Raw genomic sequence first — 56,473 nt, 5'->3', positions numbered from 1 at the left:
AAAACCCGGTCGCGGTCAGCCCCGACGTTTCACCATCACAGCGGACGGTCGCCGACTGCTGCGCGGCTGGATCTCCGAGATCGAGGATCCGGACGTGGTGCGCTCCGGTGTCTCCGTGCGCCTGCGCGCGGCCGCGGCGCTCGACGATCCCGACGCCGCGCGTCCCGCGCTGGAACATCAACGCGCCTACCGGACGGCGATGCTCGAGCAGTATCGCGCCATCGAGCAACGCGACTTCGTCGAGGTCCGGGGCGACGCGCGGAGCACCCTGCAACATCTCGTGCTCCGCCTCGGCATCCTCCTCGAAGAAACGTGGCTGACCTGGCTGGACGAGGCGCTCGACACGATCGACCGGCTCGACCCGACACCGGATTCCTCCGCCGACCGTAGCGGAACGGTCCCGTAGACCGGAACACGAGAACCGGGCCGAGGCGTACCACGCGAGGGAGGTCGGCTTGTCTACACGGATGCAGGTCTACCTGTCACGGTGCGTTTCCGGCCTCAGGGTCGACTGCCGTCAGCGCGGTGATCAAGGTCCGACTCGGCCGCATCACGGCCACGGTCTTGTCCCTGTCCGGCCGGTAGTAGCCGCCGATGTCGACCGGCGCGCCCTGCACCTCGTTCAACTCTCGCACGATCGTGTCCTCGTCCCTGGCCAGTGCCTCGGCCAGCGGGGCGAACTGTTCTGCGAGTTCCGGATCCTCGGTCTGCGCGGCAAGCTCCTGTGCCCAGTACATCGCGAGGTAGAACTGGCTGCCCCGGTTGTCGAGCTCGCCGACCTTGCGCGACGGGCTCTTGTTCGTCTCCAGCAGCTTGCCGGTCGCTGCATCGAGCGCGTTCGCCACGATCTTGGCGCGCTCGTTGCCGGTCTTGATGCCGAGGTCCTCCAGGCTTACGGCCAACGCCAGGAACTCACCGAGCGAATCCCAGCGCAGGTGGTTCTCCTCCACCAACTGCTTGACGTGCTTGGGCGCCGACCCGCCGGCGCCCGTCTCGTAGAGGCCGCCACCCGCCATCAGCGGCACGATCGACAGCATCTTGGCGCTCGTACCGAGCTCGAGGATGGGGAACAGGTCGGTGAGGTAGTCACGCAGGATGTTGCCGGTCGCGGCGATGGTGTCCATTCCGCGGTTCAGCCGCTCCAGCGTGTACCGCATCGAGCGCACCTGCGACATGATGTGGATGTCGAGGCCATCGGTGTCATGATCCTGCAGGTACAGCTCGACCTTCTTGATCAACTCGTTCTCGTGGGGGCGGTACGGGTCGAGCCAGAACAGGACCGGCATACCGGAGTTGCGTGCCCGGGTGACCGCGAGCTTGACCCAGTCGCGGATCGGCGCGTCCTTGACGGTGCACATGCGCCAGATGTCACCCGCCTCGACGTGCTGGGTGAGCAGCACCTCACCGGTCTCGGCATCGACGAAGTTGGCCTCGCCCGCCTCCGGAACTTCGAAGGTCTTGTCGTGCGAGCCGTACTCCTCGGCCTTCTGCGCCATGAGACCGACGTTGGGAACGGTACCCATGGTCGTCGGGTCGAACGCGCCGTTGGTCTTACAGAAGTTGATGATCTCCTGGTAGATGCGCGCGAAAGTGGACTCCGGCATGACCGCCTTGACGTCCTTGGGTCGTCCGTCGGCGCCGTACATCTTGCCGCCCGAGCGAATCATTGCGGGCATCGAGGCATCCACGATGACATCGCTGGGGGAATGGAAGTTGGAGATGCCGCGTGCGGAATCGACCATGGCCAATTCGGGACGGTGCTCATGGCAGTTGTGCAGGTCCTGCTTGATTTCGTCGCGCTGCGTACTGGGCAGCGTCTCGATCTTGTCGTACAGGTCGCCGAGACCGTTGTTGACGTTGACGCCCAATTCGTCGAACAGCTTCTGATGCTTGGCGAAGGCGTCCTTGTAGAAGGTCTTCACCGCGTGGCCGAAGACAATGGGGTGCGAGACCTTCATCATCGTCGCCTTGACGTGAAGGGAGAACATCACGCCCGTCTTGCGCGCATCCTCCATCTGCTCCTCGTAGAACTCGAGCAACGCCTTCTTGCTCATGAACATGCTGTCCATGATGTCGCCCTCACCCAGCTCCACTTCGGGCTTGAGGACGATCGTCTCGCCATCCTTGGTGACCAGCTCCATCCGGACCTTGCGCGCCCGGTCCAGCGTCATCGACTTCTCGCCGTGGTAGAAGTCGCCGTGCCGCATGTGCGCGACGTGGCTGCGTGAGGCCATCGACCACTCGCCCATGCTGTGCGGGTGTTTACGGGCGTACTCCTTCACCGCCCGGGGTGCGCGCCGATCGGAGTTGCCTTCACGCAGGACAGGGTTGACCGCACTGCCGAGAATCTTGCCGTAGCGCTCCCGGATGGCACGCTCTTCGTCCGTCTTCGGGGCGTCCGGGAAATCCGGGACCTGGTAGCCCTTACTCTGCAGTTCCTTGATGGCAGCCAGGAGCTGCGGCACGGACGCACTGATGTTGGGCAGCTTGATGATGTTGGTCTCGGGCAGTTGCGTCAGACGACCCAGCTCGGCCAGGTTGTCCGGGACGCGCTGCTCTTCCGTGAGGTGCTCGGGGAACTCGGCCAGGATCCGCGCCGGCACCGAGATGTCGCTGGTCTCGACCTCGATGCCCGCGGCTCCAGCGAAGGTACGCACGATCGGCAGGAAGGCGTAGGTCGCAAGCAACGGCGCCTCGTCGGTCAACGTATAGATAATGGTCGACTGCTTGTCGGCGCTCATTCTTGTCTCGACTCCCTACGTCGGTCCGGTCCGCCTCACGAAATGCTCCGCGTGCGGGATTGCATCGGGTATCAGGCTACGTGCGAGAACTCGAGAACGACATTTACTCGCCGGTAACTCGAACTCCGCCGACAGGCTTCGACGGCCCCTCGGGCGCCCAACCGTCGACCTCATGTCCGCTCGCGACCGAGAACGCCGCAGTCCTGCGAGCCACCGCTTCGATGGCCCCTCGACCTGTCGTAACGCGGGTGCGACCGGCGCACAGCATCGCCGTCAGGAAAGAAGTCTTCACAAGCAGTGGGAAGACTACTGTCACAAGCGATTCCGTTGTCGAACCGGACTGCGATCCCTCGTCCGTCCGATCGCGGCTCGAATGCCGACGCCGGAAGATGCTGTCGGCGGGGACGATCGTTCCGTCGAGAATCGAGGTTCGTCGATCGTTGCTTGGGGGAGACGACCGCGGACCCGAGAGGGAACCGCACGCCTGCGTCCCGATGAAGTACTTCACATTTCTCGCCGACGACTCGACCCGAGCGTTTACCGACAGGAGCCCGCCACTACTCCGACATCAATCGCAGGCGGGCGCGGGAACATCCTCGAACAGCGGCGACCCGATCGGCACGAGGTACACCACGTCGAGGATCACCGGTTCCGTGCCGAGATTGCGACCGACGTGCAGATGGTCCGGACCTGAGGGCTCGTTGATGAAATCGCCGGTCTCGAACATGACAGGCTCGCAGTCTCCTTCAGGATGCGTCAAGGTGCCGGCCCGCACGATGCCGAGCACGGGACCATCGTGATAGTGCCAACCGGTGCTACCGCCCGGTTCGATGGTGATCTCCCGGGCCACGGCGTGCACGCCGTCGGGTACGAACGGCAGCAGTCCCGGTGGCACCTCGATGTCCACCCATGTCACCCCTGAGATGCCCTCGCTCGGAGTGGCGTAGGCCCACCCGGGTATCGCCACCGCTACTGCACATGCCGTCGCCGCGAGTACACCCTGCACAGAGCGCTTCATGCGCACGGACGCTACCGTCTACACGACACTGCTGCAGGACAGCTCGCATTGCGACCCGCTCGCCTGCACCCGCGTCACTGTCGCCGGGTACGTCGAGCGGCCCGAAGGCGAGGAACTGGCCGCCGCGCGCGAAGCTCACCTGTCCGCTGTCCCCGGGACCCGCGTGTACATCGATTTCACCGACTTCACGCTCTGGGTTCTTCGGGTTCGGCGCGTGCGCTGGGTCGGTGGGTACGGGCGGATGGATCCGGCCACCGCCGAGGACTATGCCGAAGCATTGCCGGATTCTGTGACCCCGTCGGCAGCTCGTGCGATCGCGCATTTCAACGACGATCACGCCGACGCGCTGCTGGCGATGGCCCGGAAGCTCGGCGGGTTCCCGGATGCGACGGCGGCAACCTGTGTCGGAGCCGACCGATACGGCCTCGACCTCGATGTCACCACGCCGCGTGGGCGAGCCATGACGCATGCCCGCTATCTGTCACCGCCCGACTCCGACTACGAATTGCGCTCAGCGACAGTTGTTTTGGCTCGCGCGGCGCACCGCCAGACCGTCGTGGACACGTCCGTCTGCATCGACGTCGGCGGCGAGGGCGTCACGGTAGTCGAGTCCCGCCTCGTTCACCGTGACGCCGTGGGCCGACAGGTGCAGGTCGTGCCGGGCGGCGAGCGCGAGGGCGTCGGTGACAGCGAAGGGTCTCATGCGGTTCACGCTCTCTTCGCCGCGTCGTTCCGGTCTACCGATATCCTCGGACGGTCGTGGCGGCCCACGTGCTGCTACAGGCGGGGAACAGGTCGGCCCCACACGCGTGTCCTGCCCGGGAATCGCCGCCCACTCGTGGCAATGTCCACAGAATGCATCCGTACGACCAGGGGTTCGAGCCTCCGCAAGCGTGCTCCGAGTGGTGCCGGGCACGCTCGTTCGACCTGCAGGTGCTCGACGAGGGCGTAACTGTCGACCTCAAATGGTGGAACAGCCACCTCGAACGGACCGGGCACGATATCCGCCTCCGGGGACGGAATCTCGACGGACGGATCATCGACGACGGCGACGCGATCGTCCAACGCAACGACCTCCGCCTCGACAGTGAACTGATCGAAGCCGACCACGCCGGTCTGGGGCTGTTGTTCCTGTGCGCGGCCTGGCGCAGCGCACATCCGCGACGACGCGGTGCCCGACGTTTTCCGGACGTCCGCGACGCACACGCCCCGAAGGACCGGCACCGGTTCACCAAGATCAAGGGAGTCCTCGACTACTGCGCGAAGACCAAGTCGCTACCCGACACCGCGCGGCAGACCTGGTCCGGATGGCCGGACACCCCCGGCGTCGGCGTATCGCTCCTGGCGACCTATCTGTGGGCGGTCGAGGTGCGGACCGAGGCGGGCCCGGCGCAACTTCTCGATCAGCACGCGGTGTCGACGCTCATCCACGAAGGGTGGCTCGAGGATCCGTCGGTCGCCGACTTCACGCTGCGGCGCTATCACCGGTACCTCGAACTCCTCAACATGTGGGCGTCGTTGATCGCCACGCGTCCGGAGATGGTCGAGATGTGGCTCGTCGACCGGTGGCACGCCCGAATCTGCGAAGCCCGGGACGGGTCGCACGCGACTCCGCGATTGTTCTGATCCTCTTGGGCGTCGCGGTGAGGCCGCCCGAATCGTCCCGTGGAGGCTGATGCACACTCGCAGAATGGGGTCACCGACTACGACGAGCATCACCATGACGACCGGCGCGCAGCCGATTCCACAGCCGCGATGGAGACTTCCGCTGGTGGGTGATCTGCTCAGCATCGACGTGGCCAAGCCGGTTCAGCGTGAGATGCAGATGGCACAGGAACTCGGTGGGATCTTCGAACGCAAGATCCTGCAGCACCGGTTGATCGTGGTCTCGGGCGCCGATCTGGTGCGCGAGGTCAACGACGAGGAGAAGTGGGCGAAGTTCCTCGGCAAGCCGCTGCGCAAGCTTCGCGTCATCGCCGGCGACGGACTGTTCACCGCGTTCAACTCCGAACCGAACTGGAGCAAAGCCCACAACATCCTCGGGCCTGGCTTCAGCCAGGCCGCGATGCGTGGCTATCACGACTCGATGCTCACCGTCGTCGACCGACTGGTCGACAGCTGGGACAGCGCAGCGGCCGACGGCGAGTATGTGGACGTGCCGAAGAGCATGACGTCGCTGACCTTCGACGTCATCGGCCGGTGCGGCTTCAGCTACGACTTCGACTCGTTCGGCCGCACCGAACCCGATCCGTTCATCGCGGCGATGAGCCGGGCGCTCGAGTACATCAACCGTTCGTCGAACGACATCCCCATCCTCCGGACACTGTTCGGCCGCAGTGCCAGGGAGCAGCATGAACACGACATCGCGCTGATGCAGGAGACGGTCGATCGCATCGTCGAGGAGCGGATGCGCTCCGGCGAGCAGCACGGCGATCTGCTGGACCTGATGATGCACACCGTCGATCCCGACACCGGCGAGCAGCTCGACCGTGAATCGATCCGCAATCAGGTGCTGACCTTCCTGGTCGCGGGTAACGAGACCACCGCGGCCACCCTGGGGTTCGCGGTCCATTTCCTGAGCCGACATCCCGAGGTGGTGGCGAAGGCGCGGGCCGAGATCGCCGAGGTCGTCGGTGCCGACGGCCGGATCGGGTACGAGCAGGTCGCCAAGCTGCGGTATGTGCGGCGGGTGGTGGACGAGACGCTGCGGTTGTGGCCGGCCGCCCCGGGTTATTTCCGCAAGGTACGCGGTGAGACCACCCTCGGCGGACGGACGCTGCCGAAGGGTTCGTGGGTGTTCGTGCTGTTGCCGCAACTGCACCGCGACCCGCTGTGGGGCGACGATCCCGAGCGGTTCGACCCGGACCGGTTCGAGCCCGCGGCCGTGCGCAAACGGCCGGCGCACATCTTCAAACCGTGGGGCACCGGCATCCGGGCCTGTATCGGTCGGCAGTTCGCGCTGCACGAGGCGGTGCTCACGCTCGCGTCGCTGATCCGGCGATACGACTTCGCTCCGGAACCGGGCTACGAACTCGACGTTCACGAGGCGATCACATTGAAGCCCCGTGACCTACGGGTGCGGCTCTCCCCCGCCTGATCCGTCGCGTCGCCCCGGCAAGAGGGACGGCGGTCGGGTCGTCGACAGAGGCTGGCCGATCGGTGGCGACGAGCACGGCGATCCTTCCGATCATGCACTGAAGGACCACACGTCATCGCTCTATGCTCGGACGATGTTCCTTCTCTTCGGCTTCGGCACCAAGCGACAGAATCTCGGTCCAGGGCAGAACCGGACGTGTTCGCGCTGCCACAACACCACGCAGTGGCTCCGGATCCGGGAGTCCAAGCAGTTCACGCTGTTCTTCGTGCCGGTCGCGCGGTGGGGCCGCCGACAGTTGGAGCAGTGCGGGATCTGCGGTACCGCCGTGGAGATGTGAGCCCGGTCAGTCGGGATCGGCGAAGGCCACGAACGTCCTCGGCTGCCGTTCGGAGACGTGCCGTCATCCAGGCACCGCCCGCCTCCGGCGTGCAGACCGTGACCGAACCGTTATAGTCGGCGTCGTGACTACAGTTCTCGGTGTCTCGGTCGGTGCCAGCGCGGTGCGCTTTGCGCGACGTGACACCGGGAGCCTCGACAGCCCCGTCTTCGGATCCCACTCGATGCCCGCCCTGCTCGACCGGCCGGCCGAGCTGGCCGCGGAGTCCATCGAGACGATGCTCGCCGAGACCGACGAGATCGAGCAGGTGCGCGCCATCGGCGTCGCCTACCAGAACGAGACGCAGGCCGATTTCGTCCAGGGCGCGATGAGCCGCCTGGACATCGACAACTTCCAGCTCGTCCCGGAAGTGACCGCCGCGCTCGAAATGCTGGAAACCACAGGAGATCTCGACGACCACGAAACACTCGTGTTCTACGACCTCGGCAGCTCGGGCCTCACCGTCACCGTCGTCGATCGGGGCACCCGCATCGCATTGAGCACGGCACGCTCGGACCGGATCAGCGGCGACCTCGTCGACCACCTGATCTACGACCACCACGTCGAACTGCAGCGCTTCGCCCAGCCGGCCGACATGGCGGCGCAGCGGGCCCTCACCGCCCGGTGCCGCGACGCGAAGGAGCAGCTGTCCTCGAAGGACGCGGTGTGCATGCCCGGCGAGGGGGGTCTGCTACTGCTCTCGCAGGCCAGCTTCGATTCGCTCATCGACGGACCTGTGAAGGCCTCGGCCCGCCTCACCCTCGACGTCATCCGCCGCTCGGGACGCACTCCCGACGCTGCGGTGCTCATCGGAGGCGGAGCGAACATTCCACTGGTCACCGCCGTGATGGAGTCGTGGCTCGACATTCCGGTGATCGTGCCCTCGCAGCCCGAACTCGTGGCGGCGGAAGGCGCGGCGCTCCTCGCCCGCCCGGACACTGCGAAGGTCGTCGAGATGGCGGAGTTCGCTGCGCCGACGAAGTTCACCGAGACCGCACAGTTCGCCCCGCATCTGGTCGCGCCGGACGCACCGACCGCAAGCTTCGCTGCCCCCGACATCCGGCAGGAGACCGAGACGCCCGCGCAGCCGCGGAACCGTCGACGCTTCCTGCTCGCCGGTGGTGCCGTCGTCGTCGCAGCGGCGATCGGCCTCGGTGTCGACCTGCTGCAGAATTCCGGTCGCGATCCGCAGCCCACCTCCACGCACCAGGAGACGCAGGAGCCACCGGCGCAACCGGCAGCGGAACCGCCGCCCACGACCACCACGGACGCATCGCCCGCGCCGGAAACCGTCCCGGCAGTGTCGGACGAGCAGTCGACGGCCATCGATCGCAGCGAGACCCGCAGCACCTACCGGCCGCAGACGACGGCGGAGACCTCCGCGCAGGTCCCCATCACCACCGGCGCGCAGGACGATGCGGCAGCCGACACCTCGGTGCCGTCACTCGAACCGGAGCCGGCCCCGATGGTCCCCGGGCTCCCCCAGTTCGAGCTGCCGCCGCCTCCGCAGATCCAGCTCCCGCAGCTGCCCAGCATTCCCGGGTTCTGATCAATCAGCCGCAGACCGCCGCGGTGCGGCGCGCCGTCTCAGGTTCCGGATGAGGCAGCAGTCGCTGCCACCACCGGGCCACCCGCGGACTAGGAATCAGTCGCGCGATATGGAACCGGTTCGTCTCGGGTCCGGTGCGAACCGGCGACGCGGGCGGCAGGATCCGCTTCCGCGGAGGCGGACGGCCGGGGACCGACCGTGGCCGCGGAGACCTTCGAGGCGCTGGGGGCACTCGCCGACGCGGCCGATGCCCACGCCCTGGCCCCGATCGCGTACCGCGACCTCCGGTTCATCCCATCGACTTCGATCCGTCGAGGGACTCGCGGATGATGTCGGCGTGGCCGGCGTGCTGCGTCGTCTCGGCGACGATGTGCAGCAGCGCGCGACGCACCGACCAGGCGTCCTCGATGTTCCAGGGGGCCTTGGGGAGTTCGTGGACGACGTCCAGCGACGGCAGCGTGCGCACCAACTCGTCGGTTCGGGCCGCCACCTCGTCATAAGCGCGCAGCGCACCTTCGAGGGTCTCACCGGGCTGCAGCTGGAAGTCCTTGTCGCGTTCGGCGAAATCCTCTTCGGTCCACTCGGTGAAATCCTTCTCCATGTAGTCGGCTCCGACCACGAGGAAATCCGCCCAACCCCGCTCGACCTCGGTGACGTGCTTGATGAGACCACCGATCGTCAAGTTGCTCACCGTCGTTCGCTGCGACGCCTGTTCGGTGGTGAGATCGCGGGCCGTGAACCGCAGGAAGTGCCGCGCGTGGGCGAGGCTCGACAGCAGATCGCGGCGTTCCTGGTCGAGGGTCGGGGTGGCGTTCCGGGTGGTGGTGGTCTCGGTCATCGGGTACTCCTCGTCGTCGTGATCCGGCAAGATCTACGCTACGAGCCATTGGTGCCAGTTCCTGTCACTTATAGGTCGGCAGGTGCGGAAGAATGAGGTCATGTCCGACACGAGCTCCCGCATCCTGCGGCTTCTGTCGCTGTTGCAGACCCACCGCTACTGGCTCGGCGCCGAACTCGCCGACCGGATGGGCGTCTCGTTGCGCACCCTGCGCCGCGACATCGAACGGCTCCGCGATCTCGGATATCCGGTGCGGTCCGATCGCGGGGTCGGCGGTGGGTATCAGCTCGCGCCGGGCGCGTCGTTGCCACCGCTGGCTCTCGACGACGACGAAGCGGTCGCCCTCGCGGTCGGCCTACTCACCGCGGCCCAGACCTCGATCACCGGGATCGCCGAGATCTCCGTGCGCGCGCTGGCCAAGGTCATCCAGGTGATGCCGCCGCGGCTGCGACGCCAGGTGGAGGCGATCGATGCGGCGACGGTCTCCGCCGACATCCCCTGGGCGACCCGCGCGACCGATTCGCAGCAACTCGTCACCGTCGCGCGTGCCTGCCGCGACGACGAACGCATCGTCTTCGAGTACACCGCCGCCGACGGCACCGCGACGGGCCGGCGCGTCGAACCCCGGCAGCTCGTCTCCCTCGGGCGACGCTGGTATCTCGTCGGCTACGACCTCGACCGCAGTGACTGGCGCAGCTTCCGGCTCGACCGCATGGCCGAGACCACGGCCACCGGGATGCGTTTCCGACAACGCGAGCTGCCCGGCGGCGACGCCGCGGCCTTCGTCGAACGCGGCATCCGCAGCCGCTCCCAGGTGAAGGTCAGCGCCGAACTGGAGGCGTCGGAGCACGAGGTGCGCCGCCGGATCGGTCAGTGGGCCGAGGTGATCGCGATCGACTCCGAACGGTGCCGGATCGAGGTGGACGCCGACAGCATGGACTGGGCGGTATTCGCCGTGGGTATGTCCGGTGGGCGGCTGCTCGGCGCGGCGCCACCGGAGTTCGTCGAGTACCTGGAGAACTGGTCGAATCGGCTGGTCACCGCCGACGAACACTCGAAGTGACCATCCATCCGGCGCTATGACACATCCCACAATCGGCCGGGCATCGGAATGCCGTCGGGAGTGGGGGTGGTTGCGCCACCCATGGATCTGTTCACACCCGTAGCCCTCGGAGACCTCGAACTCGCGAACCGCATCGTCATGGCCCCGCTGACCCGCCTGCGTGGTGGTTCGGCCGGTGTACCCGGAGACCTGATCGTCGAGCACTACCGTCAGCGGGCGAGTGCCGGCCTGATCATCACCGAGGGAACCTATGTGAACTTCGAATCGCAGGCCTTCGTCGGTCAGCCCGGCATCGTCACCGACGAGCAGGTCGCCGGCTGGCGTCGCGTCGCGGATGCCGTGCACGAGCGCGACGGACGCGTCGTGCTGCAGTTGATGCACGGCGGCCGCGTCACGCATCCCGACGTCAACGGTGGCCGGCGTGTCGTCGGGCCGAGCGCGATCGCCATCGACGGCCAGGTGCACACCGAGCAGGGCAAGCAGCCCTACCCTGCGCCGCACGCGCTGACCATCGACGAGATCCCGTCCGTCGTCGATGATTTCGTCGCCTCGGCTCGCCGCGCGATCGATGCCGGATTCGACGGCGTCGAGGTCCACAGCGCCAACGGCTACCTGTTGCACGAATTCCTCTCCCCCGCATCGAATGTGCGGGACGACGAGTACGGCGGTTCGGTGGAGAACCGGATCCGCCTCGTCGTCGAAGTCGTGAAGGCCGTGTCGGCGGCAGTCGGCGCCGGACGTGTCGGGTTGCGGATCTCTCCCGAGCACAACATCCAGGACGCAGTCGAGACCGATCGCGACGATGTGCGTGCTGTCTACGGCGCTCTGGTCGACGCCCTGCAGCCCCTGGGCCTGGCGTATCTGTCGGTCCTTCACAAGGAGCCGACCGGAGATCTGGCGCAGGAGCTCCGGAAGCGTTTCGGCGGCAAGGTGATCGCCAACAGCGGTTTCGGCTCGCCGACTACGCGTGACGAGGCCGTGCAGCTGATCGACGATTCGCACGCCGACGCCGTGGCCGTCGGCCGCGCGCTGATCGCCAATCCCGACCTGGTCGAGCGCTGGCGGGACGGGCAGCCGGAGAACGCACCGCGTCCGGAGCTGTTCTATGCGTCCGGAGCCGAGGGGTACACCGACTACCCGTTCCTGCAGACCGTCTGAGCGTAAGCCCTACGAGGCGCTCGGATCCTTGCGCGCCGAACCGTTTCTCGCCGCTGCTGTAGCGCGGGCGAGCCTCGGTTCGGCGCGCGAGGTCGTTTCGGTCTCCCGAGACAGGTCGGGCATCATCCGTTCGAGCACCGGCCGCCAGCGCGCCACATCATCCGGGAAACACGTGCTCAGCAGCTCGACCATCGCCGACGGAGCGATCGAAGCGCCGGGCGACGCCCCGAGCAACCCGGCGCTGCTGCCGTCCGCGCTCGCCACGACCTCGGTGCCGAAGGTCAGGACCCCGACCCTGCGACGATCGGGTTTGACGAGCTGAGCTCGTTGCCCCGCGTCGATCGACTCCCAGTCGGACTCCCGCGCCTCGGGACAGAATCGCTGCAGCTGCCGGAACTTCCGCGCGCGGGACGCGAGCAGCTGGCCGACGAGATAGCGCACCAGCGACAGATTCTGCAGGCCCACCGCCACCAACGGGGCGATGTTGTGCAGGCGCAGGGTGGTGAACAGATCGGTGAGCCGGCCGCGTGTGAGCAATCTCGTGCTGAACGTGGCGTACGGCCCGAACATCAACCACTCGCGGCCGTCGACGACCCGCTTGTCGAGATGCGGCACCGACATCGGTGGTGCTCCCACCTCGGCCTGGCTGTAGACCTTCGCTGCATGCTGGGACACCACGTCGGGCTCGCCGGTGCGCAGGAACTGCGCGCCGATGGGAAAGACGGCGAAACCTCGCACCTCCGGGATCCGGGCCTTCTGCAAGAGTTTCAGGGCGTACCCGCCGGCGCCGACGAACACGAACCGGGATCGGACCGAGAACCGTCCCGTCTTCGTGTGCCCGGAGACGGTCCACCGCCCGTTGGCGGCGCGGCGCAGTCGTGTGACCTCGTGTCCGGTACGAAGCTCGACGCCACGACGACGCGCGTCCGACAGCAGTCGGTGTGTCAGGGCACCGAAGTCGACGTCGGTGCCCGCCTCGTAGCGCGTGGCGGCGACCGGTTCGGAGCCCGAGCGACCGGTCATCACCAGCGGTGCCCACCGCGCGATCGTGTCGGGGTCCTCGCTGTACTCCATGGCCGAGAACAGCGGCGAGCGTTGCAGGGTGGCGTGCCGCTGTCGCAGATAGTCCACATCGCGTTCGCCGAAGACGACGTTCATATGCGGTGTCACGTTCACGAACGTCGCCTCGTCCGGGTCGTCGAGGGACTCCCAGAACTGCCGTGAGATCCGGAACTGTCCGCCGATCTCCTCGGCCCGGGTCGAATCCGCGGGATCGGGCATGTAGTTCAGTTCGCACAGACCTGCGTGGCCGGTGCCCGCGTTGTTCCATGGGGCGCTGCTCTCGGCCGCGACCTCGTCGAGTCGTTCCAGGACGAGGATCGACCGATCGGGTTCGAGGCGTGTCAGCAGTGCACCCAGTGTTGCCGACATGATGCCGCCGCCGATCAGGACGGCGTCGTACTCCTGGTCGCCGTACTGTGCTCCGTCGGCAGAATGCCTCCGATCCACCATCATTCACCTGCTTTCGCCGTTGTCGACCTTCAGCGTGCCCCCTTCCGATTCATCCGTCCAATGAGCTCTTGCAGGCAGTACCATGCAGATGTGGATTGGTATGTGACGCCCGAGACCGCAATGGTCGCCCCGCTGCTCGTCGCCTTCGACGCCGCGGCGCGCGAAGGTCACATCACGCGCGCGGCGGATCTGCTCGACGTTCCCCAGTCTTCCGTCAGTCGCCGCATCCGGGCACTCGAGAAGGCAGTGGGTGTGGCGTTGTTCCAGCAGTCCGGGCGAGGGGTCGTGCTGACGACTGCCGGGAGGGAGTTGCACGAACGCACCCGGCATCTGGTCCGCGAACTCGACGGTGCGATCACCACGGTGCGTGAGCACGCCGATCCCGACCACGGCGTCGTCCGCTTCGGGTTCCCGCTCACCCTCGGGCCGGTGAGCATCCCGTCGTTGCTGGCCGAGTTCCACCGACTGGCCCCCGGCGTCCGGTTGCATCTGGTCCAGGCACACGGTGAAGAGCTCGCGGAGATGGTTCGCGACGGCCGGCTCGATCTCGCCGTCATCATCCCTCCACCGGAGGATCTGCCGGTCACCGTGCTCGCGCAACAGCGACTGTTGCTCCACCTCCCGAGCAGCCATCGACTCGCCGGCCGTGCCCGCCTCGACCTGCGCGATCTCGCGGACGATCACTTCATCGCCAGCCCACCCGACTATCACATCCGCAGAGAACTCGAATCAGCTTGCGACGAAGCAGGATTCGAACCGTACATCGCGTTCGAGATCAGCGAGTTCGAAACGATCCGGGCATTGGTCGCCCAGGGCCTCGGTGTCGCACTGCTGCCTCGCTCGGAAACGCCTGTGCCCGGAATCGTCACCGTGCCGGTCGCCGGAATCGCGAATCGCACCATCGGATTGACGACCGGGACGAGGACGCCGTCCCCGGCGGTCGCGCGACTGCACGCTCACATCGCCGGGCACGCCGATAGATTCGACGGTCGCCGGCTCGATTCGTAGGTATCGTCCATCGAACGCAAGACATGGCGCACAGCTTCGCGAGCCGTGCGCCATCTCCTGCGTCGCCGGTCCCGACAAGACGCAAGTCCGGGTTCGAATGGTCGCCGGCGGGGTATGCCACACAGATGCGATCGCCCGCAAACAGTGGTACCCGACGCCGCTGCCTACCACCAGCAAGGCGGCGCACTGTAAAACATGTTCGATCTGCGCCATCCGGGCAGGAGCCGGTAACGATCTGCGACGTGCTCCGGCCGGCGCTGGGGCGGTTCCCGTTCGGTCGGCCGGTGAAGACCGATCCGCTCGGGCAGATCGACACCACATTCGACGATTCGGCAGACACATCGACCCCCGAGCCCGTCGTCGCCTTTCTCTGACCTACCTACCGTCGAGGAGTTCTCCATGACAGCAACAGATCTCGGTTCCAGTGCCACGTTCGCCGGGCAACCGGTCGCCTCCCAGTTCATCGATGGGCAGTGGCGCGAGGGACGCTCCGACCGCGTCCTGACCGACACCAACCCGTTCGACGACAGCGTGGTCGCCACGATCCGCCTCGCTTCCGCCCAGGACGTCGACGCCGCCTACACCTCCGCCCGGGCAGCACAGACCGAGTGGGCAGCGACCGGTCCCGCCGACCGCGCCGCGGTCCTGCGTCGCGCCGCGCAGATCCTCGAACAACGCCGAGCCGAGATCATCGACTGGCTGGTCGCCGAGTCCGGCTCGACGCGGATCAAGGCCGATACCGAAGTCTCCCTGGCCATCGGCATCACTCAGGAGGCGGCGTCGTTCCCGTCCCGGGTCCACGGATCGATCTTCGATTCGAACACCCCGAACCGTGAGATGCGGGTGTACCGCAAGCCCATCGGAGTGGTCGGGGTGATCAGCCCGTGGAATTTCCCGCTGCACCTGTCACAGCGATCGGTGGCACCGGCGTTGGCGTTGGGCAATGCCGTGGTGATCAAGCCGGCCTCGGACACTCCGGTGACCGGCGGCCTGTTGATCGCGCGGATCTTCGAGGAAGCAGGCCTTCCGGCGGGAGTGTTGTCGGTGGTGATCGGCTCCGGTTCTGAGATCGGCGATGCTTTCGTCGAGCATCCCGTCCCGCGGTTGATCTCCTTCACCGGCTCGACACCGGTCGGCAAGCAGGTCGGTGCGGTCGCCACCGGCGGTAAGCACCTCAAGAAGGTGGCACTCGAATTGGGCGGCAACGCACCCCTGGTGGTCCTCGACGACGCCGATCTCGACGCGGCCGTCGAGGCAGCGGTGACCGGGTCGTTCCTGCATTCCGGACAGATCTGCATGGCCGTGAATCGCATCATCGTGCAGGCGCCGGTGTACGACGATTTCCTCGATCGGTTCACCCGAGCCGCGCAGGCCGTGTCCTACGGCGATCCGTCCGCAGACGGCACTTTGGTCGGGCCCGTCGTCAACGATTCGCAGTTGAAGGGCCTCGAGGAGAAGATCGAGCAGGCCCGGGACGCCGGAGCACGCGTTGCGCTCGGTGGGGAGATCGACGGCCGGGTCGTGCCTCCGCACGTGTTCGTCGACGTCACGTCCGATATGGAGATCGCCCGCGAGGAGATCTTCGGCCCGATGGTCGCGGTCCTACGCGCCGATGACGAAGCACACGCCCTCGAACTGGCCAACGACCACGAATTCGGTCTGTCCAGCGCGGTGTTCACGCAGAATATCGACCGGGGACTGCAATTCGCGCATCGGGTCGAGGCGGGCATGACGTTCATCAACGAGATGACCGTTCAGGACGAGGCACACGTGGCATTCGGTGGCGAACGCAACTCCGGTCTCGGACGATTCAACGGCGCGTGGGCGATCGAGGAGTTCACCACAGATCACACCATCGGCGTGACTCGGCTGGTGTAGGCACGCCGCAGCGCCCTCCGACTCCGATACAGCATTCTGCCGTCTGCACCCTGCCCAGCCTCGGGGTGCAGACGGCAAGCTGTCACAGAAGCCTCCTCGGTTGACGGTGAGAACGCCCGGACCGGCGTGCCGTTGCGTTCGCTGCCTCCTCTTTGTAGGCTCTGTTCATGGCAGGATTGTTGACAATCCTACAAACCCGGAGGCGGCCGATGGAGTTCCCGAACCGACGCGCCCATATTCTCTGCGGTCCCCGATCCTGACGCGGCGCACGCGATGAACGACGACCAGCTCAACATAGGACAGCGCCCCAGCGTCTCCTGCACGGACGAGGACGTCCGGATTCGCGTCCTCGCCGACAGACTCCGGACACTGGGCGTCCCGGTCGACACCTCCACGCGTCGACGGGCCGAGTACTCCTACGACGCCTCCAACTACCGGGTGCCACCTTCGGCCGTGGTCTTTCCTCGGTCGGTGGACGACGTCGTGGCGGTGGTGACCGTCTGCGGCGACACCGGGATTCCGTTGGTCAGCCGAGGGGGCGGGACCTCGATGGCGGGCAATGCCGTCGGCCCCGGTGTGATCGTCGACTTCTCCCGGCACATGAACCGCATTCTCGACATCGACGACACGGCCGGTCTCGCCGACGTCGAACCGGGCGTCGTGCTCGCGACCCTCACGCGGGCGTCCGAGGACGCGTCCTCAGGCCGGATGACCTTCGCCCCCGATCCCTCGTCGAAGAACCGGGCCACGGTCGGTGGCGCGCTGGGCAACGACGCCTGCGGCAACCACTCGGTGCGCTACGGCCGCATGTCCGATCACGTCCACGAGATCGACATCGTCACCGCCGACGGGTTCCGGCTCACCGCGGCGCAGCAAGGTCTGCGTGCCACCGATCCCGACGACGCGGCCGCTGCGGCGCGCGCGCAGCAGCTCGACGCCGAGCTCACCGCGCTGGCAGGCGAGCACCTGTTCGAGTTCCGCACCGAACTCGGGAGGATCCAACGGCAGGTCTCGGGTTACCACCTCGATCATCTGTTGCCGGAGAAGCGGTTCGACGTCGCCCGTGCGCTCGTCGGATCCGAGGGAACCTGCGCGGTGATCGTCGGTGCCCGCGTCGAGTTGGTTCCCCGCCCGTCCAGCGCGTTGCTGGTCTGCCTCGGCTACGACGATGTCGTCGACGCGGCCCGCGACATCGGAACCATCCTGGAGTTCTCGCCTGCGGCAGTCGAGGGTGTCGACGCGGCGATCGTCGAGACCATGCGGCTGCGTCGGGGCGAGAACTCCGTCCTCGGACTCCCGGTGGGAAACGCCTGGCTCTACGTCGACCTGGACGGTGACGACCCGGACTCCGTGGCCGCGGCCGCCGACGCACTGCTCGACAAACTTCGCCGGAACGGCCGCCTCGTCGACGGCCGCCTCGCGGCCGACACCACCGAGCGTGCTTCCCTGTGGCGGGTGCGCGAGGACGGCGCCGGACTGTCCTCCCGCCTGGCATCCGGCGGCGAATCCTGGCCGGGCTGGGAGGATTCCGCTGTCGCGCCGGAGAACCTCGCCGATTACCTCCAGGACTTCCGCGCACTGCTCGACCGGCACGGTCTGCAGGGCGTGATGTACGGGCACTTCGGCGCCGGCTGCATGCACATCCGCATCACCTACGACCTGCGCACCGAGGAAGGCCGGCAGGTCTTCCGCGAGTTCACGCACGAGGCCGCGCGGCTGGTGGTCCGTCACGGCGGATCGCTCTCCGGAGAACACGGCGACGGCCGTGCCCGCTCGGAACTGCTGCCGGTAATGTACTCCGCGCGGATGATGAGCGCATTCCGCGCCTTCCGCACGATCTGGGACCCGCAAGGCATCCTGAACCCGGGATCGCTGACCGACCCGGCGCGGATCGATGACGATCTGGCGTTGGCGGACGTTCCCGAACGCACCTGGCGTACCCACTACGACCTGCACCCGATCGAGGCGGTCCGTCCCGACGGCGCGCGGCCGCAACACACCCCCGCCCCGTGGGTGCACGCCGTCCAGGGCTGCATCGGCGTCGGACGATGCCGGGCCGACTCCGGTGGCGTGATGTGCCCGAGCTACCGCGCGACCCGCGACGAGAAGGACTCCACTCGGGGCCGGGCCCGGGTCCTGCAGGAGATGGTGCGCGGCGCCCGCACAATCGAGCAAGGGTGGAAATCCGAGGAAGTGCGTGAGGCACTCGATCTGTGCCTGTCGTGCAAGGCCTGCTCGACCGACTGCCCGGCCGGCGTCGACATGGCCACCTACAAATCCGAGTTCTTCTCGCACTACTACGACGGCACACGACGACCGGTGTCGCACTATTCGCTGGGGTGGCTGCCACGCTGGCTCCGCCTCACGGGGTTGGCAGCACCGCTGGTCAACGCGGTCCTGCGCACTTCTCTCGCCAAGCGCGCCACCGCACTCGGCGGCATTTCCCCCGACCGGGTATTTCCGCCCTTCGCCTCCCGGCGGGCCTGGAAGAAGGCCGTGCGCGACGCACTACGTGGCCGGTCCGGTTCGACGCCGGTGGTGCTGTTCGTCGACACCTTCACTCGCGGGTTGCGGCCGGAGGTCGCCGGTGCCGCCGCCCGCGTGCTCGCCTCGGCGGATCAGCAGGTGATGAGCTGCTCCGCAGACGCGTGCTGCGGACTGACGTGGATCTCCACCGGCCAGCTCGACACCGCGAAGAAGAAGCTCTCCCACGCCGCCCGCACACTGGACGACGGCACCGACCGGCCGATCGTCGTCGTCGAGCCGAGTTGCGCCGCCGCCCTGCGCAAGGACCTGCCCGAGCTGGTGCCCACCGAGGCTGCGCGTCGCGTCGCCGCACGGGTCCACAGCTTCGCGTCCTATCTGGACACTATGGTGCGCAACGGCTGGACACCCGCCCCTGCACAACCGCTACCGAACGAGATAGTGCTGCAGACCCATTGCCACGAGTACTCCGTGTTCGGCGCCGGAAGCCATCGCCGGATCCTGACCGCAGCGGGAGTCGACGACGTCCGCGACGCAGTCGGATGCTGCGGCGTGGCAGGAAACTTCGGATTCGAGAAACAACACCACGACATCAGCATGAAGGTCGCCGAGACCTCCCTCGCCCCGGCACTGCGCGCGGCCGACGACGACTCCGCGGTGGTCACCGACGGCTTCTCATGCGCGATGCAGGTTGCGCAGATCGACGTGTCCGCCCCGGGGCAACATCTCGCAGAACTTCTCGACCCCGGGCCACGAATGTCGATGAACAACGCCATCTCCGAGGAGGAAAGCGCATGACCGATGCAACGATCGTCGGGACACGGGTGGGCGTCTCCGACGCAGTGTCCCGCGTCAGCACAGAATTGTTCATCGACGGTGAGTGGGTCGAGTCGACCACCGGCGAACGATTCGAGGTCGTCGCCCCGGCGACCGAGGAGGTCATCGCGACCGTCGCGAACGGCAACGCCGACGACGCCCGGCGTGCCGTCGAGACCTGTGCTCGCGTGCAGAAGCACTGGGCGAAGACCGCTCCGCGCGAACGCAGCGTGATCCTTCGCCGGGCCTACGATCTCATCCTGGAGCGGCAGGACGAGTTCGCGACCATCATGACCACCGAGATGGGCAAACCCTTCGCCGAGGCGAAGGGCGAGGTCGCCTACGCCGCGGAGTTCTTCCGGTGGTTCTCCGAGGAAGCCGTCCGCATCGGCGGCGATGTGACCAGCACCGGCGACGGCGCGACCCGCATCCTGGTGTCCAAGGAGCCGGTGGGACCGTGCGTCCTCGTCACGCCGTGGAACTTCCCGCTCGCCATGGGTACCCGCAAGATCGGACCCGCCATCGCAGCCGGATGCACCATCGTCTTCAAACCCTCGGAGCTGACGCCGTTGACCTCGCTGGCCCTGGTCGACGTGCTCGTCGAGGCCGGTGTGCCCAAGGGTGTGCTGAACGTCGTGCCCACCACCGCACCCGGGGAGGTCGTCTCGACCTGGATGTCCAGCGGTATCGCACGCAAGATCAGTTTCACCGGTTCGACCGCGGTGGGCATCCGGCTGCTCGAACAGGCATCCCAGCACGTGATGCGCAGCTCGATGGAGCTGGGCGGAAATGCCCCGCTCATCGTATTCGAGGACGCCGATCTCGACCGGGCCGTAGACGGCGCGCTCGCCGCGAAGATGCGCAACATGGGTGAGGCCTGCACCGCCGCGAACCGCATCTTCGTGCACCGCGCGGTCGCCGATCGGTTCGCCGAGAAGCTCGCTGCCCGTATGGATGCCCTCGCCGTCGGGGACGGCCTGGTCGAGGGCACCCAAGTCGGTCCGCTGGTCGAGGAGAAGGCTCTGACGAAGGTGGAACGTCTCGTCGCCGATGCCGTCGAACGTGGAGCGCGCGTGGTGTGTGGCGGCAGCCGGCCCGAGGGACCCGGCTACTTCTACCCACCCACCGTCCTCGCCGACGTGTCGAAGGACGCCGCGTTGATGAGCGAGGAGATCTTCGGGCCGGTCGCGTCCATCGTCGTCTTCGATACCGAGGACGAGGTCGTCGAGATCGCCAACAACACGCCCTGGGGACTGGCCGGATACATCTTCACCCAGGATGTCGACCGCAGTTTCCGTGTCAGCGAAGCGCTCGAGGTCGGCATGGTCGGGCTGAACACCGGCATCGTGTCCAACCCCGCGGCACCGTTCGGCGGCATCAAGGCATCGGGTCTCGGACGTGAGGGAAGCACCATCGGTATCGACGAGTTCCTCGAGGTCAAGTACGTCGCTGTTCCTCGTCGGTGACGCATGGTCTCACTGCGCCGCCGATCCGTGCGCGCCGAACCGTGTTTCGACGCAACTGCAACGCGCGCGAAGCCCGGTTCAGCGCAAGGTCGGTACGGCCTACCCGCGTAGCTCAGGAATCACCTGTTCACGCAACGGTTCCTGCTCGGTCGGCCGCAGTGCCGCACCACTTCGCGAGCGCGGCGTCGAGACCGTCCGTCGAGCCCCCACCCATGCCACGTGCCCGTCGGTGCGCACGAGCACAGCCGACGGCGCGTCCCCCTCACCGAGCAACGACAATCCCCAAGCGGCGTCGTAACGCGCCCACACGAGGTCGACGCATTCAGGACGATGCCCGGAATCGATTGGTGGACCGTCGGATTGCAGCAGAAGTGGGCGAGCCCGAACACTCGAACCGGCTTCTCCTCGGCAATGACGTCGAGATCCGGCATGCGTCGTCCCAGCAGCGGGTGTCCCTCACCGAGGTCGTAGGCGACGTCGAGGCCGGAGATCAACGCCGCGATCGGTGAGCCGGCATCGTCGACGCGGAGCACCTCGTCGATCAGATCGCGCAGGGCCTCCTAGCGCGAATCGGCCTTCTGGATGCCCAGGCCGACACCAAGTCCGCCGGTGGGGAGTTCCTCGGTGACCCGCACTTCGGCGATCAGGCTGCTACGTGTCGCAGCCGACCCCTCGAATCCGATCCCGGCCTCGCAGCGCACGACAGCGCACGACACTGCGCCCACCACGTACCGAGCCTGGTGCACCCGAAGGTCGCGGTGTTCACCGTTCGCCCCTCGGCAAGGAAGCGCCCGGCGATCCCTCGATGATCGACGAGCGTCCCGGGTCAGCCCTCGATGATGCGCTTGATCGCGTCCAGGGTCGCCGGAATTCCGCTGCGGGCGGCCTGCTCCCGCGCGGCGATCCGGGCAGGTGCCTCCGCCCCCAACTTCTCGTGGAAGAATTTCTGCCCGGCTTCGGTGAACTCCCAGGTCTCCGTGAGTTCCGTGCCGGCGTCCGCGGGCTTGATGACGTAGCTCCAGCGCACGAGGCCCGGGCCGACCGACCATGCGAATTCGCGGCCCGGGGAGGCGACGACGACCTTCGACCGGGCCTCCCAGGTGCGTTCGGGGGTGACGTTCCGGCCGGTGAAGAAGGAACCGACCTCGGGGCCCTGCCCTTCGTCCCACCAGCACTCCGCGCAGACGGGCGACCATTCACCCGTGCGGGTGACGTCGGAGACGAGGGCGTACACCTCGTCGGGGGTGGCGGAAACGACGACGGAGGACTCGAAGGTCAGGGGTGTGGTCTGCATGGCCACCATCCTGCCCTGTCCCGATCAGTGCGGCGCGACGCACCTGCCTGCCCGCCTGCCCTTGCCGACGACTACGCAGTGACGGCTCTGGTCCCCACACGCGCGGGCACGGGTCCGGCCGCGACCAAGGTGAACGGCGTCTTCACCGGAAAATCGTCGTGAAGGGATTCCACCTCGAGTTTTCGCACCACACTGGCGAGGCCCAGGATTGCTTCGAGCATGGCGAAATGATCTCCGATGCAGGTGCGTGGGCCACCACCGAACGGCAGATACTGCCACCGCGACCTCTCTACCGATCGCCCGGGGGCGAACCGATCCGGGTCGAATTTCTCGGGCTCGTCCCAGAGCGACGGATCATGGTGGAGCGCGTAGGTGCCGACGATCGTATTCGTCCCGGCAGGGATACGGTAACCGTCGACCTCCACGTCGCGCATTGCCATTCGCGCGGCCGTCGCTGCGGGCGGACACATCCTCAGTGACTCATGGACTATCTGGACGGTGTAGGGCAGATCCCCGATATCGCTCGCGCGCAACATGCGGTCTCCGATGGCTGCAGCCTCCCGCGCCACCCGCTCCTGCATCTCGCGATTGCGGCCGAGCTGCCACAAGCTGTAGGCGAGAGTGGTCGCGGTGGTGTCGTGACCCGCGAAGAGAAACGCGAGCAACTCGTCACGGATCTTCTCGTCGCTGAACGCTCTGCCAGTGACCGGATCGGTGAGCTCGAAGAACAGCTTGATCAATTCGGCGCCATTGCCAGCACCGCTCCGCGCGGCGTCCATCGCCTCGTTGAGCGTTTCGGTGACAACAGCCAACGAAACACGGAAACGATGACGGGCACGTGTCGGCAGCCATGTCGGGGTTCGTATCGGTTGCAGGGCACGTCGTCCCACGAATTGCACCACCTGTCCGAGTGGAACTCCGACAGCTTCGGATCTCTCGCTGAGATCCGTTCCGAAGAGTGACCGGCCAAGGACACGCAGGGTGAGTCGCCGGGTTTCGGTGTCGAGATCGATCGACCCGCCCTCGCTCCACTCTGCCGCCATCGTGTCGGCGACCTCGGCGATCCGGTCGGCGTAGACCGCTACGTGCTTCTTGGTGAACAAAGGCTGCAACGCACGACGGTGCGGCACCCACGAATCGTGAGGAAGATTGAAGAGATTGTCGCCGACCCACACCCGTCCCTCGACGTGGACGGTCATTTCCTTGTCGAAGGAACCGTCGGAACCGCCGAGAACATCGTGGGCGCCCTGCGGTGAGGTGACGATAGCGAAGGTCGGCGCCCACCGGGCAGGACCGATATGTACGAGGGTGACCGGCCCGCCTGCATCACGGAATTTCTCGGGACCGGTATCGAGATGTCGGAGTGCCCGGATGCGGTCGATCAAATGCATCGGCACGTCGGGCGCAATCGGAAAATCCTGGGCCTGTGCGCTTGTCCTGGCCATTCTCCGAGTGTGGTCCGCCTCGGACGGTCACACCAGACCCACTACCGAGTCATTGCGCAACCGCAACCTTGCTGAACTCGAAGGGCAGGCTCGCATGTAACAACAGTTTGACCCGCGGGAAGACCGGATCTCGAATTGCACTCTCGAGACGTAAAGCGGTGTCCGCGTGAGGATGTCCACTTGTACTCGCGCAATGTTGATCATCGGGATTATTCTGTTCGGGCTGCTCGTCGGCGCGGTGGCACAGCTCGTCGTGGGCAGGTCCGGGACCGGGATCGACTGGACTCTCGCGTTGGTCGCGGGCGTCGGGGGTTCGTTCATCGGCGGTCTGCTCATCAGCCTTCTCGCAGGTGACGGACTCGAATTACGCCCCAGCGGGATCATCGGCCCCCTCGCCGGCGCGATCATCGTGACCGCTGCCTGGTCGGCCTGGAAGTCCCGGTCGCGTCAGGCCTAGCGCTATCGGTATCCCGCGACGAGAGACGATGCCCGAGTGACCTCATGCCCCGCAACCGAGCAGCGACTGCTCGACATCGTTCCCGGAAATCCGGTGTGCCGGGTCGTCCTGGACCGGGCGGGTGAACTCGGCATCGGAGACTGGTATCTCACCGCGGGCGGAGTCTTCCAGTCGGTCTGGAACTTTCTCGACGGCCGCGACCGGCAGGCCGGCATCCGGGACTACGGGTCTACGCTCCGCACGGTTTCGACGACCTGTTCGGGATGGTGCTCCGCCCGAATCCGGTGCTGGCACCTCGCAACGTGTACGAAGCGAAAGCCCGACGATGGCAGGTGGAATGGACTCGATTGGTCGTCGAACCGTGGCCCGAGCGCTGACATCCTCATTCGCCGAGATCCTCGTCGAATCTGCGTCGCGCTTCCTCGATGCGGGGAAGATTCGTCGACGCCCACATCAATAGAGCGTCGATCGGTTCGCGCACCGTCTTCCCCAGTGCCGTGATGCGGTATTCGACCGCGACGGGACGGGTGTTCACCACCCGGCGTTCGACGATTCCGTTGCGTTCGAGTCTGCGCAACGTGGTCGTCAGGGATTTCTGCGTGACCTCGGGAACGGCGCGCCGCAGCTCGTTGAAGCGGCGCGGAGCCTCGCACAATTCGGTGAGCACGCTCAAGGACCACTTGTCGAGGATCTGCCCCAACAGTTCCCGGTGGGCGGCGACGGCGAGCAGATCGTGGTCAGCGGTATCCGACATGAAACCTGGTTTCGTTGAAGTGACTTCCGGATACCAAGTATAAATCAGATACCATTTGGTTCCGACCCCAGGAGAACTCCGTGTCCGTCACCCTGTTCAGCCCCGAAGGCACGCTGCCGAACGCTCCTTACCACCACGTCGCAGTCTCCACCGGCACGCGACAGGTCCATCTCGCCGGACAGGTCGCATACATGCCGGACGGCTCACCGATTCCTACCGAGCTGGCCGGTCAGGTGGCCCAAGCGCTGCGCAACGTCGCACGAGGCTTGGACGGAGCCGGCGCGACCTTCCGCGATGTCGTGCGCCTGACGTTCTACGTCACAGACTGGCATCCCGAGAAGATCGGACAGTTCATGGCCGGTGTGCAGGCCGTCGCGCAGGAGATCGATCTGCCCGATCCGATGCCGCCGGCATCGCTGATCGGTGTCGCGGCGCTCTACGAACCTGTCGTGCTCGTGGAGATCGAAGCCACCGCGGTTCTCGAGGGATGAGCGTCGTAGATCAGGCCGCGCAGATCCCGAAGACGGGGAATCCGTCGTCACCCGCAGTAGACCGGAACGCGACCCGCACCCGGGCCTCGGCGCAGTCGGGGAACGATCCTTCGATCTTCGAGTAGAGCCATGGCCCGTCGTCGAGTTCGACGATCGCGAGGGTGACCGCGCTGTCGTCCTGCGCGCCGTCGTCGAGCGGTTCGACGACCTTCCAGGACACGATCGAGCCGGTGCCGGAGCAGCGGGCGGACTCGAGGTTCGCGCCGCCGCAGGAGGAGCAGCACGCTGTCTCCGGAGCGTGAAGCGTCGTGCAGCTTCCGCAGCGCAGGATCGTCATGCAGTTCTGCGTCGCGTGGGGCGCCATCGCAGTCCTTCCGTCAACGGAAAATGTCCGAGCCACGAAGCGGTCCGTCGTAGAGGGGGGCGGGACCCCGACGGGCCGATGACGTGGCTCCGATCATCGGCCCCCTATTCGAAGGTAGGTCGACTCGGGACCTTTTCCATCGGTACGCGAGCACACAGATCGTGGGGGTTCGCTGGTCGCAGCGCACAATGCCGGGTCGGTCGACAGGGGCTTTCGGGTCGTTCGGGCCACCGGATGTCACTTGGACAAGCGCCGAATAAACCTCCCTACCTGCAGATCTTCCCTACTTCGGCGTGTTCCAGCTCGCACCGGCACCCAGTGCCACGCGCGGACACTGTGCGCGCAGCCCGAACCACTACCGAAACAGTGTGCAGCCGCACCGGTGAACCGAGGGACGTTCGTCCTTCACGTGAAAGACAGCGGCACCCGATTCGCCGGGTCGACTCGCCCGCAAGCTCGGTCACTCCAACGCCGCACACTGCGCGCTGTTGCCCGGCAACGCACTCGAAGCGCTGGCCGGCCTTGCAGGACGTCGCCAGGAGTCGGGGCGGATCTGCCCCGCCGACGCGGATATCTCGGGCATGCCGCCCACGCTCATCCAGGTCGGCTCGCACTAATTGTTCTTGTGGACGCGGAGTCGATGGCCGACCGTCTCGCCGACGCCGGTATGGCGTGCGATCTGCAGGTCTGGGACCGGCAGGTGCACATATTCCAGGCCGCCGCGGATCTGCTACCCGAAGGAGTCCGCGCGATCGGCGAGATCGGACGGTTCGTTCGCAGCACCGTGCCCGGCTCCCGCTGACGCGCAGTCAGCCGGGCGCGGGCGGAATCTCCGAATCGGGGGCGAGCACGGCGGCGCCGAGCCAGTGGCACAGCGCCAGCGCGTTCTCGAGGTCGAGCCGACACTCGCGGACACTGTGCCCGATCTGCTCCTCCGCCTTGCTGATCCGGTAGGCGACCGAATTCCGGTGCAGATGTAGTCTTTCCGCTGTGGCGACGAAACTCCCTCCGCTGGAAAGGAATTCCCGCAGCGTGTGCCGCAGTTGCGCGGCAGCGGGATCGTCGGCGGCGAGGCGACCGAGCACATCCCCCACCCAGCCGCGGGCCCACTCGAGATTCGTGCACATCAACGCGACCGCGCCGACCTCGTCGATCGAGACGAGACGCGGACCCGGCAGCGCCGATGTCAGAGCCACCTCCCGCGCCTGCGCCGCCTGCCGATGGGTGCGGACGAAACCGTCGATCCCCTCCTGCGGCGCGCCGACGGCGACACCGACAGGTCGCTGCCATGCCGCGACGATCCCGGACAGTCCCCTCGGGTCGATGCGATCGACCGTGCCGAGCGGGATCCATGCCCAGGCGGTGTACTCGTCGAACTGTTCGAACAGCACCCGACCTCCCCGCCCGAGATGTTCGGCCAGAGTCGTCACTGCCTGCTCGAGACCGTTCCATTCGGTGCCGGACCGGTCCCCACCGACCACCTCGATATCGTCCGTCCAGACGATCACCCCGAGGTGGCGCTGGCCGAGCCGGTAGCCGAGGGTGCGCTCGGCGTCCCCCACCTCGATCGGTCGTCCGGCCAGGATGTCCTGGATGCGGGCGGTCCGGGAGGCGTTGCGGTTGAGCAGCCAGGTATCGCGCTCGGTCTCGTAGACCCCGAGCAGCTTCTGCGACACCCCGTCGATCCCCGCGGAGAGTTTCATCAGGATCTCCACGCCCGCCTGCATCACTGCCGCGGCGTCGTCGCTGAGTCCGGCCAGCACCTCGAGGCACCAGCGCATGATGCTGTCCTGCGCGAGCCGGTTGCTGCGGTCGACCACCGAGACGGGGAATCCCTGTCGGGCCAGCATGCGCACCAGCGAGTAGGACGCCGCCGGGATCTCGATCTCCTCGAGGTCGTCCCGCAGGAACCGGGTCATGGCTGCGACGCCTTCCTCCGCGGCCTGGGCGAGGGAGCGGCGGGTGTGGCGGTCGGTGGACACCGCCTCGATCTCGGCCGAGATCCGCTCGGTCATGTACTGCGTGATCTCGGCGTGCCGCGTCGTCGACAGGTCGGCGACCGCCTCGATCAAGGCACGCGTGGCAGGTCCGGGATCGCCCACGCTGTGGGTGTCCTGTCCGATCTCGTGAGGATTCATCGTGTCCGATTCCGGAGGCTACGGCGTCTGTCCGAGTGCACTGCCTTGCCGAGCGCACCGCCTCGACCGTAACGGCTCGGGACGGGCCGCCACCGCGGATCGGGGCGTCCCTCGGGCAACGATCATGCCGACACTCACGCCGGGTGTTGTCCGGACCCGTCGGTTGCGCCGCCTAACCTGTCACGGTGAGTGAATCAGGCCGAGCGCGGTTCGGCGCGATGGAGGACGCGTTGGTGCGGGACGACCGCCTGCGCCTGTTCTCGTTCGCGACGGCCGAGAAAAGGGTGCACTACCTGTGGGTTCTGCGCGCATTCGATCACGCGCGCGGCAACTACTCGGTGCTGTTGCACGCCGGCGACGTCGAGAACGTCCTCACCCGACTGCCCGGCGCGAGCGGCGACGACGTGCCCGATTCCTCCGAGATCCCGGCGCTGCTCGAGCAGCTGCACGCGTGGGGTGTGCTCGAACGCAGTTACGACGGATCCCGGGCAGCGACGCTCGCCGAGTACCGCAACCGGCACTACGTCTACCAGTTCGGGCAGGCGGGCTACCGGGTGTTCCGCGCCGTGGAGGACGTGTTGTCCTCCCGCGGGGAGGACGTCTCGCTGTCACGTCTGGCCCTTCCCGATCTGCTTGCCGATCTCAACGATCTCGCCGACGCGAACGCCGCCGGCGACGGCGAGCTGGTCTACCGGAAGTTGAGCCGCCTCGACGCGACGTTGTCGGACATGGCCGAGCGCGCCGCCCGTTTCTATCTCGTCCTCGGCGAGCTGGTGCGCACCACCGAGGTCACCCCGAAGACCTTCCTCGCCCACAAGGACGCGCTGCTCACCCATATGCGCGAGTTCAGCACCGACCTGGCCCGCTACGCCCCGAAGCTTTCCACGGCGCTCGACCGGGTACAGGCCACCGGGGTTCAGAAGCTCACCGCGGCCGCGGCCCGGCACGACGAGCGGGTGCTGCTCTCGTTCGAGGAACGCGAAGCGGACTGGGCGCAGCGCTGGTGGGGCGTCGAACACTGGTTCGTCGGTGTGGGCTCCGAACCGAGCGAATCCGAACGCCTGCGCGGCGCGACCATCAACGCGATCTCCGCGGTGCTCGGGCTGCTGCGCCGGCTCACCGAGCAGCGTCGCGGGGGTGTCAGCCGCGAGTCGCAGCTGCGGCATCTCGCGGGCTGGTTCGCTGCCGCGCCGTCCGAGGAGGCCGCGCACGCACTGTTCGATGCGGTGTTCGACCTGGGCCGGCCCCGACACTTCTCCGTCGCCCATCCCGATGCCGACATCGTGCCGGTCACCCGCTCGTGGTGGGAAGCGCCTCCCGTGGAGATCGCCCGCACCCTCGCCGAGACCGGCCGGCGCCCCGCAGCGGGAGCGCCGGGGCGGATCCAGCGCAACGACGCCGGAGTACGGCGGCTGCGCGAGGCGCAACTCGAGAAGCAGCGTCGCCGGGCCGAAGCGGCGCGTTCCCTCGCCGCCGGAGGGGTGCGCGAACGGAAACTGAGCGAACCGGAAGCAGAGGTGCTGTTGAGCCTGCTCGACGCCGCACTGTCGGCCCGCGTGCCCGTGAGCGGGCGGGTGCGCAGCGACGATGCGTCCTCTGGTACGCAGAACGGCGTCAAGCTCACCCTCCGACCGAGCGGCGAGTCGACGGTGGTACACACCGCGCGCGGGCGCCTGTATCTCGACGGTCTGTCGGTGGAGGTGCGATGAGGGCGCGTTCGATTCCGTCCGTCGAGCTGGATTCGTATCAGCGCGCCGCGCGGCTGGTGCTCACCCACCACCTCGTCACCGCGACCTTTCCCGACCGGTCGGCGCTGGCGACGGTGCGCCGCTGGGCCACCGAGCTGCGGGAGGATCTGCTCGCCACCTTCGGATACCGGCTCGAGGTCACCGAGACCACCGCGCGGCTGTTCACCGTCGCCGATCGCCTCGACGCGGGGGCGGGCACGTCGACGCACACCGGCCGGCCGTTCGACCGGCGCCGCTATGCCTATCTCGCGTTGGCGATCGCGGCGCTCGGTCGCGGCGCCGGGCAGATCACGCTGTCCGAACTCGCCGAGCACGTCGCGTCCGAGGCGAGCCGGGTGGACGGTGTGAAGCTCGACACCGAACGTGCCGCCGATCGCGATGCCTTCGTCGATGCCGTGACCTGGCTCGGCGTGCGCGGGGCGATCACCCTCGCCGACGGTGATGCGGGCAGGTGGGCGAGCGATCCCGACAGTGGTGAGGCGCTCTACGACGTCGACCGCGCGGTCGTGCATGCCCTGTTCCGGCCACCGCGGGCGTTGCAGCACCTCGAATCGGTGCGCGGTCTGCTCGGCAATGCCGGTGCCCCGCAATCGGATACGGCGGAGGTCCGGAGGCGGGTGCGACGCGCACTGGTGCAGCGTCCCGTGGTGTACGCCGACGATCTCGACGACGACGAAGCGCTGCAGTTGGCGTTGCCGCGCACCACCGACGAAGTAAAGTTGCTCACCGGCCTGGTGTGTGAGCGTCGCGCCGAAGGTGTTGCGCTGGTGGATACCTCGGGACGACTGTCAGATGTACGGTTTCCGAACACGGGGACGGTCGCGCAGGTCGCGCTGTTGCTGGCCGGGGAGATGTGCGATCGCGTCCTCGATCCCGACGCCCCTGCCCCACCCCGGATACCCGTACCTGCACAGACACAGGACGCTCTCCTCGCGGCCGTCGATTCCGCGATCCCGAGGTCGACGGTGTTCACCCCGCTCGCGGCGTCCGACACCCCGATCCCCGACGAGCTGGAGCAGGACGACGCCGCTCGTGCCCCGCTCGAGCATCCCTTGCTCGAGGATTCGTGGCTGGCGGGCACGGTCGGGCGTCTCGTCGACATCTACGGCCGGACCTTCGCCGCGCAGTGGCAGGGCGACCCCGCGGGACTGGCCGAGGCCGCGGTGGACATGCTCGATCGGCTGCGGCTGGTGGCCCGGGTACCCGGCGGGGTGCTCGTCCTGCCCGCGATCGCGCGCTTCCGCGGCGTGACGGTCAGTGTGCGCGAACGTGATCCGGAGATCGACCTGTTCCCCGAGACCACCCCGCCGACAGTCCCCGCACCCGATACGAACCCGACGGAGATCTCATGAGCAGCGCCCGATTCCGCCCCACGCGTGCCGGGATCATCAACCTGTGGGACTACCGCGACCAGGAGTTCTCGTTCGCCGACGGACGACTGGTGCTGCGCGGACCGAACGGGTCGGGCAAGACGAAGGCGCTCGAGGTGCTGTTCCCGTTCGTGCTCGACGGCCGGATCGAACCGCGACGTCTGAACCCGTTCGCCGGCGAGGAGCGCACCATGCGCTCGAACCTGCTGTACCGGGGGCAGGACAGCGCCCACTCGTACGTGTGGATGGAGTTCTGCCGCGGCCGCGCCGACGACCCGGAGGCCGTCACCGTCGGCATCGGGATGCGCGCCACCCGCGGCAACGACAAGGTCACCCGCTGGCATTTCGTCGTCGACGGCCGTGTGGGAGTCGACTTCTCGCTGCTCGACGACGAGGACCGACCGCTCACCCGCAAACAACTGGTCGATCAGATCGGGGCCGACGCGATCGCCGATCGTCCCGTCGACTACCGGGCGGCGATCGACGCGCGCATGTTCGGTCTGGGCGCACAACGCTACGACCAGCTGATCAACCTGATCCTCACGCTGCGCCGCCCCCAGCTCGCCAAGAACCTCGACCCGAAGGGCCTGTCGCAGGCGCTGACCGACGGTCTTCGTCCCCTCGACGACGATCTCATCGTCGAGGCCGCCCGCTCGTTCTCCGCGATCGAGGAGGTCGAACGCACCCTCGAATCCCTCGCGGCCGCCGACGATGCGGCGCAGCAGTTCGTCAAGGTGTATTCGAAGTACATCCGGCAGCAGGCCCGTACCGCCGTCGACAAGGTCGCCACCCGTCTCGGGGTGGTGGACACCGCGGTGCGGTCGCTGCGTGAGGCGGCCGAGGCCCGCACCGAGGCCGCCACCGCACGCACGGCCTCGGAGGAACAGCTCCTGGTGGCCGAACGTGACCACGAACAGGCACGCACCACCCTCGAGGCACTGCACCGCTCCAGCGCCTACGAGGGCAAACAGCAACTCGACGACCTCGCCTCGGCGGTGAAGAACCTCGAGCGCACCACCGCCGCGCAGGCCGAGCAGGCGAACCGCGCCCAGGCCGTCGTGGCCGACCGGCTCCGCGACCACGACAGTGCCCGCGACGCGCTCGAGACGGCGACGGCGGCACGTCGTCGCGCCGAGGACGGGCTGAGTGCGGCGGCCGAGGACGCCGGCATCACATGGACCGGTCTCGACGGCATCGAACGGACCGAGCAGCTCAGCGCGGCGATCGACGCGCTCGCCGAGGAACGCGACGCCGACGTGCGCGTGGTGCGCAGCGCACTGTCCCAGCTCGACGGTGCCGCCGCTGCGCGGTCGCGGGCCGAGGCTGCCGCGGTGCGTGCTCGCGCGCAACGCGACACCGCGTCGGCCGCGGTGGAGGCCGGCGAGACCATGGTCGAGCTGTCCCGCAGCGAGGTCGCCGCCGAGCTGGGCCGGTGGTGGTCCGATCGCGCCGAGACCTTCGCGGCTGTGGGCCTGTCCACCCCGGTCTTCGAGGCGCTCGACACCGCCTTCGGCACCGTCGGTCAGGACGATGCCCCGTCCCCGGCGGCGGTGTTCGCCGAGCACACCGGGCCCGTGCTCGACGACCTGCGGTTCCGGCGTCGCGTGTGCGGCGCGGAGATCGAATCGCTCGGCACCCGGATCGCCGAACTCGAGGCCGAACGCACCGCCGTCGCAGCCGAAAGTGACGACGCTCCCCCCACCTTCCCGGCCCGCACCGGCAACCGCGACGATCTCGTCGGCGCGCCGCTGTGGCAGCTCGTCCGCTTCCGCGACGACGCCTCGGCGCAGGACGCCGCCGGTATCGAAGCGGCCCTGCAGGGCGCGAACCTGCTCGACGGGTGGATCACCGACGGCGTCGGCGACCTGCCGGACATCGAGTCGCAGCAATTGTTGGTGCCGCTGGCACCCGGGCACCGGCCGAGCGGTCCCACGCTCGCCGATGTACTCGTTCCCGAAACCGACACGGCCGTCCCCGAGGAACGGGTCGCCGCGGTGCTGTCGTCGATCGCATGGGCCACCGATCCCGGCCCGGACGCGCGGGTGTCGGTCGATGCGCACGGTAGGTTCCGGCAGGGAGTGCAGCTCGGTCGCCACGTCAAGGAGCAGGCCGAGTTCATCGGAGCCACCGCCCGCGCCCGGCGGCGGCAGCGTCGCATCGTCGAACTCGAGACCACCATCGCCGAGTGCCGAGCCGACGTGGCGTCGCTGCGCGAGCAGGATCGCGAGATCGGCGACCGGCTCACCGCACTCGACGAGGCCGTGAAGTCGTTGCCGCGCACCGGATCCGTGCTCGCCGCGCTACGCAAGGTCACCGAATGCGCCGGCGCGCTGCGGACCGCATCCGAATCCGCATCCGCCGCCGACCGCGATCTGGACCAAGCGATCGCCGCGGTCGCCACCAAAGAACAGCACCTGCGGTCGACGGCCGGCCGACACCGGGCACCTCTCACCGCGACGGAACTCGACAGTCTCGATGCGGCCGTGCGGCACTTCCGTTCGCAGGGCCAGGCCTTGCAGCGCGCGCTGCGCGAGCAGGTCACCTGCGGTGATCGCCTCCGCGACAACGACGTTCGCCTCGACGAGGCGCGGGTCTCCGCCGAGAATGCGGCCGAACTCGCGGCGGAGAACGCCGAGACGCTGGCCAACGAGCAGCAGAAGCTCGAGACGCTACGCGAGTCGATCGGGGCGAGCGCCGACCGAATCGATGCCCAGCTCGACGAGGCCCGGCGCCGAATCGAGGCGGCGAAGACCGCCGAGCGGACCGCACGTAAGGCCCACGAGTCGGCGCTCGAGCGGATCGGCAAGGCCGAGGCCGCCCACACGGGCGCCGAGCAGACACTGCGGTCGGCGCTCACCGAGGCCCGCGCCGACGCCGATGCTCTGGCTCCCTTCGCCCGCCGCGACCTGCTGACCCTGCTAGGCGTGGAGAGCGAGCACGTGTGGCCGTCCAGCGCCGCCGCGTGGCTCGACGCCGATCAGCTGACCTATCGGATCCGGCAGTCCCCCGACGACACCGTCGACGTGCTGCCCACCGAGGTTGTCGCGTTGTTCCGGGCACTCGACGCCGCCACCGACTCGGTCACGGCCTCCGAGTCGACCCGCAAGTCCACCGCCTCTGCACTGACCTCCGCGCTGCAGGAGTTCGACGCCGAACTCGCCCGGGGTCGCGACTACCGCCTGCATTGGGACGCTGCCGACGGCATCACCGTCGTGCAGGTACAGGACGAACAGGGGTACACGTCCGTCGCGGCGTTCGCGCAGCGCATCGCGCGGGCGCGGCAGGAACAGGAAACCCTGCTCACCGACTCCGAACGGCGCATCCTCGAGGACGCGCTGCTCACCGGTCTCGCGCAGCAGATCCACGAACGCACCGTCGACGCCCGCGACCTCATCGCCCGGATGGGCACCGAGATGCGGCAACGGCACATGTCCTCGGGCAACACCATCGGGGTGCACTGGGTGCTCGCCGACCATCTCGACGAACCGGCCCGGGCAGTGTGCAAGCTCCTCGACCGTGACGCGTCGATGCTGGCTCCGGAGGATCTGGCGGGGATCCGCGCGCATTTCGCCTCGCGGATCCGCGCGGAGCGGGCCGCGCATCCGGAACGGTCGTACCCGGAGATCCTCGCCGCGACGCTGGATTACCGCCGGTGGCGGGTGTTCTCGTTCAGCCTCGTCGGTGCGGACGGCAGCGAGGACCGCCTCACCCCGGCCCGGCACTCGGCGTTGTCCGGTGGCGAACAGTCCGTCTCCCTGCACCTGCCGTTGTTCGCCGCGGCGCACGTGATGCTCGATTCCGCCGACCCGCACTCGCCGCGCCTGCTCGCCCTCGACGAGGCGTTCGCCGGTGTCGACGACACCGGCCGCAGCGAATTGCTCGGCCTGTCCGTGCAATTCGACCTCGACCTGTTCATGACCGGTTTCGACCTGTGGATCACCTACGCCGGCGTGCCGGGGTGCGCCCATTACGACCTGTCGCATTCGGTGGCCGAGCACACCGTCGCCACCACGCTGCTGGTGTGGTCCGGTGGCGAACTGCTCGCCGAGCACGACGGGTCGGATCTGGAGAGCGCGCTGGGATCGCCGCGCACCCGACGGATCACACGCCCGGTGGAAGGAGCCCTCGAGTTCGCATGATCATGACGACGGTCACTACGGCGTGTTCCTCCTCGATCGAGGCTCTCACCTGCGCCGCGGACCTACGATCCGGAAGATGACGAGGCTTCGGGTATCCAGACTCATCGTCGGCGCCGCGACCGCGGTCGGGCTGCTGCTGGGCACGAGCCCCGCGGCAGCGGCACCGGCACCGGGCGCGCGGGTGACCGCGTCGCCGGACGGTTTCGCGCTCGACGGTCGGGCCTGGTGGCCCACCGGGTTCAACGCCTACCAGCTCGCCACCGACTGGTCGGTGAACTGGGGATGCGGAGCGATGGTGGACCTCGACGCCTATTTCGGTACGTTGCCCCCGAATTCGCTCACCCGCTTCAATCTCTTCCAGGCGCTCGCCGTCAACCGGTTCACCGGGCAACTCGACTTCGGACCGATGGACGCGGTCTTCGCCGCGGCCGAAGCGCACGATCAGATGCTGCTGCCGGTCCTGGCACCACAGGACGGCGCGTGCGAGGACGAGGTCTTCAAGGGACGGCAATGGTACGTCGACGGGTGGACCGAATTCACCCCGGGACACGAACAGGTGGTGATGAGCTACCGGGACTGGATGCACACCGCCGTCGCCCGCTACCGGAACTCACCATCCCTCGCAGCATGGGAACTGGTCGGCGAACCGGAGACGAGTTCATGCACCGACCCCGCGTGCCACTGGTGGACCCGGTCGTGCGAGCCCGGCGCCGCGCAGGTGCTGCGCGACTTCTTCGACACGGCCGGAGCCGAACTGCGCGCCGTCGACCCACACACCCTGATCACGGCCGGCTACACCGGGGGCGGTCAGTGCGGCACCCAAGGTGACGAGTACCAGTTCGTCAGCGCCTCCCCCTATGTCGATGCCGTGCAGTACCACGACTACGGCGCCGACGGCCTGCCGTTGCCCGGCGATCAGTGGAACGGTCTCGCCCGGCGGGTCGCGCAAGCCGCAGCCGTCGGAAAGCCGTTGCTCGTGGCGGAGATCGGTGAGCTCGCCGGGTCCTGCGGGTCGCTCGGTGACCGCGCCGACCACATCACCACAAAGATCGAGGGCCAACGCGCCGCCGGCACCGCAGGTGCACTGCTGTGGGCGTTCGTGCCCGACCCGCGGGAAGCCGACTGTACCTACGACATCGGATTCGACGACCCGTTGTGGGATGTGGTCGAGGACCTCGGATCCCTCGAACCCTCCACCCTCCCGAACGCGCAGTTCTCTCCGTAAGAGCAGTCCTCACACATCGACGGTGAATCCGAGATCCACATCGCACGCGGCCTGCCCGGCGCGGATCCCCCAGCTCTCGGTCGGGATGTCGCGCACGATCACGGTCACGTGGTCGGCAGGAATCGCGAATGCGCCGAGCCGCTCGGTGATCTCGCGGTAGAGGCGCCGCTTGGCGTCCACGCTGCGCCCGGCGAAGCAGTCGACGATCACGAGGGTGTAGAGCTCGGGCGATGTCAGGGTCGGCGGCACCGCGAAGCGTTCGGGTTCGTGAACCACGAGCCGGATGTGCTTGTCGGCCTCCGGAATCCGGAAGGCAGCGACGAGCGCGTCGTGGACGGCGTCGATCATGCCGGTCTCGACCTCGCGGTCGTGGCGGGTGCGAACCTCGATGAGCGTGCTGGGCATCCGACACTTCTACCCGTCGGAGAACCCCTGTGCAACCTCGTGGGGCAGGGCGTCACCCATCCGCCGCGCCGGTCCCCAATCGGTCGCCGTCGCGGATCGGGAGCGCACGTAGTTCGGCAATGCGTTCATCAGCCGTGCCTGCCGTGCCTCGACCGCTCTGATCGAGTGTTCCGCGGCGGGCCAGTGCTGGGCGAGCAGTTCGTAGGCCACACGGCCGAAGAACATGCCGTCGATGCCGGCGAGGACGTCGGCCATGTGATCGTCGAGGTCGTCGTCCGCGACATCGGTGTGCGGGCACGAATGTCGTCCGACGATCGGCGGCCCCAGCAGGCATGCCGGCGATTCTCCGGTGTCGCCGCAGGTTGCCCACGCACACCCGGCCCACGAGCGCGGGATGCATCAGATGTCCGGGCGGATCCATCAGGCTGCTGACCCGAAGGAAACGGTCGACGACCACTGGATCGTTCTCGGCCGCGGCCAGGACCCGCGCCACTTACGCGTTGCCGAGTCGCGTCTGCACGCTGCGGGGTCCTTCGACTTCGGGCAGCGCGAGGTCGGAGCCGATCGCGAACTGCCACGCAACACCGATCGGTTTCTTCGCGGCCCGGAAGAACCTGCGGGACAGGTCGTCCTCGCCGAGGGATTCGGCGGTCCGGAGCGCGGCCACCACGTGGTCGGGTGCGTACGCCTCCACGGCGAAGATCATGCCGCCCAGGCTCGGTGGCGGTTCGCGACCGGCCCTCGCAGCGACCGTGAACAGCCACATATCGTTCTTGTAGCCGAACAGCGCCATGCCCGCCGGACGTCCCGACACAACACCGATCAACACCATCTTCTCCATCGGTGTGCCCGGCGCGAGTCGTAGCAGCCGGCTGCGGTACACGACGTGGACGACGACGTGCTCTTCGACCGGTCGTCGGTAGCCGAGTTTCTCTAGACCCGCCGGGGTGCGGGCGCCCCGTCCCATCGCGTCGACCACCAGATCGGCCGTCATGATCCGAACACCGTCGCGGCTGCCCACCTGCACCCCGGTGCCCCGGCGGCGGTCGGGTGTCGTCGTCAGGTCGCCGACGTTGTGTCCGTCGAGGAGGGTGATGTTCGGGATGGCGCGGACGCGTCGCCGGACATGGTGTTCGAGCAGCGGCCGACTCGGCACGTAGGTGGCTCGACGGTCGCGGAAGCGACGGTTCTCTGCACCGGACGGGAGGACGTCGCGTTCGACGACCGTCACCGCGTCGTAGGACTCTGCCGGCGCACGGGCCGCGAGCAGACCACCGACGCTCGCGCCCAGAACGATTGCATGGTCCCCGATCTTGTCCATCTCGTCATCTCCGTCGTCCGGTCGACTGTCGCACTCCGTGCCTGTACACGAAGTCTGTGGTGGCGATCGCCGAGGGTCGCGAGTAGCGCACTACTCGATTCGGAATCCGGTTGACCGGCCGCGGCGGCACTGCTTCGATCGGTGCCATGAGCGACCGCACGCGCCTGACCCGCAAACCCGAACGCGGCACCGACGATCCGGCGGTGCTGCACCGGCTTCTCGACGAGGCCCGCATCGCGCACGTGGGTTTCGTCCGCGAAGGATCGCCTGTGGTGCTGCCGATGGCGATGGGCCGCGACGGGGACCGGTTACTGCTGCACGGCTCGACCGGCGCCGGCATGTTTCTCGACGCGCGGTCCGGGATCGAGGTGTCGGTCGCGGTGACGCATCTCGACGGGCTCGTCTTCGCCCGGTCGGCCTTCGACCACAGCATGAACTACCGCAGTGCGGTGTTGTTCGGTGTGGCCACACCGGTCGCGCCGGGCGAGAAGGAACACGCATTGAAGGTGGTGACGGAGCATCTGATTCCCGGTCGGTGGGACGAGGTCCGGTCGCCGACACCGAAGGAACTGGCCGCCACCACCGTCCTGGAAGTGCCGCTCACCGAGGTGAGCGTAAAGGTCCGGGCGGCCGGACCGGGAGAGGACGCCGGGGACGGTGAAGACCACTCCGTGTGGGCGGGAGTGGTGCCGTTGCGGACCGTCGCCGACGATCCGATCCCGTCACCGATCACCGGGTCCTCGACCGCGTTGCCACGCTCCGTGCGCGCATTTCTGTGACATCGAACGGGCTGTCCGTTGTGACATCGAAGGGGCTTTCCGTCGTGTCCGCCCCCGAATCCGACATCGGTGATGAAAGGATGCCCGCGTCGAAGGAACAGATCGGAGTCGCCGCGAGTGCCATCAACGTCCGTGTCCGTGAAAGCCGCACGCAAGCGGCTCGGTGAGCTGGTCCGGGAGGTCAACGACGAGACCGTCGCCGTCGAGATCGTCGGCAAACGCGGCACGGGCGTCCTGATCTCCAAGGACCGCTATGCGGCGCTGCAGGAGGCAACCTTCCTGCTCCGCTCCCCCGAACTAATGGACAGCCTGCGCCGGGAGATGCAACGTTCGCTCGAGGCCGCCGCGTCGACGGGCCGGCGGCAGCCGTCGGCTGCTCGCCGGCGCGCGAAGAACAAGAAGAAGCGCAAGAAACGGCGTCGCGCCCGTTGACCGTCTCCATCCCGTACATCTGCACACCGCCGCCGAGCACTGCGGCCGGGCGGTGCAGATGCCGTAAGTCTCGCCGCGAGGCGGTGAAAGCGGTCGTCCAGCTCGCCGATCCCGACTGGTCCAGAATCGACCGAGACCGGTGTTGTTCGCGAAATCCGTTGGGAACTCGCGAACAACACCGGTCTCGATTCGTCAGGATCGGGCGGTCAGGTGCCGCAGAAGGTCCGGAAGGACTCGGCGAACGAACGCGGTGCGGGCGAGGCATATTCGTTCCACTCGGCACGCGCATCGAAGGGATGCGTGACGACGTCGAGCAGCCTCGCGAACGGCTCGAGGTCGCCGCCGGTCGCCGCCTTCAGCGCGGCGTCGACCTGATGATTGCGCGGGATGTACAGCGGGTTGACGCGGTCCATCGCCTCCGCCCTCTCCCCTGCTGCCCGGTCGTCCCGCTCGGCCGCGGCGTGCCAGCGTTCGAGCCACGGCGCCGAGCGCTCACGCGGCACGAGTCCGTCGAGGGGTGCCGGATTGCCGCGCAGTTCGTCGGCGAGGGCACGGAAGGTCACCGTCCAGTCGGCGCGGTGCTCTTCCAGCAGCGTCAGCAGATCGTCGACCAGTTCCTGATCGAGAGAGTCCTCCGGGAGACCGAGTTTGGCGGCCAGACCGGACCGGTAGTGACGCTCGTAGCGGGTGTCGAAACTGTCCAGAACAGCGGTGACCGCGGCGATCGCCGCATCCGGAGTCGAATCGACGAGTCTGAGCAGGGTTTCGGCGAAACGCGCCAGATTCCACTTCAGGACGGCGGGCTGGTTGCCGAACGCATAGCGCCCGCTGTGGTCGATGGAACTGAACACCGCCGCCGGATCGAAGGCGTCGACGAAGGCGCACGGACCATAGTCGATGGTCTGCCCCGAGATGGTGGTGTTGTCGGTGTTCATCACCCCGTGGACGAAACCGACGAGCATCCACTGCGCCACCAGCGACGCCTGCGCTTCGACCACGGCGGTGAACAAGCCGAGGTAGCGGTTGTTCTCGCCGGTCTCCGGCAGGTCGAGCAGATCCGGATAGTGCCGGGCGATCGCGTGGTCGGCCAGTGCGCGCACGACCTCTCCCTGCCGCGCCGCGAACTCGAAGGTCCCTACCCGCAGGTGGCTGGCTGCGACACGCGCCAGCACCGCGCCGGGTTCGGCGCCCTCGCGGTAGACCGGCCGACCGGTCGCCACCACCGACAACGAACGGGTGGTCGGAATGCCGAGCGCGTGCATGGCCTCGCTCACCAGATACTCGCGCAGCATCGGCCCGACGACCGCGAAGCCGTCCCCACCCCGGGAGAAGGGAGTGGGACCCGAACCCTTGAGATGCAGATCGACGCGGCCACCGTCCGCGTCGACGAGTTCACCGAGCAACAACGCCCGACCGTCGCCGAGCAGCGGAGCGTATCCGCCGAATTGATGTCCGGCATAGGCCATCGCGACCGGCTTGGCACCCGCCGGCACCTCCGCGCCGGCCAGGACGGCGACGCCGTCGGCGCTGCGCAACGCCGCCACGTCCAGTCCCAGCGACACCGCGAGGTCCTCGTTGAGCGCGAGCAGTTCCGGGTCGGGGGCCTCGGCGCCCTGCCACGGCACCGACAATCCGCTCAATTCGTCAGCGAAGGAACTGCCGAGACCGGATATCGTGGTGTTCGTGCCGACGGGGAAATCCGGAATCGCAGTCATCCTTCGAGGGTAACCGTGTGAGACCGACGCATGTCGCGGGCGAGGAGCACGCCGGTGGAGCCCGGTCACCGGCGGCGCATCATTCCGTCCCGGACCGGGTATCCGCCCCCGTGCACACCGACCCGGACGATCCTCGCCGTCCCATCCGGCGGATCCAGGTCCGCGACGTCGCCGAGCACCTCCGCGATGTCCTGCGATCCGGACCAGCGGACCGGCACGACCATGTGATCACCGGCATCAGCGACGATTCCCGGACGGTGCGCCCCGGCGATCTGTACGTAGCGCTACCCGGACACCACGCCCACGGCCTGGACTTCGAAGCCGAAGCCGCCGCCCATGGCGCGGTCGCGGTGCTCAGCGACCGGCCGTCGCGCCTGCTGCCCGCCTTCGTGGTCGATCGACCGCGCGACGTGGTCGGCCCGTTGGCGTCGTGGATCCTCGGGCATCCCTCCCACGACCTGCAGGTCCACGGCATCACCGGCACCAACGGCAAGACGAGCGCGACCTATCTCCTCGACACGGCACTCGCGGCCACCGGCGTGGTGACCGGCATGATCGGCGGGGTCGTCGTGCGCGGTCCGGCCGGCACACGACCCGCGACCCGCACCACTCCCGAGGCCTCGGTCGTGCACCGCACGCTTGCCGAGTTCCGTGACCAGGGCGTGCAGGCGGTGACGCTCGAGGTGTCCTCGCACGGCATCAGTCAGGGCCGCGTCGACGGTGTGCGGTTCCGTACCGTCGCCTTCACCAATCTCGGGCCCGACCACCTCGACTTCCACCACACGATGGAGCAGTACTTCGCCGCCAAGGCGGCACTGTTCACCGCCGACCGCACGCAGACGGCCGTGGTGAACATCGACGACGAGTACGGGCGACGTCTGGCGGCCTCCGTCGACGTGCCGCTGTGGACGCACTCGACCTGCGATGCCCGCGCCGACGTGTACGCGGACTCGATCCGGTGCGATCTCCACGGCACCTGCTTCACCGTGCACACGCCGGCCGGGAGTGCGCCGGTGCGACTGTCGCTGCTCGGACCACACCAGGTGGCCAATGCGCTGACGGCGCTCACCTCGGTGGCCGCCGTCGACGGCGACGTCCTGCAGGCCGCGGCGGGTCTGGAGACCCTCGCGGGTGTGCCCGGTCGGCTCGAACGCGTCGACGCCGGTGAGGGTGTTCTCGCGCTCGTGGACTACATGCACAACACGTCCGGGCAACGCGAACTGTTGCCCTTCCTCCGGTCGCTCGCCCCCGAGCGGCGACTGGTCCTCGTGATCAGCGCGACCGGAGAACGCGATCCCGGCAAGCGATTTCCGCTCGGGCACACCGCCGCGACCTACGCCGACGTGGTGGTCGTGACCGACGACAGTCCCCTCTCGGAGGACCCGCGTGTGCTCAGGGATGCGGTCGCCGAAGGTGCCTTCGCAGCGCGCAGCGCCCGCGTCGTCGTCGAGGCCGACCGACGTCGCGCGTTCGATATCGCCGTCGCCCACACCGGCCCCGGAGACGTCGTCGTCGTGGCCGGACGCGGATGCGAGCCACGCCTGGTCTCCGGGGACACGGTGCGGGTGTTCGACGACCGGGACGAACTGCGGCGCGCGCTGCACCGCACGCACCGGAGGTCCACCTCGCGCGTGCCCCGCTGCTGAGGACTGCCGGGTTCCTAGGCCTGCAGGCCGGGTTGCCCGGACAGGATCGTGAACGACGCCGCCGTCGACACCGGCGCGTCCGGTTCGGTGACCGTGTCGAGCACCCGGAAGTCGGCGTGCACGGCGTCCGGGGTGATCGTGGTACGCACGTAACCGCGCCGGTCGTTGTGGAACTTCAGGTGCGGGTTCGCCGGCATGTGGTCGACCTGCGTCGCACCGGTTCCGTTGCCGTTCGACGTGATCGACGTGCACACCAGTTCCGAACCCACTACCGGCGCGTCGGGATCGGTGAAGTCGACCTTGATGTCGTTGGCCCAGTGCCGGTGCACGTCGCCGGTGAGCACGACGGCGTTGCGTACCGGCGACTCCACCCAGCCCTGGGTGATCCGACGACGTGACGCCGCGTACCCGTCCCAGCCGTCCATACTCACCTCATCGGTGTCGGGGCTCGGGTCCTTGTCCTGTTCGGCGAAGAACACCTGCTGGCCGAGGAAGTCCCACTGTGCGGTGGAGGTGCGGAAACCGTCGAGCAGCCACTGTTCCTGTTCGGTTCCGGTGAGTGTTCGTGCCTCGTCGTGACGTTCGGCGACGTTCTTCTTCCACCCGTCGTCGGCGGCCTGGTCGTCGCGATACTGGCGGGTGTCGAGCATGTGGAAGTTGGCGAGATTCCCCCACTGGATCCGCCGGAAGATCTTCATGTCGTGCCCCCGCGGTGTCGACGAGGGTCGCAGCGGCATGTTCTCGTAGTAGGCCTGGAAGGCGGCGGCGCGGCGGGCGAGGAAGTTCTCGGTGGTCTCGTTGCTCTGAGCGGCATCGGTGTTCTCCGGAATCGTTCCGGCCCAGTTGTTGTCGACCTCGTGGTCGTCCCACACCACCAGCCACGGCGCGATCGCGTGCGCGGCCTGCAGATCGGCGTCGGCCTTGTACTGGGCGTGACGTTGCCGGTAATTCGCCAGGGTGACCGTCTCGGGTCCGTCGAGCGAGCGGACGAGACCGGTGTCGCTGGTGTAACCGCCGCTGGTGTACTCGTACAGGTAATCCCCTAGGTGCAGAACGAGATCAGGGTTGTCCTCCGCCATGCGCCGGTAGGCGGTGAACCAGCCGTGTTCGTACTGCGCGCAGCTCGCGAACGCCATCGTCAAAGCCGCCGCGGTCTCGGTGGCCGACGGTGTCGTCAGTGCCCGCCCCACCGCACTCATGTGGTCGCCGGTACGGAACCGGTAGAAGTACTCCCGGCCCGGACGCAGCCCGAACAGTTCGACGTGCACGGAGTGGGCGCTGTCGGGGACGGCTCGTTCCTCACCGCGTGCGACGACGCGAGTCATCTTCTCGTCCTCCGCGACCTCCCACTGCACGGTGACGGGACGGTTCGGCATGCCGCCGAGTCCGTCCTCGGCGAGCGGGTCGAGCGCGAGGCGGGTCCAGATCACGAATCCGTCCGGCGCCGGGTCGCCCGAGGCAACACCCAGCAGGAAGGGGTCGCCCTTCACTCCCGGCGCGTCGGCGCGCGCGTATCCGGTGACACCGACGGAGGTGGCTGCGGTGACGACAGTGATTCCGAGTCCGGCCGAAAGGAACGATCTACGTGACAAAGGCATGGCCACGGAAGGTAGTGGCCGAATCTCCTTCGCACGGACTACGTTACCGAACGTAGGAAGAACACTCGGAAACATTTGGGGATACGCCGACAGGGGTCGGCAGCACCGCATCGAGGTCTACGATGAGGAGGGGCCTCGAACGGAGGAGACTGTCATGGTTTTTCCCGCACTCACCCATGTCGCCGTCACCGTCTCGGATCTGGCTGCGAGCACCGCCTGGTACTCGAACCTCTTCGACGCCACACCCGTCCTCGACGAGGACGACGAATCCGGCACCTTCCACCACGCGGTCTTCGCACTCGACGGCGGCACCCTGTTCGGCCTGCACACCCACCCCGGTTCGCCGGCGCAGACGTCCTTCGACGAACGGAACACCGGGCTCGACCACATCGCGTTCGGTTGCACCGCCGACGAGCTCGGGAAGTGGCGCGACCGGCTCGACAGTCTGGGTATCCGACACGGGGACATCAAGAACGCCTCGTACGGTTCCGGGCTGTCGTTCCGCGATCCCGACAACATCGCGCTCGAATTCTTCGCGCCGCCGAGCTGATCGCCTTCGCACACCGGCGGAGATCCACCGCGACTATATCCCCAAGTAGACGAGAGTCGCGTGTGCACATCTCGCCGTTACGCCTCGGCGTGCCGCGACGAGATGTGCACTCACGAACCGGGATTCAGCGCAGGTTCACACCGAGCAGAGTGTCGACGACGTCGGCGAACAGGGCCGGCGCCGCAGCGTCGTCGCCGCCGCGCTCGACCGCGAAGCGCGCCCACCCATCGAGGGCGTCGAGGGCCTTCGGGGTGTCGAGGTCGTCGGCGAGATGCTGGCGCAGGCGCGCGACCGTGTCCTCGGCGGAGGCGGCCGACGGCAGCGCCGCCGCCTGCTTCCACAACGCCAGTCGCGCCTCGGCGGCGGCGAGGACCTCGGACGTCCACGGACGGTCGACGCGGTAGTGCCCCGACAACAGCCCGAGCCGGATGGCGGCGGGGTCGACGCCCTCACCGCGCAGCTTGGAGACGAACACCAGATTGCCGCGCGACTTCGACATCTTCTCGCCGTCGAGGCCGATCATGCCGGTGTGCACGTAGTGCCGAGCGAAACGCCGGTCGCCGGTGACGGCTTCGGCGTGCGCGGCGGAATACTCGTGGTGCGGGAAGATCAGGTCGCTGCCGCCACCCTGCACGTCGAAGCCGGAGCCGATGCGGTTGAGGGCGATGGCCGCGCACTCGATGTGCCAGCCGGGGCGTCCGGCACCGAAGGGCGACGGCCAGGCCGGTTCGCCGGGACGCTCCGCGCGCCACAGCAGGGCGTCGAGCGGGTCGCGCTTGCCGGGGCGCTCCGGGTCGCCGCCGCGCTCGGCGAAGAACCGCATCATCGTGTCGTGGTCGTAGCCGGACTCGTAACCGAACTGCTCGGTGGCGTCGGTCCGGAAGTAGACATCCGGGTACTCGGCGTCGTCGACGATGTAGGCGGCACCGGAGGCGACGAGCTTCTCGACGAGTTCGACGACCTCGTTCACCGATTCGACGGCACCGATGTAGTCGCGCGGCGGCAGCACGCGCAGCGCCTCCATGTCCTCGCGGAACAGGGCCGTCTCGCGCGTACCGAGGACGACCCAGTCCTCACCGTCGCGCTCGGCGCGTTCGAACAGCGGGTCGTCGACGTCGGTGACGTTCTGCACGTAGTGGACGTCGTGGCCGGCGTCGCGCCAGATGCGGTTGACCAGATCGAAGGTCAGGTAGGTGGCGGCGTGGCCGAGGTGCGTGGCGTCGTAGGGGGTGATGCCGCACACGTACATCGTTGCCGTGTCGCCCGGGGTGACCGGACGCACCGCTCGGTCCGCGGTGTCGAACAACCGCAACGGAGGCCCCTGACCGGGGACGGACGGGATCGCGACGTCGGACCAAGATTGCATGACTACGAGCCTAATGGAGTCGCGGGAGTGCTCCGCGCGGGCACCCGGGCGTGCGGCAGGCGAACGGCCGCGGCCTCAGAAGGCGGGCCAGGGAATGCGCCGGTCTCCGCGCGGATGCGGCATCACGGGGTGTTCGAGCAAGCGGGTGATCCTGCGCTGCAGGGCACGCACCTCGATGGCGGTGATGTGCTCGCACAGCTCCTCGGCGAAGCCGCCGTCGAACCGCCGCAGCAGCTTGTCGAGGTCGGCGAGGAGGACCGGGTCGACCGGGTCGCCGCTCCACCCCCACAGCACGGTGCGCAGCTTGTCGTCCTGGTGCAGGCAGATGCCGTGATCGACGCCGTAGACGTGTCCGTCGAGACCTTCGAGGACGTGGCCTCCCTTGCGGTCGGCGTTGTTGAGGACGACGTCGAGCACCGCCATGCGCTGCAGGCGCGGATCGTCGGCGTGGACGAGCACCACCTCGGCGCCGTCCAGATCGCGGGCACGCAGGATCGGCAGCCACCCCTGCGCAACCGCACCGGCCGGGCACAGGTCCACCAGATCCAGGCGTTCCGTTCCGCCCTGCGCGGAGTCGACCGTGTCGATCCAGCGCTGCACCATGCCGGGACCGTACGGACCGTCGCGCAGCACGGTGAGCGGGATGACGTCCCAGCCGAGCGCCTCGGAGATCAGGTACGAGGCGACCTCGCGTCCGGCGAGGGTGCCGTCGGGGAAGTCCCACAACGGCCGCTCCCCGCGGACGGGTTTGTAGACGCACCGCACCTCGGTGTCGCCGAGCTGCGCGTCGCACACGAGGGTCGCGTTGCTTGCGTGTGCGATCTGCCCGACGACGTCGAGGTCGCCGTCGGTCAGCACACTCTGCACGTCCGGCACCGTCACGCGGTCAGCTTTCTTCCTCGCCGAACCACGCGGCCGGATCGAATCCGGGGGTACGCAGGTAACCGTTGGTGCGGACGCAGATGTGTCCGTCGGCGCCGATCGGTTCGCCGCACAGCGGGCAGGGCGCGCGCCCGGCCGAGACGACGAGTTCGGAACGGGCCGCGAATTCGCGGGCCTGCACCGGTGTGAGGAATACCCGCACCGCGTCGGGACCTTCCTCGGTGTCGTCGAGCACCACGGACTCGTCGAGTTCGGTGTCGGTGACCGCGAGCAGCTCCACCACCACCGATCCGGCGTCGGCGTCCCAGCCCAGACCCATGGTGCCGACCCGGAACTCGGCCTCGATCGGTGTCACCAACGGGCTGACGTCGACCTCGGGGTCGTCGGGGATCACGGTGCCGAAGCGGCGCTGTACCTCTTCGAGCAACAGCCCCATCCGGTCGGCCAGGATCTGCACCTGCTGCTTCTCCAGAAGCACGCTCACCACACGGGACTCGTGCACGGCCTGCAGGTAGAACACCCGGTCGCCCGGTTCACCGACAGTGCCGGCGATGAACCGATCAGGTGTTCGAAACACGTGTATCGCGCGGGCCATCACACCTCCTCGAGTCCCCACACTCTGCCATGACGGACACTGCCATTATCCGCGTGCCGTCTCCTGTCGGTGCCCCTGCGGTGGGTCGCCGGGTTCCTCGACCGCGCCGGGCACTTCGCCGCCGGGCACGGACTTGGGTTCGGACGGCCCGGCAAGCCCGGACAGGTCCGAACCGGTGTCGTTCACGCGCAGCACGAACGGCCGGGTGTCGGTGTAGCGGACGACGCTGAGCGACGCCGGCTCGGCGACGATCCGCTGGAAGCTGTCGAGATGCGTCGCGAGCGCGTCGGCGAGGATCGACTTGATGACGTCGCCGTGGCTGCACGCGATCCACACGACGTCCTTGCCGTGCGCCTCGCGCAGACGCCGGTCGTGTTCGCGGATCGCAGCGACCGCGCGGGACTGCACCTGCGCGAGTCCTTCACCGTCCGGGAAGACCGCTGCGGAGGCGTGCTGCTGCACGACCGCCCACTGCGGTTCCTTGACCAGTTCCTTCAGTTCGCGTCCGGTCCACTGCCCGTAGTCGACCTCGGCGAGTCGCTCATCGACGACCGGTTCGAGTCCACGATCGGTCGCCAGCGGCTGCACTGTCTGCCGGCACCGCAGCAGCGGCGACCGCACGATCTCGGTGATCTCGAGCCCGGCCAACCGGGTGACGAGATTCTTCGCCTGGACGTGGCCGACCTCGTCGAGTTCGACACCGGGGGAACGACCGGCCAACACGTGCGAGGTGTTCGCCGTCGACCGTCCGTGCCGCAGCAGGATGACCGTCATGCGCCCAGCCTAGAGGTACCGCCTGTCGGCAGCCTCTCAGGTGGCGGAGACCACGCCGGTGGCGAGCAGTCCGAGCACGATCACGCCGAGGATCACGCGGTAGCCGACGAACCAGTACATCGAGTGGTTGACGACGAAGCGCAGCAACCAGGCGATCGCAGCGTAGCCGACCGCGAAGGCGATCACGGTCGCGACGAGCAGCTGCGCCCCCGAGGCATTGAGCCCCTCCCCGGCCGGTTCGAAGGCGTCCGGCAGGCTGAACAGACCGGAGGCGACGACGGCGGGGATGGCGAGCAGGAACGAGTATCGGGCGGCGGCCTCGCGGGTGAGCCCGAGGAACAGACCGGCGGAGATGGTGCCGCCGGAGCGGGACACGCCGGGGATCAGGGCCAGCGCCTGCGCCGAACCCATGATCAGGCCGTCCTTGAGGGTGAGCTGACTCACGTCGCGCCGCTGTTTGCCGAAGTACTCGGCAGCTGCGATGACGATCGAAAACACGATGAGCATGGTGGCGACGAGCCACAGATTGCGGGCGACGGTGCGGATGTCGTCCTTGAACAGCACGCCGAGGATGCCGATCGGGATGGTGCCGAGGATGACGTACCAGCCCATCTTGTAATCGTGGTCGGAGCGGTGCTCCTTGTGGAACAGGCCGCGGAACCAGGCCCGCAGGATCCGCCAGATGTCCCCGGCGAAGAACACCAGAACGGCGGCCTCGGTGCCCAGCTGGGTGACTGCCGTGAAGGACGCGCCGGCGTCCTCTCCGAAGAAGATCTCCGAGACGATCCGCAGGTGGCCGGACGAGGAGATCGGCAGGAACTCCGTGAGGCCCTGCACGATGCCGAGGACGATCGTCTGCAGCCAGGTCATCGATTCGCCGATCATGCGGCGACCCCCGGCACGAAGGCTGCGGTGGGGACGGATCGGTGGTCGCGGATGCAGGGAGCAGTTCTCACTCGGCGAAGGGTACGTGGAACCCGACCGGTCGGCGCGCCGGACGCTGCCGCGCGCCTGTTGCGCATTAGGGTGCAGTACCGGGGTCGTGGCCGAGCGCGGCGACGTCCCGTCGTGTCGGGAGGAAACGCGGACGGTTATGGAATACAGGACAGTCGGTGCGAGCGGCCTGCGGGTTTCACGGCTCGGCCTGGGCACCTTGACGTGGGGTCGTGGAACGGACGGCGACGAGGCCGCAGCCCAGTTGTCGGCCTTCGTCGATGTGGGCGGCACGCTCGTCGACACCTCCCCCGCCTACGGGGACGGGGTCGCGCAACGGATCCTCGCCGAACTGCTCGACGACGTGGTGCCCCGCGACCAGCTGGTGTTGTCGGGCAGCTCCGGCATCGACACCACCACACTCGGTTCCGGCCGCGTGGACTGCTCCCGCTCGGGCCTGCTCAACCAGCTCGACGCGACCCTGCGTGAACTCGGCACCGACCACCTCGACGTGTGGCAGGTTGCGACGTGGGATCCGCACACCCCCGTCGACGAGGTGATGGACGCCCTCGAGTTCGCCGTCACCAGCGGGCGCGTGCGATACGTCGGGGTGCGCGGCTATCTCGGCTGGCAGCTCGCGACCGCCGCGGCCGCGGCCCGGCGCCCGGCGCCGCTGATCAGCACGCAGGTCGAGTACTCCCTGCTCGCCCGCGGCGTCGAGGACGAGTTGATCCCCGCCGCGGCCCACCACGGCGTGGGTGTGTTCGCGGCTGTGCCGCTCGCCGGCGGTGTTCTCACCGGTAAGTACCGGTCGGGGGTGCCGGCGGATTCGCGCGGCGCCGACGATGTGCACACCGAGGAAGTGCGCCGTTATCTCACCGAATCCGCGGTGCGCGTGGTCGACGCGGTCGCCACGGCCGCCGACGGGCTGGGCACCTCCCCGCTGGCCGTCGCGCTGGCGTGGGTGCGCGACCGGCCGCACGTGGCCTCGACGCTCGTGGGTGCCCGGGATCTCGCGCAACTGACCGGAGTGCTGGTCGCGGAGGAGTTGGCGTTGCCGCCGGCGATCGCCGCGGCGCTCGACGACGTGAGCGCGTGATCTCCGCGACACCGCCCGCACCCTGCCCTTATCCGGAAGGTTAGGCTAGCCTGCCGAGTACATTCGGTACAGGCAATGTGAGGGGAGGTCGGTCGATGGCCACGACCGAAGTCGTCGGATTCGCCGAACGGATCCGGCTCGAGACCCAGCAGGCGCACAGTGACACCGAGAACTCGGTGTTCGTCTCGGAACTGCTCGGCGGCAAGCTGTCGACCGAGGCCCACGCCGCGCTCATCGCGCAGACCTGGTTCGTCTACGACAGCCTCGAGCGGATCGGCCGCAGCTACGCCGACGACCCGATCGCCGGTCCCTTCCTCAGCGACGAACTGCTCCGCACCGCCGCGCTCGAAGCCGACCTCGACTTCCTCGTCGGCTCCGACTGGCGCGACCGCATCACGCCGCTGCCCGCAACGGTCGCCTACGTCGACCGGCTCGTGCAGGTCGCGGCGGTGTCCCCGGAAGCCTTCCTCGCGCATCACTATCTGCGTTATCTCGGCGACCTCTCCGGCGGCCAGATCATCCGCCGCATGCTCGAACGCGCCTACGGCTACGAGCGCGACGGGTTGCGCTTCTACATCTTCGACGGGATCCCGAAGACCAAGCCGTTCAAGGACGCCTACCGCGCGAAGCTCGACGCCGCACCGCTCGACGGCGACCAGCAGCAGACCGTCATCGACGAGGCGAACCTCGTGTACGGGCTCAACGGTGCCCTGTTCGCCGACCTCGCGCGCGATATCGACCGGTATCGGGTGCGTGCCTGACCGATGTTCCGTTCCCTCCTCCGCCTGTTCCGTTCCCTCCTCCGCCTCCCGGTCGCGCTGATCGCAGTGCTGGGTGTCCTCCTCGTCGCCGCATGCAGCGCCCCCACCACCGACGGCACGACCGTCACCGACGTCGCGACCGGTCCGCGCACCGCCGTCGTCGATGCCGAACCCGAGCCGATCACCACCGACCCGGCACCCGCACTGCCGGCCACGGTGCGCGGCGTGGACGGCGTCGAGACCACGATCACCGACATCTCGCGGATCGTGGTGGCCGACCGCTCCGGCACCCTCGCGCAGACCGTGTACGCCCTCGGACTCGGCGACAAGCTCGTCGGCCGCTCCACCGCGTCCTTCCCCGCGATCCAGGACGTCCCCAACGTCACCCCCGGCGGGCACGGTCTCAACGCCGAGGCGATCCTCGCGTTGAACCCGACCGTCGTGCTCACCGACACCTCCATCGGTCCGCTGGCGGTGCAGGAACAGATCCGCGCGACCGGCGTGCCGGTGGTGTTCGTCGACCCGGAACGCTCCCTCGACACCGTCGCCGACGACATCGAGGCGGTCGCGGCCGCGCTCGGTGTGCCCGAGGCCGGCGCTGCGCTCGCGCAGCGGACGCTCGACGAGATCGCCGCGGCGAAGGACTCGATTCCCGCCGACCATCCCGAACCGACCGTCGCATTCCTCTATCTGCGCGGTTCGGCGATCAAGATGCTCGGCGGCCCCGGATCGGGGGCCGATGCGCTCGTCGCGGCCGCCGGTGGTCGCGACGCCGGCATCCTCGCCGGGCTGGACTCGCAGTTCGTGCCCATCACCAGTGAGGCGATGATCGCCTCGGCGCCCGACATCATCCTGGTGATGACGCACAGCCTCGACTCGGTGGGCGGGCCGGAGGGGCTCTCACAACTCCCGGGGGTCGCGCAGACCCCGGCCGGGAAGACGGGCACCATCGTGGACATGGACGATTCGACCCTCCTCAGCTTCGGTCCGCAGACCGGCAAGGTCCTGGCCGCTCTGGTGGAGGCGTTCTACCCGTCGGACCGGTCGTGATCACCGGATGTCCGTGAGCGGAGAAGTCACCGAGGCCACCGGCCTTCCCGAGCGGGCACTGCGGAAGGCCGGACGGGGACGCACCACCGTCGTCCTCGTCGGTCTCGTCGTTGCCCTGCTCGCCCTGGCCGTCGCGTCGGCGTGCCTCGGACAGGTGCCCACGAGCCCGGCCGAGGTGGTCGGCAGTCTGCTGCACCGCATCGGGTTGGACCTCGGCCCGGTGCCCGCGCATCCCGCCGGGGAAGTGACCTTGTGGGAGGTGCGCTTCCCGCGCGTGGTGCTCGCGATGCTCGTCGGTGCCGCCCTCGGTTGTTCCGGGGCGCTGTTGCAGGGCATCTTCGCCAATCCCCTCGCCGAACCCGGCGTGATCGGTGTGTCCTCCGGCGCCGCCGTCGGCGCGTCGGCGGTGATCGTGCTCGGCGGCGCATTCACCACCGGCTGGGCGCTGGCGGGCGCCGCACTCGTCTCCGGTCTGATCACCACCGTGCTGGTCTACGCGTTGTCCCGATCGAACGGACGCACGGAAGTCGTCACGGTGATCCTCACCGGCGTCGCCGTCAACGCCGTCGCCGGCGGGCTCATCGCGTTCTTCACCTTCGTCGCCAGTCCCGCCGCCCGCGACCAGATCGTGTTCTGGCAGCTCGGCAGTCTCGGCGGAGCCACCTGGGACATCGTCGCGGTGGTCGCGCCGCTGACCCTGGCCGGTGTGCTCGTCGCGGTCCTGCTCGCCCCGAAACTCGACCTGCTGGCGCTCGGCGAGAGCGTCGCCCGGCATCTGGGTGTGGACGTCGAACGCGTGCGGCAATTGTCGATCCTGGCGGTCGCCGTGCTGGTCAGCGGCGCCACCGCCTTCACCGGCATCATCATGTTCGTCGGCCTGGTCGTGCCGCACCTGATGCGCCTGGCTCTCGGCCCCGCCCACCGGGTGCTCGTCGTGGCGAGTGTGCTCGCCGGCGCGGTCGTCCTGCTCGCCGCCGACCTGGGGGCGCGCACGCTGGTCGAGAACGCCGACCTGCCGCTCGGCATGATCACCGCCCTCATCGGTGGCCCGGTCTTCTTCCTGATGCTGCGCCGCACCCGCGCGAAGCAGGGTGGATGGGCATGAGGCTGCTTCCCCGCTCCCTCGGAACCCCGGACGCGGCCGTCCCGGCCCGCTCGGCACCGGGCACCGCGACGATGCGCGCGGTGGCTGTGCGACTGCGGCGCGGAGAGCGGGAGATCCTGCACGGCGTCGACTTCGAGGTGCGCACCGGTGAGGTCGTCGCGCTCGTCGGCCCCAACGGGGCGGGCAAGTCCACCCTGCTCGCGGCGTTGTCCGGCGACCATCCGATCAGCGGCGGCACCGTCGAGGTCGAGGGCCGTGCCCTCGAGCGGTGGTCGTCGATCGCCCTGGCGCGCCGCCGCGCCGTGCTACCGCAGCAGCACACCGTCGGTTTCCCGTTCACCGCCCGGCAGGTCGTGCGGATGGGACGGGCCGCGTGGGCGCGCACCCCCAGACAGGACGACGACGACCGCATCGTCGCCGAGGCGTTCGGGACCTGCGACGTCGCCCATCTGGCCGACCGGCCGTTCCCTGCGCTGTCCGGCGGCGAACGCGCCCGGGTGGCGCTCGCACGGGTGCTGGCCCAGGACACCGAGACACTGCTGCTCGACGAACCCACCGCAGCACTGGACCTCGGCCACCAGGAGGCGGTCATGCAGGTCGTGCGGGCCCGCGCCGACGACGGGCACGCCGTGGTCGTCGTGCTGCACGATCTCGGGTTGGCCGCCGCCTACGCCGACCGCGTCTGCGTGCTCGAACAGGGACGCATCGTCGCCGACGGCGCACCCGGCGACGTCCTCACCGAAGAGCTCCTCGGCCGCGTCTACCAGTACCCCGTGGCGATCGGCCGCCACCCCGAGACCGGCACCCCGCTCGTGTTGCCGCGACGTCCGAACCGCGACCGGTCCGCCTCGGCGCAGACCTGAGCAGCAGATCACATTCGGCCCGTCGGACGACCCACTGATTTCTTCCCCGCGACCGGCATCAGGAACACTGAAGGTCGGCGCGCCGGGCGCCGGAGCACGTCCGGCAGGTGCGAATCGAATCCGAGGACGAGGAGCAACGATGGGCAGAGCGGGGATCCGAGCGGTCACGATGGTGGGCGCGATCGCGATGGTCGTGCTGGCCGGCTGCTCGTCGGAGAGCACCCCGGACGTGCTGCAGACCATCGAACCCGCCACTCCTGCGGCCGCCCCCGAGGTCGGCCCGTCCCCTGCCGGCGACGTCCGTCCGCTCGACCTGCAGGTCGATGCGCTGGTCGTCGAACCGTCCACGGGTACCTTCGCCGCGCTCGTCGACGACGGAGCACGGGTCGCGTTGTTCGACGACATGGCGTTCGACGGTCCCGGGACGGAACCGCGCCTGGTGGGCCTGCCGTCGTCCGCCGCGACCGTCGTGACCGGCCCCGAGGGCAGTGTGCTCGCCCCCGTGTCCGGGGCCGTGCTGCGCATCGACGTCGCCGACGGCACCATCACCGAGGTCCCGGTCGACGGCAATGCCGCGTCGGCGGCCGTGCTGTCCGACGGCCGCTGGGCGGTCGGCACCGACAACGGCCGCGTGCTCGTCGTCGACCCCGGATCCGGTGAGGTGGCCACCACCGTCGGGGGCCTCGCCTCCGTCGACGCCCTCGCCGTCACCGGTGACGCCGTCGCGGCGCTCGACCGCCGGCAGACCTCCCTCACCGAGCTCGACCTCGCCGACGCCCATCTCGGTCCCGCGCTGCGTGCCGGCGAAGGTGCGACGCAGCTGACCACCGACCCCTTCGGACGCGTAGTGGTCACCGACACCACCGGCGACGAACTGCTCGTCTACACCCTCGACGCGATCGTCCTGCGGCAGCGTTATCCCGTCGGCCCCGCCCCGTACGCTGTGACCTACGACGAGACGCGGGACCTGATCTGGGTGACTCTGACCGGCAGCAACGAGGTCGTGGGCTACGATCTTTCGACCGGGATCCCGCGAGAACGCCACCGCTTCGCAACGGTGCGGCAACCGAATTCGATCGCCGTCGATCCGGCCGATGCGGCACTGGTGATCGCGTCGGCAACCGGTGACGGACTGCAACGGATCCCGATCGAAGGACAGTGATGGCGAACGAGCGACTCGGCCGGTTGACCCGGATGCCTGTCGGTTGGGACACCAGCAACGACGAATACGAATACGTGCCGCTCAAGCTGCCCCGGGACGTGTCCCGGGTGAGCGCGTCGATGCGTCTGGCGATCTCCGCCGAATTCCACGGCTGGGAACTCACCCGGGTGCGTCTGTATCCGGACGGGAGCCGGCGGGTGCTGCTGCGCCGCCGCAAGACCGCCCATCACGTCCCCGAACCCACCGTTGGTTGATAACAGATCCCGGACCGTCGTGGACCGGGCTTGCAGGGAGTAGTTCGTGTACCGCTATCTTCTTCGGCTCATGTTCCTGTTGCCGCCGGAACGAGCCCACCACCTCGCCTTCCTCGCGATGCGCTGGTCGACTCGCTTCGGGCCGCTGCGCGCCCTGGTGGCGAAGGTGCTCGTCACCGACGACCCCATCCTCCGTAACACCGTCTTCGGCGTGCAGTTCCCCACGCCGGTGGGCCTGGCGGCCGGTTTCGACAAGGACGCGACCGGTGTCGACGTGTGGGGTCCGCTCGGATTCGGGTTCGCCGAGATCGGCACCGTCACCGCCCAGGCCCAGCCGGGAAATCCGCAGCCGCGACTGTTCCGCCTCCCCGAGGACCGGGCGATCGTGAACCGGATGGGCTTCAACAACCACGGTGCCGGGGAGGCCGCCAACCGGCTGCGGCAGCGCCGCCGCACCGTCCCCATCGGCGCGAACATCGGCAAGACGAAGGTCGTGCCGGCCGAGCAGGCCGCCGAGGACTACACCGAGAGCGCACGACTGCTCGGCCCGCTCGCCGACTTCGTGGTCGTCAACGTCTCCTCCCCCAACACCCCCGGCCTGCGGGATCTGCAGGCCGTCGAGTCGCTGCGCCCGATCCTCGCCGCGGTGCTGGACACCGTGACGGTGCCGGTGCTCGTGAAGATCGCCCCCGACCTGTCCGACGAGGACGTCGACGCGGTGGCCGATCTGGCACTCGAACTCGGGCTCGCCGGC

General features: G+C 68.2%; 54 protein-coding genes and 2 pseudogenes (2 of these 56 only partly in view). 35 read left to right on the top strand and 21 right to left on the bottom strand.

The features are described from left to right. Positions 1–406: the 3' portion of a PadR family transcriptional regulator gene (locus tag RBB84_RS07315; RefSeq protein WP_006552020.1), read on the top strand. It extends 179 nt beyond the left edge of the window; only the last 406 of its 585 coding nucleotides appear in the window; the start codon falls outside the window, past its left edge; the stop codon is at positions 404–406. Positions 407–482: 76 nt separating this feature from the next. Here RBB84_RS07315 and RBB84_RS07310 read toward each other — a convergent pair whose 3' ends face one another. Together RBB84_RS07310 and RBB84_RS07305 are read right to left on the bottom strand one after the other, a co-directional pair. After that, the gene (locus RBB84_RS07310) at positions 483–2,741 is read right to left on the bottom strand and encodes an NADP-dependent isocitrate dehydrogenase (protein WP_024100900.1); all 2,259 of its coding nucleotides are present in this window, start codon (positions 2,739–2,741) and stop codon (positions 483–485) included. 568 nt (positions 2,742–3,309) lie between these two features. Then, the gene (locus RBB84_RS07305) at positions 3,310–3,759 is read right to left on the bottom strand and encodes a cupin domain-containing protein (protein ID WP_064061039.1); all 450 of its coding nucleotides are present in this window, start codon (positions 3,757–3,759) and stop codon (positions 3,310–3,312) included. 52 nt (positions 3,760–3,811) lie between these two features. Here RBB84_RS07305 and RBB84_RS07300 point away from each other — a divergent pair. Then, positions 3,812–4,288, top strand: a pseudogene (locus RBB84_RS07300) (DUF2470 domain-containing protein); the annotation flags it as partial. Here the strand turns inward: RBB84_RS07300 and RBB84_RS07295 are convergent. Then, the gene (locus tag RBB84_RS07295; RefSeq protein ID WP_082920955.1) at positions 4,271–4,462 is read right to left on the bottom strand and encodes a hypothetical protein; all 192 of its coding nucleotides are present in this window, start codon (positions 4,460–4,462) and stop codon (positions 4,271–4,273) included. The pseudogene RBB84_RS07300 and the gene RBB84_RS07295 sit on opposite strands and share 18 nt — an antisense overlap. 152 nt (positions 4,463–4,614) lie before the next feature. Between RBB84_RS07295 and RBB84_RS07290 the strand changes: the two genes are divergently transcribed. The 4 genes from RBB84_RS07290 to RBB84_RS07275 all read left to right on the top strand — a co-directional run bounded on the left by RBB84_RS07290 (position 4,615) and on the right by RBB84_RS07275 (position 8,781). Further along, the gene (locus tag RBB84_RS07290) at positions 4,615–5,385 is read left to right on the top strand and encodes a hypothetical protein (protein WP_064255589.1); all 771 of its coding nucleotides are present in this window, start codon (positions 4,615–4,617) and stop codon (positions 5,383–5,385) included. A gap of 64 nt (positions 5,386–5,449) precedes the next feature. Further along, positions 5,450–6,856 (top strand): cytochrome P450, encoded by a 1,407-nt coding sequence (locus RBB84_RS07285; protein ID WP_231911939.1) that lies wholly within the window; start codon positions 5,450–5,452, stop codon positions 6,854–6,856. Between the two features lie 133 nt (positions 6,857–6,989). Then, the gene (locus RBB84_RS07280; protein ID WP_064255692.1) at positions 6,990–7,193 is read left to right on the top strand and encodes a zinc-ribbon domain-containing protein; all 204 of its coding nucleotides are present in this window, start codon (positions 6,990–6,992) and stop codon (positions 7,191–7,193) included. 124 nt (positions 7,194–7,317) lie between these two features. Beyond that, the gene (locus RBB84_RS07275; protein WP_064255587.1) at positions 7,318–8,781 is read left to right on the top strand and encodes an Hsp70 family protein; all 1,464 of its coding nucleotides are present in this window, start codon (positions 7,318–7,320) and stop codon (positions 8,779–8,781) included. A 289-nt stretch (positions 8,782–9,070) separates the two neighbouring features. Here RBB84_RS07275 and RBB84_RS07270 read toward each other — a convergent pair whose 3' ends face one another. After that, positions 9,071–9,619 carry a DinB family protein gene (locus tag RBB84_RS07270; RefSeq protein WP_197481784.1) on the bottom strand — a complete coding sequence of 183 codons (549 nt, stop codon included), beginning with the start codon at positions 9,617–9,619 and terminating at the stop codon, positions 9,071–9,073. A 100-nt stretch (positions 9,620–9,719) separates the two neighbouring features. Here RBB84_RS07270 and RBB84_RS07265 point away from each other — a divergent pair, with 100 nt between their 5' ends. Together RBB84_RS07265 and RBB84_RS07260 are read left to right on the top strand one after the other, a co-directional pair. Next, the gene (locus RBB84_RS07265) at positions 9,720–10,682 is read left to right on the top strand and encodes a YafY family protein (RefSeq protein WP_064255691.1); all 963 of its coding nucleotides are present in this window, start codon (positions 9,720–9,722) and stop codon (positions 10,680–10,682) included. Positions 10,683–10,763: 81 nt separating this feature from the next. After that, positions 10,764–11,840, top strand: a complete 1,077-nt coding sequence (locus RBB84_RS07260; RefSeq protein WP_064255585.1) for an alkene reductase — start codon at positions 10,764–10,766, stop codon at positions 11,838–11,840. 9 nt (positions 11,841–11,849) lie between these two features. Here the strand turns inward: RBB84_RS07260 and mqo are convergent, their stop codons facing one another. Then, a complete protein-coding gene (gene mqo / locus RBB84_RS07255) occupies positions 11,850–13,355 on the bottom strand; it encodes a malate dehydrogenase (quinone) (protein WP_350247327.1) in 1,506 nt (501 codons plus the stop codon). 87 nt (positions 13,356–13,442) lie between these two features. On the opposite strand from mqo, the gene RBB84_RS07250 reads away from it, so the two are divergent. The 5 genes from RBB84_RS07250 to RBB84_RS07230 all read left to right on the top strand — a co-directional run bounded on the left by RBB84_RS07250 (position 13,443) and on the right by RBB84_RS07230 (position 21,513). Continuing rightward, positions 13,443–14,360: a LysR substrate-binding domain-containing protein gene (locus RBB84_RS07250; protein ID WP_231911938.1), complete on the top strand. Its 918-nt coding sequence runs from the start codon at positions 13,443–13,445 to the stop codon at positions 14,358–14,360. A 399-nt stretch (positions 14,361–14,759) separates the two neighbouring features. Next, a complete protein-coding gene (locus RBB84_RS07245) occupies positions 14,760–16,238 on the top strand; it encodes an aldehyde dehydrogenase family protein (protein ID WP_064255583.1) in 1,479 nt (492 codons plus the stop codon). Between the two features lie 273 nt (positions 16,239–16,511). Continuing rightward, complete coding sequence (locus tag RBB84_RS07240) at positions 16,512–19,520, top strand: FAD-binding and (Fe-S)-binding domain-containing protein (protein ID WP_231911937.1); 3,009 nt, start codon at positions 16,512–16,514, stop codon at positions 19,518–19,520. Further along, positions 19,517–21,004: an NAD-dependent succinate-semialdehyde dehydrogenase gene (locus RBB84_RS07235; RefSeq protein WP_064255582.1), complete on the top strand. Its 1,488-nt coding sequence runs from the start codon at positions 19,517–19,519 to the stop codon at positions 21,002–21,004. The genes RBB84_RS07240 and RBB84_RS07235 overlap by 4 nt, the downstream gene beginning before the upstream one ends. 347 nt (positions 21,005–21,351) lie before the next feature. Continuing rightward, on the top strand, positions 21,352–21,513 hold the full coding sequence (locus RBB84_RS07230) for a hypothetical protein (protein ID WP_156666046.1): 162 nt from the start codon (positions 21,352–21,354) through the stop codon (positions 21,511–21,513). Between the two features lie 51 nt (positions 21,514–21,564). Here the strand turns inward: RBB84_RS07230 and RBB84_RS07225 are convergent, their stop codons facing one another. The 3 genes from RBB84_RS07225 to RBB84_RS07215 form a co-directional block, all read right to left on the bottom strand. Then, complete coding sequence (locus tag RBB84_RS07225) at positions 21,565–21,732, bottom strand: hypothetical protein (RefSeq protein ID WP_156666045.1); 168 nt, start codon at positions 21,730–21,732, stop codon at positions 21,565–21,567. A 98-nt stretch (positions 21,733–21,830) separates the two neighbouring features. Further along, the gene (locus tag RBB84_RS07220) at positions 21,831–22,307 is read right to left on the bottom strand and encodes an SRPBCC family protein (protein WP_024100882.1); all 477 of its coding nucleotides are present in this window, start codon (positions 22,305–22,307) and stop codon (positions 21,831–21,833) included. 62 nt (positions 22,308–22,369) lie between these two features. Beyond that, entirely contained in the window at positions 22,370–23,743 is a 1,374-nt protein-coding gene (locus RBB84_RS07215) for a cytochrome P450 (protein WP_064255580.1), read from the bottom strand. 193 nt (positions 23,744–23,936) lie between these two features. On the opposite strand from RBB84_RS07215, the gene RBB84_RS07210 reads away from it, so the two are divergent. The 3 genes and pseudogenes from RBB84_RS07210 (at position 23,937) to RBB84_RS07200 (ending at position 24,577) form a co-directional block, all read left to right on the top strand. Further along, positions 23,937–24,200, top strand: a complete 264-nt coding sequence (locus tag RBB84_RS07210; protein WP_033096671.1) for a membrane protein — start codon at positions 23,937–23,939, stop codon at positions 24,198–24,200. Positions 24,201–24,236: 36 nt separating this feature from the next. Next, a pseudogene (locus tag RBB84_RS07205) lies at positions 24,237–24,374 on the top strand (hypothetical protein); the annotation flags it as partial. Between the two features lie 89 nt (positions 24,375–24,463). After that, positions 24,464–24,577, top strand: a complete 114-nt coding sequence (locus RBB84_RS07200) for a hypothetical protein (RefSeq protein WP_231911936.1) — start codon at positions 24,464–24,466, stop codon at positions 24,575–24,577. A 5-nt stretch (positions 24,578–24,582) separates the two neighbouring features. Here RBB84_RS07200 and RBB84_RS07195 read toward each other — a convergent pair whose 3' ends face one another. Further along, complete coding sequence (locus tag RBB84_RS07195) at positions 24,583–24,954, bottom strand: helix-turn-helix domain-containing protein (protein ID WP_039587212.1); 372 nt, start codon at positions 24,952–24,954, stop codon at positions 24,583–24,585. 80 nt (positions 24,955–25,034) lie between these two features. Between RBB84_RS07195 and RBB84_RS07190 the strand changes: the two genes are divergently transcribed. Next, a complete protein-coding gene (locus RBB84_RS07190) occupies positions 25,035–25,445 on the top strand; it encodes a RidA family protein (RefSeq protein ID WP_024100879.1) in 411 nt (136 codons plus the stop codon). A 10-nt stretch (positions 25,446–25,455) separates the two neighbouring features. On the opposite strand, the gene RBB84_RS07185 is transcribed toward RBB84_RS07190, so the two are convergent. Continuing rightward, complete coding sequence (locus RBB84_RS07185) at positions 25,456–25,809, bottom strand: OB-fold domain-containing protein (protein ID WP_006551994.1); 354 nt, start codon at positions 25,807–25,809, stop codon at positions 25,456–25,458. A gap of 488 nt (positions 25,810–26,297) precedes the next feature. Here RBB84_RS07185 and RBB84_RS07180 point away from each other — a divergent pair, with 488 nt between their 5' ends. Next, a complete protein-coding gene (locus RBB84_RS07180; protein ID WP_265579964.1) occupies positions 26,298–26,426 on the top strand; it encodes a hypothetical protein in 129 nt (42 codons plus the stop codon). Positions 26,427–26,449: 23 nt separating this feature from the next. Next, a complete protein-coding gene (locus RBB84_RS07175) occupies positions 26,450–26,611 on the top strand; it encodes a hypothetical protein (RefSeq protein ID WP_175427958.1) in 162 nt (53 codons plus the stop codon). Between the two features lie 7 nt (positions 26,612–26,618). Here the strand turns inward: RBB84_RS07175 and RBB84_RS07170 are convergent, their stop codons facing one another. Next, positions 26,619–27,947, bottom strand: coding sequence for a helix-turn-helix domain-containing protein (locus RBB84_RS07170; RefSeq protein WP_064255579.1), 1,329 nt, complete (start codon positions 27,945–27,947; stop codon positions 26,619–26,621). A gap of 218 nt (positions 27,948–28,165) precedes the next feature. On the opposite strand from RBB84_RS07170, the gene RBB84_RS07165 reads away from it, so the two are divergent. From RBB84_RS07165 to RBB84_RS07150, 4 genes are all read left to right on the top strand, one after another. Then, positions 28,166–29,656, top strand: a complete 1,491-nt coding sequence (locus RBB84_RS07165; protein ID WP_064255578.1) for a TIGR02677 family protein — start codon at positions 28,166–28,168, stop codon at positions 29,654–29,656. After that, the gene (locus RBB84_RS07160) at positions 29,653–31,047 is read left to right on the top strand and encodes a TIGR02678 family protein (RefSeq protein WP_064255577.1); all 1,395 of its coding nucleotides are present in this window, start codon (positions 29,653–29,655) and stop codon (positions 31,045–31,047) included. The genes RBB84_RS07165 and RBB84_RS07160 overlap by 4 nt, the downstream gene beginning before the upstream one ends. Continuing rightward, positions 31,044–35,204, top strand: a complete 4,161-nt coding sequence (locus RBB84_RS07155) for a TIGR02680 family protein (RefSeq protein ID WP_350247320.1) — start codon at positions 31,044–31,046, stop codon at positions 35,202–35,204. The genes RBB84_RS07160 and RBB84_RS07155 overlap by 4 nt, the downstream gene beginning before the upstream one ends. A 76-nt stretch (positions 35,205–35,280) precedes the next feature. Beyond that, positions 35,281–36,429 carry a hypothetical protein gene (locus tag RBB84_RS07150; RefSeq protein WP_064255575.1) on the top strand — a complete coding sequence of 383 codons (1,149 nt, stop codon included), beginning with the start codon at positions 35,281–35,283 and terminating at the stop codon, positions 36,427–36,429. 9 nt (positions 36,430–36,438) lie between these two features. On the opposite strand, the gene RBB84_RS07145 is transcribed toward RBB84_RS07150, so the two are convergent. From RBB84_RS07145 to RBB84_RS07135, 3 genes are all read right to left on the bottom strand, one after another. Continuing rightward, positions 36,439–36,834 carry a tautomerase family protein gene (locus tag RBB84_RS07145; protein WP_024100872.1) on the bottom strand — a complete coding sequence of 132 codons (396 nt, stop codon included), beginning with the start codon at positions 36,832–36,834 and terminating at the stop codon, positions 36,439–36,441. 9 nt (positions 36,835–36,843) lie between these two features. Next, the gene (locus tag RBB84_RS07140; protein WP_064255574.1) at positions 36,844–37,089 is read right to left on the bottom strand and encodes a hypothetical protein; all 246 of its coding nucleotides are present in this window, start codon (positions 37,087–37,089) and stop codon (positions 36,844–36,846) included. 238 nt (positions 37,090–37,327) lie between these two features. Continuing rightward, positions 37,328–38,155 (bottom strand): hypothetical protein, encoded by an 828-nt coding sequence (locus RBB84_RS07135; RefSeq protein WP_064255573.1) that lies wholly within the window; start codon positions 38,153–38,155, stop codon positions 37,328–37,330. Between the two features lie 146 nt (positions 38,156–38,301). On the opposite strand from RBB84_RS07135, the gene RBB84_RS07130 reads away from it, so the two are divergent. Continuing rightward, positions 38,302–38,934: a pyridoxamine 5'-phosphate oxidase family protein gene (locus RBB84_RS07130; RefSeq protein ID WP_006551988.1), complete on the top strand. Its 633-nt coding sequence runs from the start codon at positions 38,302–38,304 to the stop codon at positions 38,932–38,934. Positions 38,935–39,072: 138 nt separating this feature from the next. After that, positions 39,073–39,366: a type II toxin-antitoxin system prevent-host-death family antitoxin gene (locus tag RBB84_RS07125; protein ID WP_231911935.1), complete on the top strand. Its 294-nt coding sequence runs from the start codon at positions 39,073–39,075 to the stop codon at positions 39,364–39,366. A gap of 206 nt (positions 39,367–39,572) precedes the next feature. Here the strand turns inward: RBB84_RS07125 and RBB84_RS07120 are convergent, their stop codons facing one another. Continuing rightward, on the bottom strand, positions 39,573–41,081 hold the full coding sequence (locus tag RBB84_RS07120) for a protein adenylyltransferase SelO (protein WP_064255571.1): 1,509 nt from the start codon (positions 41,079–41,081) through the stop codon (positions 39,573–39,575). A 17-nt stretch (positions 41,082–41,098) separates the two neighbouring features. Between RBB84_RS07120 and RBB84_RS07115 the strand changes: the two genes are divergently transcribed. Then, positions 41,099–42,727: a UDP-N-acetylmuramoyl-L-alanyl-D-glutamate--2,6-diaminopimelate ligase gene (locus RBB84_RS07115; RefSeq protein WP_231911934.1), complete on the top strand. Its 1,629-nt coding sequence runs from the start codon at positions 41,099–41,101 to the stop codon at positions 42,725–42,727. A gap of 14 nt (positions 42,728–42,741) precedes the next feature. Here the strand turns inward: RBB84_RS07115 and RBB84_RS07110 are convergent, their stop codons facing one another. Next, the gene (locus RBB84_RS07110; RefSeq protein WP_064255570.1) at positions 42,742–44,325 is read right to left on the bottom strand and encodes an alkaline phosphatase D family protein; all 1,584 of its coding nucleotides are present in this window, start codon (positions 44,323–44,325) and stop codon (positions 42,742–42,744) included. 154 nt (positions 44,326–44,479) lie between these two features. On the opposite strand from RBB84_RS07110, the gene RBB84_RS07105 reads away from it, so the two are divergent. Beyond that, entirely contained in the window at positions 44,480–44,875 is a 396-nt protein-coding gene (locus RBB84_RS07105) for a VOC family protein (RefSeq protein ID WP_024100863.1), read from the top strand. Positions 44,876–44,999: 124 nt separating this feature from the next. On the opposite strand, the gene mshC is transcribed toward RBB84_RS07105, so the two are convergent. From mshC to RBB84_RS07080, 5 genes are all read right to left on the bottom strand, one after another. After that, on the bottom strand, positions 45,000–46,241 hold the full coding sequence (gene mshC, locus RBB84_RS07100) for a cysteine--1-D-myo-inosityl 2-amino-2-deoxy-alpha-D-glucopyranoside ligase (protein WP_064255569.1): 1,242 nt from the start codon (positions 46,239–46,241) through the stop codon (positions 45,000–45,002). A 75-nt stretch (positions 46,242–46,316) separates the two neighbouring features. Beyond that, entirely contained in the window at positions 46,317–47,123 is an 807-nt protein-coding gene (locus tag RBB84_RS07095; RefSeq protein ID WP_064255568.1) for an SCO1664 family protein, read from the bottom strand. A 4-nt stretch (positions 47,124–47,127) separates the two neighbouring features. Next, positions 47,128–47,718, bottom strand: coding sequence for a DUF3090 domain-containing protein (locus tag RBB84_RS07090; protein WP_006551966.1), 591 nt, complete (start codon positions 47,716–47,718; stop codon positions 47,128–47,130). Between the two features lie 45 nt (positions 47,719–47,763). Next, a complete protein-coding gene (locus tag RBB84_RS07085) occupies positions 47,764–48,492 on the bottom strand; it encodes a histidine phosphatase family protein (protein ID WP_024100860.1) in 729 nt (242 codons plus the stop codon). Positions 48,493–48,528: 36 nt separating this feature from the next. Then, positions 48,529–49,374: an undecaprenyl-diphosphate phosphatase gene (locus RBB84_RS07080; RefSeq protein WP_174556291.1), complete on the bottom strand. Its 846-nt coding sequence runs from the start codon at positions 49,372–49,374 to the stop codon at positions 48,529–48,531. Between the two features lie 211 nt (positions 49,375–49,585). Here RBB84_RS07080 and RBB84_RS07075 point away from each other — a divergent pair, with 211 nt between their 5' ends. From RBB84_RS07075 to RBB84_RS07040, 8 genes are all read left to right on the top strand, one after another. After that, positions 49,586–50,524, top strand: coding sequence for an aldo/keto reductase (locus RBB84_RS07075; RefSeq protein WP_006551962.1), 939 nt, complete (start codon positions 49,586–49,588; stop codon positions 50,522–50,524). Positions 50,525–50,619: 95 nt separating this feature from the next. Then, a complete protein-coding gene (locus RBB84_RS07070; protein WP_006551961.1) occupies positions 50,620–51,285 on the top strand; it encodes a biliverdin-producing heme oxygenase in 666 nt (221 codons plus the stop codon). 3 nt (positions 51,286–51,288) lie between these two features. Next, complete coding sequence (locus RBB84_RS07065; protein ID WP_082920953.1) at positions 51,289–52,335, top strand: ABC transporter substrate-binding protein; 1,047 nt, start codon at positions 51,289–51,291, stop codon at positions 52,333–52,335. Positions 52,336–52,342: 7 nt separating this feature from the next. Continuing rightward, the gene (locus RBB84_RS07060; RefSeq protein WP_064255567.1) at positions 52,343–53,440 is read left to right on the top strand and encodes an iron ABC transporter permease; all 1,098 of its coding nucleotides are present in this window, start codon (positions 52,343–52,345) and stop codon (positions 53,438–53,440) included. Beyond that, complete coding sequence (locus RBB84_RS07055) at positions 53,431–54,303, top strand: heme ABC transporter ATP-binding protein (protein ID WP_033096648.1); 873 nt, start codon at positions 53,431–53,433, stop codon at positions 54,301–54,303. Before RBB84_RS07060 ends, RBB84_RS07055 begins: the two co-directional genes overlap by 10 nt. Before the next feature lie 139 nt (positions 54,304–54,442). Further along, positions 54,443–55,465: a hypothetical protein gene (locus RBB84_RS07050; RefSeq protein ID WP_064255566.1), complete on the top strand. Its 1,023-nt coding sequence runs from the start codon at positions 54,443–54,445 to the stop codon at positions 55,463–55,465. Then, positions 55,465–55,719, top strand: coding sequence for a DUF5703 family protein (locus RBB84_RS07045; protein ID WP_006551956.1), 255 nt, complete (start codon positions 55,465–55,467; stop codon positions 55,717–55,719). Before RBB84_RS07050 ends, RBB84_RS07045 begins: the two co-directional genes overlap by 1 nt. Positions 55,720–55,765: 46 nt before the next feature. Continuing rightward, positions 55,766–56,473: the 5' portion of a quinone-dependent dihydroorotate dehydrogenase gene (locus RBB84_RS07040; protein ID WP_064255565.1), read on the top strand. Its footprint extends 363 nt past the window's final position; 708 of the gene's 1,071 nt are visible here — the first part of the coding sequence; its start codon is at positions 55,766–55,768; its stop codon lies beyond the right edge, outside the window.

Source organism: Rhodococcus sp. D-6 (assembly GCF_040256695.1).
GTDB lineage: Bacteria > Actinomycetota > Actinomycetes > Mycobacteriales > Mycobacteriaceae > Rhodococcus > Rhodococcus pyridinivorans.
Note: the sequence above shows the minus strand (reverse complement) of the source record. Positions and strands in the feature narration are given on the sequence as shown.

Bases quoted from the DNA above. Each gene is read 5' to 3' on its own strand.
- mqo (WP_350247327.1), bottom strand. From the start codon at position 13,355: ATGATGGTGGATCGGAGGCATTCTGCCGACGGAGCACAGTACGGCGAC.
- RBB84_RS07270 (WP_197481784.1), bottom strand. From the start codon at position 9,619: ATGACCGAGACCACCACCACCCGGAACGCCACCCCGACCCTCGACCAG.
- RBB84_RS07160 (WP_064255577.1), top strand. From the start codon at position 29,653: ATGAGGGCGCGTTCGATTCCGTCCGTCGAGCTGGATTCGTATCAGCGC.
- RBB84_RS07290 (WP_064255589.1), top strand. From the start codon at position 4,615: ATGCATCCGTACGACCAGGGGTTCGAGCCTCCGCAAGCGTGCTCCGAG.
- RBB84_RS07260 (WP_064255585.1), top strand. From the start codon at position 10,764: ATGGATCTGTTCACACCCGTAGCCCTCGGAGACCTCGAACTCGCGAAC.
- RBB84_RS07070 (WP_006551961.1), top strand. From the start codon at position 50,620: ATGGCCACGACCGAAGTCGTCGGATTCGCCGAACGGATCCGGCTCGAG.
- RBB84_RS07285 (WP_231911939.1), top strand. From the start codon at position 5,450: ATGGGGTCACCGACTACGACGAGCATCACCATGACGACCGGCGCGCAG.
- RBB84_RS07235 (WP_064255582.1), top strand. From the start codon at position 19,517: ATGACCGATGCAACGATCGTCGGGACACGGGTGGGCGTCTCCGACGCA.
- RBB84_RS07210 (WP_033096671.1), top strand. From the start codon at position 23,937: ATGTTGATCATCGGGATTATTCTGTTCGGGCTGCTCGTCGGCGCGGTG.
- RBB84_RS07155 (WP_350247320.1), top strand. From the start codon at position 31,044: ATGAGCAGCGCCCGATTCCGCCCCACGCGTGCCGGGATCATCAACCTG.
- RBB84_RS07050 (WP_064255566.1), top strand. From the start codon at position 54,443: ATGGGCAGAGCGGGGATCCGAGCGGTCACGATGGTGGGCGCGATCGCG.
- RBB84_RS07200 (WP_231911936.1), top strand. From the start codon at position 24,464: ATGGTGCTCCGCCCGAATCCGGTGCTGGCACCTCGCAACGTGTACGAA.
- RBB84_RS07090 (WP_006551966.1), bottom strand. From the start codon at position 47,718: ATGGCCCGCGCGATACACGTGTTTCGAACACCTGATCGGTTCATCGCC.
- RBB84_RS07085 (WP_024100860.1), bottom strand. From the start codon at position 48,492: ATGACGGTCATCCTGCTGCGGCACGGACGGTCGACGGCGAACACCTCG.
- RBB84_RS07105 (WP_024100863.1), top strand. From the start codon at position 44,480: ATGGTTTTTCCCGCACTCACCCATGTCGCCGTCACCGTCTCGGATCTG.
- RBB84_RS07245 (WP_064255583.1), top strand. From the start codon at position 14,760: ATGACAGCAACAGATCTCGGTTCCAGTGCCACGTTCGCCGGGCAACCG.
- RBB84_RS07165 (WP_064255578.1), top strand. From the start codon at position 28,166: ATGGAGGACGCGTTGGTGCGGGACGACCGCCTGCGCCTGTTCTCGTTC.
- RBB84_RS07110 (WP_064255570.1), bottom strand. From the start codon at position 44,325: ATGCCTTTGTCACGTAGATCGTTCCTTTCGGCCGGACTCGGAATCACT.
- RBB84_RS07310 (WP_024100900.1), bottom strand. From the start codon at position 2,741: ATGAGCGCCGACAAGCAGTCGACCATTATCTATACGTTGACCGACGAG.
- RBB84_RS07150 (WP_064255575.1), top strand. From the start codon at position 35,281: ATGACGAGGCTTCGGGTATCCAGACTCATCGTCGGCGCCGCGACCGCG.
- RBB84_RS07185 (WP_006551994.1), bottom strand. From the start codon at position 25,809: ATGGCGCCCCACGCGACGCAGAACTGCATGACGATCCTGCGCTGCGGA.
- RBB84_RS07065 (WP_082920953.1), top strand. From the start codon at position 51,289: ATGTTCCGTTCCCTCCTCCGCCTGTTCCGTTCCCTCCTCCGCCTCCCG.
- RBB84_RS07195 (WP_039587212.1), bottom strand. From the start codon at position 24,954: ATGTCGGATACCGCTGACCACGATCTGCTCGCCGTCGCCGCCCACCGG.
- RBB84_RS07045 (WP_006551956.1), top strand. From the start codon at position 55,465: ATGGCGAACGAGCGACTCGGCCGGTTGACCCGGATGCCTGTCGGTTGG.
- RBB84_RS07240 (WP_231911937.1), top strand. From the start codon at position 16,512: ATGAACGACGACCAGCTCAACATAGGACAGCGCCCCAGCGTCTCCTGC.
- RBB84_RS07265 (WP_064255691.1), top strand. From the start codon at position 9,720: ATGTCCGACACGAGCTCCCGCATCCTGCGGCTTCTGTCGCTGTTGCAG.
- RBB84_RS07170 (WP_064255579.1), bottom strand. From the start codon at position 27,947: ATGAATCCTCACGAGATCGGACAGGACACCCACAGCGTGGGCGATCCC.
- RBB84_RS07305 (WP_064061039.1), bottom strand. From the start codon at position 3,759: ATGAAGCGCTCTGTGCAGGGTGTACTCGCGGCGACGGCATGTGCAGTA.
- RBB84_RS07055 (WP_033096648.1), top strand. From the start codon at position 53,431: ATGGGCATGAGGCTGCTTCCCCGCTCCCTCGGAACCCCGGACGCGGCC.
- RBB84_RS07295 (WP_082920955.1), bottom strand. From the start codon at position 4,462: ATGAGACCCTTCGCTGTCACCGACGCCCTCGCGCTCGCCGCCCGGCAC.
- RBB84_RS07145 (WP_024100872.1), bottom strand. From the start codon at position 36,834: ATGCCCAGCACGCTCATCGAGGTTCGCACCCGCCACGACCGCGAGGTC.
- RBB84_RS07140 (WP_064255574.1), bottom strand. From the start codon at position 37,089: ATGGCCGACGTCCTCGCCGGCATCGACGGCATGTTCTTCGGCCGTGTG.
- RBB84_RS07075 (WP_006551962.1), top strand. From the start codon at position 49,586: ATGGAATACAGGACAGTCGGTGCGAGCGGCCTGCGGGTTTCACGGCTC.
- RBB84_RS07215 (WP_064255580.1), bottom strand. From the start codon at position 23,743: ATGGCCAGGACAAGCGCACAGGCCCAGGATTTTCCGATTGCGCCCGAC.
- RBB84_RS07130 (WP_006551988.1), top strand. From the start codon at position 38,302: ATGAGCGACCGCACGCGCCTGACCCGCAAACCCGAACGCGGCACCGAC.
- RBB84_RS07120 (WP_064255571.1), bottom strand. From the start codon at position 41,081: ATGACTGCGATTCCGGATTTCCCCGTCGGCACGAACACCACGATATCC.
- RBB84_RS07135 (WP_064255573.1), bottom strand. From the start codon at position 38,155: ATGGACAAGATCGGGGACCATGCAATCGTTCTGGGCGCGAGCGTCGGT.
- RBB84_RS07060 (WP_064255567.1), top strand. From the start codon at position 52,343: ATGTCCGTGAGCGGAGAAGTCACCGAGGCCACCGGCCTTCCCGAGCGG.
- mshC (WP_064255569.1), bottom strand. From the start codon at position 46,241: ATGCAATCTTGGTCCGACGTCGCGATCCCGTCCGTCCCCGGTCAGGGG.
- RBB84_RS07175 (WP_175427958.1), top strand. From the start codon at position 26,450: ATGGCCGACCGTCTCGCCGACGCCGGTATGGCGTGCGATCTGCAGGTC.
- RBB84_RS07280 (WP_064255692.1), top strand. From the start codon at position 6,990: ATGTTCCTTCTCTTCGGCTTCGGCACCAAGCGACAGAATCTCGGTCCA.
- RBB84_RS07220 (WP_024100882.1), bottom strand. From the start codon at position 22,307: ATGGTGGCCATGCAGACCACACCCCTGACCTTCGAGTCCTCCGTCGTC.